We start from the raw sequence: 57,671 nt of genomic DNA on the forward strand, positions 1-57,671 counted from the left end.
CAGCCGAGAACGACTCTCCGCAAGCCTGGGACGGTTCCGACGATGGCGAGCAGTCCGAGGAGATCGGTCACGACCGAGCCGTCGTATCGGCGGCGCACGGCCTGAACATGCGCGACGAGCAGAACGGCAACGTGATCCACGTCCTGCCCCGCGGCGCAGAATGCGACGTGCTCGAGCGCGACGGGGAATGGTGCCGCGTTTTGTACAGAGCGGAAGGGTGGGTGCGCAGCGAGTTCCTGTACGGCTGATGCCCGTATAAGCGTATTTCGGTATACCACTTGGTATACCACCTGGTCAAAAAAAAGGTCAGAAGCCGATGTTTTTGGCTTCTGACCTGGTGTTTCAGATGGTGCGGGCGAGAGGACTTGAACCTCCATGGGGTTGCCCCCATACGGACCTGAACCGTACGCGTCTGCCAATTCCGCCACGCCCGCACAACAAAGGCTTCTTATCGAAGCGAGTGAACATGATACCTGAGTTCATGGATCGTGACAAGGAGAAATTACACGTTCTTTGAATTTTTCCGAAAGCTACGAAAAGCCGCGTGCGCCGCGGGAAGCAGGAGCACGGTCGAGACGGCAAGCAGAACGAAGTCGATCGGGTTGCCGGTAACGTAGGTTTGCTGCAGGTTTCCCGCCAGCAGCTGCGGGCCCGCGTACAGGAAGTTGAACGCGGCGTGCACGGCGACGAGCGTCCACAAGTTGCGCGTTCCGAAGTACATCGCTGCCATGAACAGGCCGAACAAAGCGGCTTGCACGGGTTTGCACGCCGCCTGCGCAACCGCGACGAGATCGGCGGCATCGACGGCCGAGGCAACTTCGCCCAGCGACACGTGCAGCGCGCCGAACAGCACGGCCGACACGAGAGCCGCTCGCAGCATGCCGCGTCGGCCTCCTCCCAACGCCGGAGCGAACGCATCGAGCGCCAGCACCCGGAAGACGCCCTCCTCGAACACGGCGGTCAGCAGGCAAAGCGCGACCACCAGCATCACGTGCAACGGGGAGGCGTCCAAAGCGGCTCCTTGCGGTTGCACGACCAGCGATGCGAGTCCCGCAGCCAAACCCACGGCCAGCACGTACAAGGCCCACGCGAGCAAACCGCGCCCACCGCAAAGGCGCGGCGCGCGCAAAGCCCGCGGCCGCGACGCCGCCACAGCCGCAAGCGCGACCGCAGCCAGCGCCGCGCCCTGCGCGAGCGACCCGGCGAGGGTGTCGCCGGGAACCAGCGAGAAGCAGCACGCCGTAGCCACCAACGCCGCCACGAACACGGCGGCGCGATGGTTGCGCGCGCAACCGCCGTCCTCAAGCCCCATCGTGGAATTCGCGCGCGTCACGCAGCCTCATCGCCCTTTGCCATCGAATACATCGTATGCAGGCAGTATACTGGAACGCCATGAGCACCACGTCGAGCATATCAGCAGCTTCCCCGAAGCGGGGCGTTTCCTCGTTCACGCTCAAAGTCGTGGCCATCGTCGGCATGACGTTCAATCACGCCTGCTACATTTTCTATCCCTACCTGCCCGCCGAGGCGCTGCTCCTGCTGTTCGGGTTCGGTGGGCTCACCTTCCCCATCATGGCGTTTCTGCTGGTGGAAGGCTATCATCATACCTCGAACATCAAGCGGTACGCCGGTCGGTTGCTGGCGTTCGCGCTCGTCTCGCAGGTGCCGTACGGCCTGTTTCTGGCGCACAACCTCAACGTGCTGTTCACCCTGCTCATCGGCCTGGGAATTCTGTACTTGTACGACACTATGGAAAGCCGCGGCGGATTCTGGCTTGCTGCCGCAGCACTGGTAACGGCCAGCGCGCTGTGCGACTGGGGGATCATCGGGCCGCTCATGATCCTCATGATGCGCGCGATCCCCGACCGGCGCCAGCGCATCGTGTTGCCCCTGCTCGTGCCCATCCTGGGCAACGGCCTTCCGGCGCTCTCCGACTACATGGCAGCGTTCGACCCGGCGCTGCTGCCGTTCGCGCTGTACCCGCTGCTGGGTTGCACGGCCACCATCCCGCTGCTGCTCGCCTACAACGGCTCGCGCGGCCGCCCGATGAAGTGGCTGTTCTATGCATACTACCCCGCGCATATTCTGGTGCTGGGGTTGGCGAAGGGGTTGCTGCTGGGCGATTGGACGCTGGGACTGTAGAGGCTGATGCCGCACGGGATCCTTCGACTCCGGCGCTGGCGTCTCCGCTCAGGATGACAGAAGACGGCTACTTCCAGTCGCTTCCCAGCACCACGAGGAAATCGCTCTCGAACAGATACGATCCGTCGTTTTTCATGGCTTTTCCAACGCCAAGAGCATCCGCGATCTCCTGCGCGCGCGATGCCTTCGCCTCATCGTCGTAAATCACCAGCGTCTTAGGGTAGTCGAAGCTGTCGGCATTGCCCGACTCCACCGAATAGCCCAGTTCCTCGATGCGCTCGGACGCCTCGGTGCCTGCGCCGGTGATGCCGTTGCCGTTGCGCACCGCCACGCTGCCCGTGCGCTTCGCTTTTTTCTGCGTGCCGTCCTCGTTCGTGCTGGAATGCGTCTGGCCGCTGCCGGTGGTTGCCAGCACGGTGTTCGACATCTCGTCGACGATGTCCTCGTCGGTGGGCGGAAGGCCCTGGTTAACGCGAGTCATCATTTTCTTCCATTCGTCGACGTTGTTGATTTCGTACCAGACGTCGTTGATGTACTTGGACGTAGTCGGCTCCATGGCCGAATAGATGTCGGTGGCCGGGTCGAGGCCCTGCATCGTCTGCGCGAGGCCGATGATGTCGGAAATCTCGAGATCCGTAGTCACGTATTGGGAAAGCGCCTGGACGGTGGATGCCATCGTGGCCACGTCGGCCGACAGGATTTTCTTCGCGATGGCGGACAGGACGAGACGCTGGTTCGCTGCACGGTAGGAGTCGCCGTCGCCGTACTCGTCGTAGGCATGGCGCGAACGACACAGGATGAGCGCCTGATCGCCGCTCAGCGTCTGCAGCCCGGCATCCAGATGGCCGCCGGCATCCTCGTCGTCGATCTCCATCGGAACATCCACTTCGACGCCGCCCAGCGCATCGACAATGTCTTTGAAGCCGTCGAAGTTGATCTCGGCATAATGGGAAATGGGCACACCCGCCAACTTCGATACGGTTTTCACCGTGAGAGCGGCTCCGCCGATGGCATGTGCAGCGTTCAGCTTGTTCTGCCCGTATTCCCCCATGTCTACCAGGGTATCGCGGTGGATGGAGACGAGCGTCGCCTTCTTGTCCACCGGGTCGATGCGCGCGAGGATGATGCTGTCGCTGCGGAACTGATCGCCGGCGAATTCCGCCGACGCTTCGCGGTCGTTCGACCCGTCGGTTCCCATGAGCAGGATATAGAACGGCTCGTTCGCCAAATCGGTTTCCACGAGCGCATTGCGCAGCTCGGCGCTGACGCCGTCGTGAAGGTTTCCCGAGAGTACGTTGTAGTACGCGAACGCAGCCCCCGCCCCGCCCAGCACCAGCACGCCCACAACGGCAAGCGCGATAACCAGCGTGCGGCGACGAGAGCGTGCGCGCGTGCGCTCGTAATCGGCTCGCGACACGCGGCGCGGCGTGGGAGCGGATTCGCCTTGAACGCTGGGGCGACGACCCGGTTCAGTCTGACGGGAGCGGCCGTACGAGGAGCGGGAAAAACGCTCGGTGCTCGCAGGGCGCCGTTGAGGGCTGCGTTTGTTGTCCATTGCGCCATTTTCGCGGCAGCGCTCTACCCGCGCAACCGCCTCCATCGGTTTACTAGGAAAAGCCCACAGGGCAGCGCAGCGGAAGCGGTGTCATCCCGAGCGAGCACCAGGTTGACGCCGCACCGGCGAGCTTCCCGCTACCTGTGCACTCCCAGCTTCTTGACCATGGCGTCGTTCGCATCTTGCTCGACGGCGTCGTCGAGCGGCGCCAACTCGATGGCCGGCTGGCCCGTTCGCGATGCGAAACGTTGGAGAGCGCGTGCGAGCAAATCGTCCGCAACCTCGGGGTTCTTCGCCAGCAGCGGGCCATGCAGATACGTGCCCACCACGTTCTTGTAGCGCACGCCGTCCTGCTTGTCGGCATCGTTGTTGCCGTGCCCCGTGGAAGACGCCACGGCGCCGAAGGGCTCGACGCCCGCGCCGAGGTGCGTGCGTCCCGCATGGTTCTCGTAACCCACGACAGGGCGCTTCGCCAGCGGCGAGGTCAGCACGATGTTGTCGATGAGCCGGTCGCCGGAGCCGCCCGCCGCACGCTCGGTGGTCATGTCGACGATGCCCAGGCCCTGCACCACCTCGTCGCCCAGCAGCCACTCGTGGCCGAGAATCTGGTAGCCGCCGCAGATGGCCAGCAAGACGCCGCCGTCCTCCACGTAGGCATGCAGCTGCTCGCGCATGTTCATGAGCTCGGCCGACGCCAGGCGCTGCTCGCGGTCGGGGCCGCCTCCCAGCATGACGAGGTCGACGCCGGAGAGGTCGATGGCCTGGCCGTGGTTGACGCGCTTGACCTCCACGGGGATGCCGCGCCAGCGCAGGCGCTGTTCGAGGATGCGCACGTTGCCACCGTCCCCGTACAGGTTGAGCAGGTCGGGGAAGAGGTGCGCGATGGTGAGGGAGGCGGCGGGCGCAGGAGTCTCCCCCTCTCCTGGCGCGGAGACGGAACGGTCGCCCCCACAGCCATCGCCCGCGCCATGGGGGCGGGGGAAGCCCTCATCCGTGCCATGCGGGTTGGCGGAATCCTCGGCCGCGGCGCCCGCCGCGCCGTGGCTGGTCAGCACCGCATGCACCGGGGGCAATGCGGTGTAGTTCGCGATCAGGTACGCGTTTTCTTCGGCCGACAGGCTGGCTATGCGCGCCAGCAGGTCCTCGGCATCCGCAACCACCTGCGATTCGATGCCGGCATACTTCAAGCGCACCTGCATGTCGTTCGCGCGCAAGCCGCCCGCGAACACGGTGAGCTTGGCCGGATCGTCCGCCAGCTCCTCGAAGTCGATATCCCACAGCCACGACACGTCGCGGCCATCGCCCTCCTTGTCGTTCACGAAGAAGGCTACCACCTTGTCACCCGCGTCCTGCGCCACGATCTTGAGGTTCTGATTGAAGCCGGTGGGGTTCTTCGCGAGGTTCAGCAGCACGCGCCGACCGGCGATGTCAAACGTTTGCAGGCGCCCGTTCTGCGGGTCGAAGGCGTCGATGGCCTTCTGCAACGCGGGAAGCGGGCAACCGGCGAGGCCGGCCGCGGCAGCGGTTGCCAGCAAGTTGTACACCATGTACGCGCCGGTGTACGGCGCGGCGATCGAACCCGCGGCTGCCCCCTCGCCGTCCCGACGCACGTCGAACGACAACCCGTTCAGGCCCAGCTTCACGCCCGTTGCCGCGAAGTCCAGGGCGGAACGCGCGAACCCGCAGGTGGGACACGAGAACGATCCCAGTTGCCCGTACTGGCGATAGTCGTATTCCAACATGGACGAGCAGCGCTGGCACATCTGCGCGTCGGCCACCGAATTCTGCGGCAGCCCCAGGTCCTCGTCCACGCCGAACGCGATGGAGGGGTTCGCCGCGCGCTCGGCGATGCGGACGCACAGCGGGTCGTCGGCGTTGTACACCAGCACCGTGTCCGGCGACTTCTCCAGCGCGCCCACGATGCTGTCCTGGATGCGGTCGATCTCGCCCACGCGGTCCAGCTGGTCGCGGAACAGGTTGAGCAGCACCACGTAGGTGGCCTGCAGCTGCGGCAGGATCTTCGCCAGCCACAGCTCGTCGCACTCGAACACGCCCCAATCCGACGGGCCGGCGTGCAGCAGCGACGTCGCCACGCCCGAGTCCAGGTTCGCGCCGGTCCGGTTGCACACCACGCGCTGGCCCGCCAGCTCAAGCGCGTCGGCCAGCAGGTTCGTCACCGTGGTCTTTCCGTTCGTTCCAACCACGCACACCGAGCCCTGCTCCAGCTTCGGCGCGAGGTCGGCAATGAGACGCGGATCCACGTACAGCGCGATTTTGCCCGGGAAGTTCGCGGCGGGACGGCGGAACACGTTTTTGAGACCCCACGTTGAAACGGCGCTGACGGCGCGCGCGCCGGCGAACTGCAAACCCATAGGTCATTCCTTTCGATCACGTTGCGTTCAGTATAGTGGTTCCACCGCACCCCGCACGCCGCCCCCGCCCGCACTGACACCCGCCCTCCATACAAATTTCAGGACGAGCAGCGCCAGCGCAAAGCTCACTCGTCACCCCTCGTCAACCTAACAGCCGCTTCAACCAAAAGAAGAACCGCGCCCCGATTTATCCTCAACTAAGCTTGATGCCGCTATACTGATGAGATAAGGTGATTGTGCAGCCGTCGGCCGAAGCACGCGGCCGCATGCACCCGGCGACCCAGGAAGGTTATGCCCGAACGCAATTACGACGACGCTTTTTTCCAGCATTCGAATGACGAGCGAGCTTCCCGTCGTTCCGATGAGTCGACTTCTCCAGGTTCACGACCACACCAGTACAACACCAGGCAAACCGCACGTTCCACTGCCGCCCGCTCCCGCCTGAACGCAACACAGCAGCAACCGCGCAATGCGGCATCCTACCAGAAACCAGGACGTTACCATCGACCGCCGGGCCCCGAACAACCGAGGCGGCGCGCTGTTGGAATCATTGCCAGCCTGCTCGTAGTGGCCGCTTTCGCCGTTGGAGGGTACTTCGTCGTGCAGAGCCTGCCTGCCTCCATAACCCTCAATGGAGCCAACCTGGAAGTAGGCGGTCACAAGACGTTGGAAGACGCGCTGCGCGCCAGCGGCATCAAGCCGAAACCCGGCGATTTCGTTGCCGTGGACGGCTCGGTGATCGAAGCAGGAAAGGGCGAGCCGTTTCACGCCACCGTCAACGGCGAAGTCGCTACCGACATGGATACGAAGCTGAACAACGGCGACGTGGTCGAACTGGGCGACGGCAGCGCCATCGAAGAGCCGAGCGAAACCGCCGAGGAAAGCATCCCCTACTCGATCGAAGAGGAAGGGCGCGGACCTATCCACGTGCTCGAGGGGCAAGGCGCCGACGGATTGAAGCGCACGAAAACCGGCTCGGTCTCCGGCCTGACGACGGAAGAAGTCGTGCAGGAGCCTTCCAACGTGGTGCGCCGAAACGTTTCGCCGCAGGTAGGCGAGGACAAAGTGGTGGCACTCACGTTCGACGACGGCCCCTGGCCCGAATCCACCGCCGCAGTGCTCGACGTGCTGGCCGACCAAGGGGCGAAGGCCACATTCTTCACCGTGGGCAATCGCATCGACGGAGAAGGCGTCGACCTCGTAAAGCGCGCAGCAGCCGAAGGCCATCAGATATGCTCGCACTCGTTCGACCACGCGGCGGGCGACGGTCAAAGCGTGAACCTCGGCTACATGACGCCTGAGGATCAGGTCGCCGAAGTGCAGAAGGGCTACGAAGCCATCGAAGCCGCCACCGGCGCCGAAGCCAGCCATGTATTCCGCACGCCGGGAGGCAACTACGGCGAAGGCGTCATGCGCAATGTCGGGCCGCTGATCAGCGCGGAAATCGGCTGGAACATCGACTCGCAAGACTGGCGCAAGCCCGGAGCCGCCGCCATCGCCAACCAGGTGAAAAACGCCTGGCCGGGCGCCATCGTGCTCATGCACGACGGAGGCGGCGACCGATCGCAAACGGTCGAGGCGCTCAAAGACGCGCTCCCCTATCTCAAGTCGCAGGGCTACCGCTTCGTCACCATGGACGAGCTGCTCGGCTATCCGCTCTCCTAAACCTCGCTTCTGCCGCTCGCCGGACGAAGGCCTCCTTTGATCTTCTTCGGGATCGTTCGCCGCGAGACGTCGTGCCTTTGGCGACAAACATCATCGAAACCACCTGTTTCCTCAACATAGACATTGCTATAGTAAAGTACGTGGGCCGCGCATGGGTGCGACCGTTTCAGAAAGAGGGGTCGGCGGTGCTTCATGGACGTTAGCCAAATCGTTGCCGTTGCTGTGTTCGTCGTGGTCATGATCACCATCATGACCGAGAAGCTGCACCGGTCGCTCGCGGCCATCACGGGCGCGATGATCGTGTTGGCCCTGCATGTCATGCCGTTCGACGCGGCCATGGAGCACATCGACTTCAATACCCTGGGCGTGCTGCTGGGCATGATGCTGTTCGTGTCGGTAGTGAAGCTGTCGGGTGTGTTCGAGTTCCTTGCCATCAAGTGCGCACGACTTGCAAAAGGCGACCCTTGGAAGATCATGCTACTGTTCGTGCTGCTCACGGCCGTACTTTCAGCATTCCTGGACAACGTGACCACCGTGCTGCTCATCGGGCCCATGACGCTGACCGTATGCAAACTGCTCGACGTCAACCCCATCCCGTTCTTCATGACCGAGATACTCGCGTCGAACATCGGAGGCACCGCAACGCTCATCGGCGATCCGCCCAACATCATGATCGGCTCGGCAGCCGGATACTCGTTCTTCGACTTCATCCTGTACGATGCGCCCGCCGTGGCGATTATCCTCGTCGCGATCCTCGGCGTGTTCTACGCGCTATACGGCCGCAAGATGAACGTGGACGACGAGCACAAGGCCCGCATCATGGAGCTGGACGAGCACGCGCAGATCAAGAACCGGCGGCTGCTGAAGCAAAGCGTGGTGATGACCGCCCTGGTGGTGGTCGGGTTCATGGCGCATGGCGCGTTGGGGCTGGAATCGTGCATTATCGCGCTAGGCGCCGCGGGCATCATCATGCTGATCTCGGGCGAAAGCATCGAGGAAGCGCTGTCGAACGTGGAGTGGACCACGCTGTCGTTCTTCGCCGGCCTGTTCGTCATCGTGGGCGCGCTGGCCGAGACCGGCGTCATCGGCATGCTGGCGAACGGGTTGATCGACGCAACCGGCGGCAACGTGTTCATCACCATGCTGGTGCTGCTCATCGGCTCGGCCGTGATCTCCAGCTTCCTGGACAACATCCCGTTCGTGGCCACGATGATCCCCATCCTGCTGGCCATGGAATCCACCGGCATGGACGTCACGCCGCTGTGGTGGGCCGTGTCGCTGGGCGCCTGCCTGGGCGGCAACGGCACGCTCATCGGCGCCAGCGCCAACGTGGTGCTGTCCGACATCAGCAAGAAGCACGGGTACGAGATCACGTTCGCGAAGTTCTTCAAGACCGGCTTCCCCATCATGCTGCTCACCATTTTGATAGCCGGCGTATACCTGGTGGTGCGCTTCCCTCCAGCGTAAGCGCACGGGCGCGAGGCGCAACCGACACGAGCGAAAAACTCGCCTCAACCCCTTGCAGGAGCGCGGGGGTTCGGATATACTGCTTACTCGCGCTTCGCTTAGAAGCCGTATGCCAACGTGGCTCAGCTGGTAGAGCAACGCACTCGTAATGCGTAGGTCAGCGGTTCGAATCCGCTCGTTGGCTCCAGAAAAAGAATGCAGGTCAGGCGATGAGAGTTGCCTGACCTGCTTTTGTTTCCGGAGTTTTTCTTTCAGCGCCCTGGAAGGAGATGAGCTCATGTCCAAAGCGAACGGCAGCGAGGCGCTCGTCGCTGAACAGCTCTCCAAAGATCGCGCCGTCATCGAGCTATGCAGACGATCGCTCGTCAACCATTTCGTAGTGCGGGACATGGATGCCGCCTTAGCTTATATGGCCGACGATGTTGAATGGCTGGGTCCGTTCAGCTGTCAAACCGCCTCGGACAAGAAGACCATGGAAGACATCCTACGACCCGAGTACAGCATACGGCTCGCATTGGCAGACGAGCGTTGGCGCGCCCGTAAACGCGCCAACACCTGGATCGTCTCGGCACGCTATACGCTGCTCGTCGTGTCGGCCGGCGGAGAGCGCAGCATGCCGTTCAAGCAACATGCTACCTACGTATGGGCCCCTACGCCGGACGGACCTCGCATCGTGCATCTGCACGTGTCGAACGCCACCGATGCGAACCCGCTCTTGCCTTCGCTCGATCCTGGCCAGAACGCCATCGAATTCCTGTACGAGCACTTCGATGCCCAGGGATCCGGCGCCGGCAAGCTCAGCTTCCGAGACACGGACGGAGACGTTCACGTTCTGCATCCCAACGAACTGTACGCTATAGAATCCGACGGTCCACGCTGCGTCATCAGGCATGCGCACGGAAAGTTCGCGGTGCGAGGCGCCTTGGCAAGCCTGGAAAAGGAACTGCCTGCAAAGGACTTCCTTCGCTTGCACCGCAGTTGTCTGGTGCATCGCGGGCGCATCGCCAGCATCGAGGATCATCAGGCGCTGCTCGACGACGGCTCCTCCTACCCCATCGCGGAGCGACGCAGCCGGGAGATCAAGCAATCGTTCGAACTGACCTTGTAGCACACCTCGTCGCGCGACGCCGACCTCTCCCGCGCAACATGCCAGAGCAATCTGCCGACCGCTGCGTTCGTTGCGTTTGAACGGGCATTCGTTCTCAGGGGATCGCTCTTTGCCGGCGGTTCGATCTATAATCCAGTGGTATATGGGGATTTCGGAATAGGAATGTTCCGCAATGCGATCGGAAGGGCGGCGATTCGATCATGATAGACGACGAAAAGCTCGCCGCCTGTTTTTCCGACAAAGGTATGGAGCTTGACGATGACGACCTCGACCAGGCATCGGGCGGTATTAGCTGCCCCGACCAGATCGTCTTCTTCTGCACCAGATGCCATGAAGCGAAAACGGTCACGAAAACCAGCAGCGCGCTGATATGCCCCGATTGCGGTACGCCGTTCGGAGCCTCAACTTCTCCGAATCCCGATCCAACGTAGGGAGAACCAAGGGACGGTACCGGCAATGGCAAGAGCGACGGGCGTTGAGAAGCCGTATGACAAGCTCTTCCACCGATGGGACTCTTCGAAAGAGGTCGTTCGTTTCGTTTGAAGGGGCGTTCGTTCCGCGCATCTGAAAATCGTCCTGCTACCCGGTTACAATCTCGCATGCTTCATTATTTCGACCCTGCCAATGAAAGAGGAACCGCATGTCGACGATACGCACGTTTGCACGATCCCATCCGCTGCTCGTAACCGCCGTCGGGCTCGCCATCGGACTGGCCGTGATCTGGTTCGTGCCATCCGACGGGTCTTTGGCGAACATGATGTTCATTCGCCTGGGATTGACCATCGTCATGTTCGCCATCATGGCCGTCGCGGCAGGATGCAACATCATCGTGCCCAACGCCAAAAGCATCGGCCTCTCGTTCAAGAAGTCTATCTACCCGTTGGTCGTAGCGCTGGTCATGGGCGTGTTCGTTCTGCTCGGCACCGCAATGAAAAACGAGGGGATGGTGTCCGACTGGCCCTTGCAGCTGGCGCTGGTCATCATGCTCTGCCTGCTTGTGGGCACGTTCGAAGAGGGCTTGTTCCGCGGCATCGTTTTCAGCGGGCTGCTGGCTCGTTTCGGCGAGACGCGTCGAGGTCTGATCGGAGCCGTGATAGTCTCATCGCTGATCTTCGGCTTCGTCCATGTGACGCCGTCCATCATGAACGGCCAAGTGGTCACCGGTTTGGACATGGCCCAAGCGGCGCTCAAAACCCTGCAAGCCGGCATCCTGGGCGCGTTTCTGGCCGCCCTGTTCCTGAAAACGCGTAACATCTGGGGCATCGCGCTGGTTCATGGCCTCAACGACCTTTTCGTGATGCTGGGCGACGCGCTTTTTTCCGGCACCACGTCCACCACGTACGTCAACAACGACGCGATGATGGCCAGCGCATCAGTCGTCATGTACGGGGTGTTCTTCCTGCTGTACATCCCCATCATCGTCTCGACGGTGCGCATGCTCAAGCAAGTCGAAGTCCCCTGCAAAGGCCCCTTTGCCGATAGGTGGTCTTGAGCGACTTTGAATCCGCGCGAAGCCCCAACGGCTTCGCGCGCTATCTTTACTCGCGAAAACGACCGCCTTTCCACCTAAGGTTCACGCTCTTTCTCGCGTTGCTGCGCTAACTCGGATCACCGTCCTTCTTCGTCCTCCTTACGCTTCCGCTAACGGAATAAGCGCCGAGCGTTACCGGTGGTACTATCGCCGGACGACCCGACCGAAGGCAACCGGAGGAGCGCGCCATGAAACCTTACTACGAAGGCTGGTACATGAAACAGCAGCAAGGCGAAGACGTGCTGGCCGTGATACCGGGGCGCGCGCAGGACTCCGCATTCATCCAGGTGGTCTCCAACCGCGGCTCGCGCTTCTTGCCGTACCCCCTGGAGGCGTTCGACCGCACCGACGGCAGCATGCGAATCGGCGACAGCTTGTTCACGCCGTACGGAATGCAGCTGCGCATCGACGAACCGGATTTCGAGTTGGTAGGAAGCGTTCGCTACGATCATCTGCTGCCGCTGCGCTCGGACATCATGGGGCCGTTCGCCTACGTGCCCATGGAAACGAAGCATACCGTGTTCAGCATGCGGCACCAGGTGACCGGATCGATCCGCCTCAACGGTGACGCGCTAGATATTCGCAACGGCATCGGCTATATGGAAGGCGACCGCGGCCACACGTTTCCCCGCAGCTATTTCTGGATGCAGTGCCTCGACGTTCGACAAGACGCCTCCGTCATGCTGGCCATCGCCGAAATACCGCTGGGTCCGATCCGCTTCACCGGCTGTATCGGCATAGTCGCGCTCGGCGAGACGGAATACCGCTTCGCCACGTACCGGGGCGTGCGCATCGTGGAGCATACGCCCACGATGGCGGAAGTGCGGCAGGGCGATATGAGCCTGCGGGTGGAGGTGCTTGACGATCGCGGGCACAAGCTGCAAGCACCCGCCCAGGGTCTGATGGATCGCACGATTCACGAAAGCCCTTCCGTACCCGCGCGTATCCGCTTCGTCAAGGGCGGCGAACCTCTTTTGGACGAGATGGAGTCCCAAACAAGCTACGAATTCGTTTCCCCCGCTTCGGCGTAGGGACCGGACGCCCCCTTTGCGTGCCTCGCGGAGCCGATCCCCGCCGCGTTCGCCCGCACGACGCTGGTATACTGGGCGTATCGAGCAACCTTCGCGAGAGAGGATGCACCATGCTGTACGACAATATTATGATCCCCTACGACGGATCGGCTTCGTCCAAAGCAGCCCTTGCGGAAGCGGTGCGGTTCGCGAAGGACGACCCCGGACTGACCCTTCGCATCGTCCAGATCATTGACACCGATCAGCTTGCCATCGACAAGCTGGAAGCCGAAGGGCGCGACGAACAGACCGTCGCCTCGTCGGCGATGCTCCAGAAAACCTACGAGGAGGTCACCGAGGAAGCCAGCAAGGCGCTGCATCGCGAAATAGACCCGCTGCTGAGCGGCCTCATGAACAAAGTGTACATCGAGCTTTTGCAGGAAACGCAGCCGGGCGGGCAAATCGTGACGTACGCCATCGACAACTTGTGCGACCTCATCGTCATGGGCTCGCGGGGTCTGGGCGCGTTGCGCGGCATTTTGGGCAGCGTCAGCAGCTACGTGCTGCGCAACGCCGACGTTCCGGTGCTCATCGTCAAGGAAGGCACGAACGAGTAGGACGAGCTGTCATCCCGAGCGAGCGGCGCCCAGGGGCTGTTGATGGTTTCTTGACATTCTCGTGCTATGCTCCTCCGTATATGCGCGGCAAGACGAATGCGGAGGAGCGAGAAGAACGTGAGCGAACAGAAAGCGGCCATCGAGCGGAACGGCGAGGCCACGCTGCTGGTGGTCGACGACGAGCCGGAAATCGTCGCGCTTTTGGACGAGTACTTCACGGGTTTAGGCTACCGCGTGCTCACCGCCGAAGACGGGGCAACCGCGCTCAAACGCGCCGAACAGAGCCCCGACCTCATCGTGCTGGACGTGGGCATGCCGCTTATGGACGGCTACGCCGTGTGCCGCCGCCTACGCGAGCATCTCACCTGCCCTATCCTGTTTCTCACCGCACGCGTCGAGGACGTCGACGCGCTGGAGGGCTTTGAAGCCGGTGCCGACGACTACGTGCTGAAACCGTTCTCGTTAGCCGTGCTGGGAGCGCGCGTGAAGGCGCATCTTGCCCGCGACAACCGCCAGCACGTGCGCGCCGAAGTACGCTTCGACGGCGACATCGCCATCGACTACCGCTCGCGCACCGTGACAGCGGCCGGACGGCCGGTGGAGCTGACGCGGCGCGAGTTCGACATCGTCGCATTCCTGTCGAAGCATCCCGGCCAAGTGTTCGATCGCGACCGCATCCACGAGCGCGTAGGCGGTTGGGAAAACGAGAGCGATTCGCAGGTGGTGACCGAGCACATCCGGCGCATCCGCAAGAAGCTGGCCGCAGCGGGCGCCGAACCCGACCCGGTGGAAACGGTATGGGGCATGGGGTACCGATGGCGCGCGTAAGGGGCGCCGAACGCCTCGACGCCTTGCGGGCGCGTTGGCACCACGCGTCGCTCAAAACGTCGTTCATGGTGTACATGCTGGGGTTCTTGCTGCTGGCGCTGGTGATGTCCACGGTGACGGCCGGGATGTTCAGCGGGTTGCAGCACCGGGTGATCGCAGACGCGTACGAAATCTCGGGGCTCTACCTCTACGATGCGCACAACCGGACGCTCGTTCCCGCGCGCGCCGTGGATATCGACGAGAACGGCAGCAGCGTGTTCGTTCAAACCGTGCGCGGCGAGATGACCGAGATGCCGCTGACAGACTTGTCGTCGCTCGTGGAGATCACTGACGCGAGCGATTACCAGTACTCGCCGGGGACGGCGTATCTGTATGGTTCCGCCAACGACGACGCACTCAGCGTCGAAACGCCCGAAGCGCCCGACCAAACCGAGCTCACGCCCGCCGAGCTGCCCGCCTATGACGCGAAAGCGCGCGATCGGTTCGATGCCTGGCTGGCTGCCAACCCTGATAGCCCCTACACGTCGTTCTTCGACGGAGACAGCCAGGACGGCAACACCGTCGGACTGCTCACTTCCGCAGTGGGTTACTACGTGAACACGCCCCCATCGGAGGAGGCGCAGGCGCTGTCCTCGGCACTCGAGCTGCTAACGTTCCTCATGTTCCCACTGTGGTTCGGCCTATGCATCTTCGCAGCGGCGCGGCGCTTCTTCGGCAAGCGCCTCCAACCTGGATTCGATGTGCTCGACCGAGCAGCGTCCAACATCGCCGAGCAGAACCTCGAGTTCTCCGTGTCGTACGATCGAGATGACGAGCTGGGCCATCTAGCTTCGTCGTTCGAAGCCATGCGCGCCTCGTTGGCCGAATCGCAGCGCGCGCTGTGGCGCACGGCCGAGGAGCGCAAGCGCCTGAACGCCGCGTTCGCGCACGACCTGCGCACGCCGCTCACCATCCTCAAGGGCAAGATCGAGCTGCTGGACGCGCACGTGCAGTCCGGCAACGTGCCCGCCGATCGCCTGACGGCCTCCGTCGCCTCGCTGGCCGCGCAGGTGGAACGCCTTGAGCGCTACGTCGCCGCTATGAGCGGGCTGCAAAAGCTGGAAGACCGCGCCGTCGTTGCGCGCCCGACCAGGTTCGACAGCGTGGCGGGCATGGTGGAGGACGCCGGAACGGGGCTTGCTGCGCACGCCGACCGGACCTTCGCGCTGTCGGTGAGCGCACGTTGCGACCGCGAGCGGCCAGAGCTATGCGTGGATCAGGCCATCGTGGGCGAGGTGGCCGAGAACCTGCTGAACAACGCCATGCGCTATGCGTCGTCCCAAGTGGACGCTCGCCTCGACGTGCGTGACGGCGCGCTGGTTCTCATGGTGGAAGACGACGGGCCGGGCTTTTCGAACGCCGCGCTCGAACGCGGTTGCGCGCCCTTCTTCAGCGAGGTGCCCTCGGCAGAGCATTTCGGCCTGGGGCTGAACATCGCGTCGCTCATGTGCGAGAAGCACGGCGGCGGCGTAACGCTGGAGAACCGCGAGGGGGGAGGCGCGCGCGTGGTCGCGCGATTCTCCCTGGATTTCTGCGCCGAGTAGACAGTCGGTAGATATTTGCTCCGTACCATCGGAAGCGTACCGAACGCACCCGAGAAACGGAGCATCCCATGGAAGACACCGCCCCGCTGCGAACTTCGACCGTCACCCTGCCCCCGCTTCCTCGTACGCACGGCAACGCTCCCGATAACGCGACGATCGCGACGGACCGGCGTTCCCTGCTGAAGAAGCGCGCTGCCGTGATCGTCGGGCTGCTGGCCCTGACGGCGGGGCTCGCAGGGTTCTGCGTCCTCTACGGGCCGGAGCTGCTTGCCTTCGTTGCCGACGCTCCGCGCTTCCGCGCCTGGGTGGACGAAACCGGCTGGATCAGCCGCATCGTGTTCGTGCTGGCCAACATGGCGCAGGTCGTGTTCGCGTTCCTGCCCGGCGAACCGCTTGAGCTGGGAGCGGGCTACGCGTTCGGCTTCTGGGAAGGCACGCTGTGGTGCCTCGTGGCCAGCGCCTTGGGAACCGCGGCGGTCATGGCGCTCGTCCGCGCATTCGGAATCCGCATCGTCGGCTTGTTCTTCTCGCCCGACAAGATCACGTCGATGCGCTGGCTGCGCGACTCCCGACGTTTCGAAATGCTGCTGTTCCTGTGCTTTCTCATTCCCGGGACGCCGAAAGACCTGCTCACCTATGTGGCCGGACTGGGATCTAGCTCCATCGGACGCATCGTGGCCATCACCACGGTAGGTCGCATCCCCTCCATCGTCTCGTCCACGCTGGCGGCGGGCGCGTTCGGCGACGGCAATTACCTGGGGGCGGCGCTCGTGATCGCACTGACGGCGGTGCTGGCCGCGGCGGGCGTGATAGCGTACCGGCAGCTGGCGAAGCGCAGCGACGCGGCCGAGGATGCGGCCTCTAGCGCTGACGCAATGGGAGCCTAGGCGCGCGCCGAGCGCCACTCCGTCACGGGATCGTGCTCCGGCGGTGACCTGGGCGCATCCCGCTTCCCTCCGCACGCGCGTAAGATGAGCCATCGTAGCGCGGAAACCGGATCGAAGGGAGGCGTCGTGAGCATCGGGTACGCATCGAAGACGCTGGCAGCGCCCGGCGCGCGCATGCAATCGGTGGTGCAGCGGCTGGCGACGCCCGACCGCCTGGCGCAGGCGATCGACGGCAACCTGCGCGCGCTGGACGCCGCCCTCGACTACCAGGCGAAAAACGGCATCCACCTGTTCCGCATCAGCTCGGACGTGATCCCCTTCGGGTCGAGCCCCGTGAACGCGCTCGATTGGATGCGCGACTTCGAGCCGCATCTGGCCGCGCTCGGGCGCAAGGCGCGGCGCCATGGCATCCGGCTGAGCATGCACCCCGGCCAGTACACCGTGTTGAACTCGCCCGATGCCGACGTGGTGGAGCGGGCGAAGCTCGACCTGGCATACCACGCGGCGTTCCTCGACGCGCTCGGGATGGATGCGAGCGGAAAGATCGTGCTGCACGTGGGCGGCGCGTACGGCGACAAGCCTCGCGCGCTCGAGCGGTTCGCCAACGCGTACGCGACGCTGCCCCTCGCGGTGCGCCGACGGCTCGTCATCGAGAACGACGACCGGCTGTTCACCGCCCAGGACGTGTTGGCGCTCAGCCGTGCAACCGGAGCGCCCATGGTGTTCGACACGCTGCATCACGAGCTGAACCGCGAGCCCGACGCGCCGGACTGGCGAGCGCTGTTGGACGAGGCGGCCGCCACCTGGAAGCCCGAGGACGGCGCGCAGAAGATGCACTACGCGCAGCAAGCCCCTGGTCGCAGGCCGGGCAGCCACACCGACACCATCGAGCTTGCGCCCTTTCTCGCGTTCTACCGATCGCTCGCAGAGCATCGGACCGACAGCTCCTTCGGCATGCCCGACATCATGCTGGAAGTGAAGGACAAGAACCTCTCCGCCATCAAATGCATCCTCTGCACCAGCGAGCACGGCCGCTTCAGCCGGCTCGAACGCGAATGGGCGCGCTACAAGTACGCCGTGCTCGAACACGACCAGGCAGCCTACCTCGCCCTGCGGGCGCTGCTCAAGGACAAGCGCACGTGGCCGACCGTTCCGTTCTACGAGATAGTCGAACGCGCGCTGGCCGCACCTGTGGAACCGGGATCGTTCCGCAACGCCGCGCAGCACGTATGGGGCTACGTGGCGCCGCACGCCACCGCGCGCGAGCACGCGGCGTTCGAGCGCCTTCTGGAGCACGACGATCGCCCCGCCGCGAAGCGCAAGCTGCACGCCCTCGCCGAGAAGTACGACCAGCCTTACCTGTTGGAGTCCTACTACTTCGTGCTGTAGCCTTCTTTCGACTTGCGCTTGCGAGGATGTTTTACGCGAAGCATCGGACGACGCCCCTTCGTCGTGCCCTGACGGCGATGCGAGGCCCCGCCCTTTCCTCAGCCGCAGCGAACAAGGGCGCTTGAGCGCTTCGCTCGCTTGGGCAAACACCGCCGAGTAGGTTCGTTTATAACGTGTAGTTATTGAGAATAATTATCAATAATAATGGTATCGTTACATTTCAATCCTGATTATCGGAGTATCATATCGGGCAGAGAGAAGACCTGAACCACCGCCGATCACGGCGGCGCGACGAACATGAAAGAGAGGGATCGTATGCCCAGTTTCCCCAATCCGTTTGCAGGCAACGTCGACCGCAAGATGACGAACACCGAGCTCATGCAGGCGCTCCGTATCGACATCGCGGGCGAGCTTGAAGCCATCTTCCTGTACGACGCCCACTATCAGGCAACCGACGACCCGGCCGCCAAGGCCGTGCTGGCCGACATCCGCGACGAGGAGAAGGCCCACATGGGCGAGCTCATCACGCTGATGCGCCACCTCGACCCCACGGAGACGGAGTTCTTCCTGGAAGGCGAAGGCGAAGTGCAGGAGAAGCTGGCCGAGCTGGGCATCAAGACCGACGGCGAAATCGCCCCGGCGCCCGCGGAGCCCGCTCCCGCCCCCACCGTCGGCGACCTTTCCTAACGCAACCGACTTCCGGCGCGCAGCCGCCGACGAATGTTTCACGTGCAACATTCGTACGTGCTGCCGCCTTCTCAAGAAAGGAGTCCCTCATGGACTATCTCGCTCGCGAATCGGCCGACCTTTCGGACGGCCTGTGGAACCGCATCGACGAAACCGTTATCGGCACCGCCCGCGCCCAGCTGACCTGCCGTCGATTCCTCAAGGTGTTCGGCCCGCTGGGCGCCGGCGTGACCACCGTAGCCGTCGACGGCGTGAACAAGGAAGAGGTGCTTGAGGACGGCATCGGCCGCATCGTCGGCCGCACGCAGCTCGAGCTGCCGCTGTTCTACGAGGACTTCACCCTGCTCAGCCGCGACATGGAGTATGCCGCGCAGACCGGCTACCCGCTGGATCTGTCCGTGGCCATCGCCGCCGCCAAGAAGGCGTCGCGCCGCGAGGACGACCTCATCCTCAACGGCAGCAAGGCGCTGGGCACCGACGGCCTGCTCACCGTGAAAGGGTCGTCGAAAATCAAGAAGAGCGACTGGTCGCAGGGCGAGAACAGCTTCGCCGACATCACCGCCGGCGTCGCCCAGCTGGCCAAGACCGGCTACCTGGGCCGCTACGCCCTCGTTGTGTCGCCCGATCTGTTCCTCGACCTGCAGCGCTTGCAGCCGAACACCGGCCTGCTGGAGATCGACCGCATCAAGAAGCTCATCGGCGACAACGTGTACATGACCAGCGTCATGGGTCCCGGCAAGGCCGTGCTCGTGTGCGCCGAGCCCGAGTATCTGGACCTTGCCATCGGCCTGGACCTGTCGGTGGGCTACCTGGAGCTCGCGGACTTCAACCATACGTTCCGCATCATGGAAACGGCCGCCCTCCGCGTGAAGGACCCCGCCGCCATCGTGGTATTCGCGTAAACGCGCGGCGCACCCGCAACCCGCACCGCACAAGGAGCCGGCAATCGCGCCGGCTCCTTTTTCATGCAAGATCCTCGATGCCGAACGCCTCTTTGCCGTCGTCGCTCAGCTTGAACTTGAGCGGGCGCAGGGAAACCGCTTCGACGAAGTTTGCGCGTTCGAGCTCGAGCGCGTACTTGCGAGCGCTCTGGGGCGTGACTTCGAGATAGGCCGCGATATCGCGGAGGGTCACTTCGGGGCTCGACCCGAAAAGCGCGACCTGCACCATCTGATACAGCACACCGCAGGCGCGATCCGACAGCGCCCCACGAAGCCGGATCTCTTCGAGACGGCCCTCCGCCGTCGACAACGCGTCGCGGCGCGTTCCCAATTCTGCGACAAGCTCTTCTTGCGCGATTCGCACCAAGTCCATCATCTGGAGCACGAAGAAAGTAGCCTCGCCGTGGTTGAGCGGATCTTCCGTCACCGAAAAGGCCTTGTAGTACGCTCCTTTGTGCTCGGCTATGACACGGCAGAGCGACAGCGTGGTGGGCAGTGACAAGGGATTGCTCAGGTAGAGGGCCAGCAGGAACCGTCCCGTTCTTCCGTTGCCGTCGTAGAACGGATGGATGTACTCGAACAGGTAATGGGACAACAGCGCGCTGTACACTTCGGGCATGTCTTCAGACGACACGAGGTCGATCATCTTGTCGAGATACGACACGATGGCGTCCTCCGGCTCGACGCCCCGATGAACCACGCGATCGGTTGGCGCCTTGATATCGACGCCGAATTTGCGGAACAGCTGGCCGTCGGGAGCGTCCCCCGCTTTCAGCGTGCCGGCGACGACCGCGTCGTACAGCGCGCGGATGTCCGCAGGCGTTTCGGGCAGGGCGACATCGCCGCCGCTGGCAAGACCAAGATATAGGTTCGCGAACTCGATGAACTGCTTCGTACGACGATCTTCCCCGTCGCCCCCCTCGATGCCTTCGAGCGCTTCCTCTATCTGCTTGCGCGTGCTTTGAACGCCTTCCATCTTGTTCGTGCATACCACCTCGTCGACGATGAGGTTGCGCACGTACGCGCCGCATGCGATGCCCGGCAGATCGCGCCACAGCTGCGAGACCTTGCGCTCGGTACGGAGAATTTTCTCGGTGGCGATTGAAAGCTCGCGAGGCACGGCGAGGAACAGCTCGTCGGCGCCCACATCGATCCCGGTGCGAAACGACGAAGGGGCCGTCAGACGCGTCTGCGCTTCATGCTCGTTCTCGCTCTTGCGATTGCTCGATGTATTTTCGTGAAACAGTCTGTCGAGCCTTTTGTAAGACAAAGTGCACCCTCCTCCGTCTCTAATCATGAATTCTGATGACTTTTCATGATTATAACGTCAAAAGGCACATTCTAATCGTGATAATATCATATTTTTCACGATTAGAGATATCTCGTCTTCTTTCTAGTACTAAAAGTTGCTGCTTTTCACGATTACAGCTTCTCCTCGTTCTTTTGCCTGTGGCGGATGACGAGGTTGCGCCACACCACGTAGGCACCGAGGACGAACGCGCCCACGTAGCCCAACACGCCCAGCAGGGGCACGCCCAGAAACTGCGGGTGCATGTTCGTGGTAGCAAGCAGGCTCGATCCGATGAACAGCCCGGCGGAGATGAGCGCCATAGCCACCGTCCCGCTGACGGAGTAGAGCGCGGCGATGGCGTCGATCGGGATGCCGAGGTCGGCGCCGACGCGAACCTGGCCGCGATCGATCATGTCGAGCGTGTGCGATGCCTGGGTGGGCAAGCGCACCGCGGCCTGCGCGGACGTCGCCGCGGTCGAGACGAACTCGCGCGCCTTGGTTTCGAACGCCTCCCAGGTGCGCTCGCGGCGCTTCACGTGGGCGGCGATGATGTCGATGACGCTGGTGTCGGGCGCGATGTCCACCAGCACGCCCTCGATGGTGACCATGCCGCGCGCCAGCAGGGTGAACGAAGGCGGCAGCGCCAGGTTCTGCGTCTGCAGCACGCCGAACACGTCCATCAGCGCCGAGCCCACGTTGATGTCGGCCAGGTTCACCGTGGTGTACGAGACCAGCAGGTTGCCCAGCTGGCTGAGCAGCCGCCCGTGGTTGACCGGCCCCTCCGAGCGCACGGCGCCCAGCAGCGCTTCCATCAGCGCATACGGATCGTTCTCGGCCACAGCGCGGAACATGCGCCCGATCAGCGCGCGCTCGAGCGCCGACAGCTGGCCCACCATCCCCAAATCGATCCACACGATGTCGTCGCCGCGCACGAGGATGTTGCCCGGATGCGGGTCGGCATGGAAGAACCCGTTGTCCACGATCTGCGTCACGAAGCTCTCGGCCAGGCGCTGGCCCAGCTTCGCCGGATCAAGGCCCATAGCGCGCAGGGCGGGAACGTCGTTGATCATGGGGCCCTCGACGAAGTCCATGACCAGCACGTCGTCGGAACTGAGGTGCGGATACGGGCGCGGGCTTTCCACTCCCGGCTGATCGTCGAGAAACTGGCGGAACCGCACGAGATTGTGCTGCTCGACGCAGAAGTCAAGCTCCTGGCGCGTCGTGCGCTCCAGCTCGGTGACCAGGTCGTCCAGCGACAGCTTGATGCCGTCGGTTGCACGGGTGAGCCCTACGAGCGCAACCGCCTGGCGGATGAGCGCGAGATCCTGCGTCATCTGCTCCACCACGTGCGGTCGACGCACCTTGATGGCCACGTACGACCCCGCCTTCGGAGCGTCGGCAGGCAACGGGACCGCCGCGGCGCCGGTGCCCGCTCCCGCATCGCCAACCGCATGCGGCGCGATGCGCGCCCGGTGCACTTGGGCGATGGACGCCGATCCGAGCGGCTTCTCCTCGATGCACGAGAACGTTTCCCGCCACGGATGCCCCAGCGATTCCTCGATGGTGGCGAGCACCGTGGAGAACGGCATGGGCGGCACGTCGGCGCGCAGCCGCTTGAACGCGTCGGCGTACGCGGGCGGGATGACGTCGCTGCGGTTCGCCGCGATCTGTCCCATCTTCACGAACGTCGGCCCCAAGTCCTCAAGCAAGCTGGTCGCCTTTTCCGGCGTGAGGCCCGACAGCACGCGATGCTGCCGCAGGATGCGCTCGATCTCGCGCAGGCGCCTCCCCGACCCCGACCCTTTGTCGCGTCGCGCCTCCACGGCCACCTGCGCCACTTCCTTGAGCGTGGCCACGCCGCACCTCCTCGTCTCGCCTGTTCAACCTACATTCGACAGCCCAGCGTACCATGGCACCATGCGGCGAGTGCACCGGTTGCCCAGCGGTTATCGGACGGATGCCGAGCCGGAGGAAGACGGGCGGAAACGCACGCCGCCCCGGCCTGCGCAGACCGGGGCGGTTGAAGGGGGCGCGACGCGGAGGGAGGGGAGAGAACGCGTGCGCCCCGTCGGATTGGATGATCGGTCGAGCGGCCGGCATGCGGGCGATCCCGCATGCCGGGCCGACGCCATTGCCGCTTACGCGTCGATCGTCTCGACGGCGTACTGCCCGGCCAGACGGCCGCCGCAGTAGGCGCACATAAGCGAGTAGCCTTCGTAGTCGCAGTACGGGGCGCTCATCAGCGTGCCGTTGTCGGCGCCGGCCACGTACAGGCCGGGGATGGCCACGCCCTCGCCGTCGATTGCTTGCAGACGGTCGTTCGTGCGGATGCCGCCGATGGTCACCCATGCGCTGGGCTCATACTGGAATGCGTAGAACGGGCCGGTGGTCACGGGCTGCAGGAAGCAAGCCGGCTTGTAGAACTGCTCGTCGTTGCCGTCGGCGCAGTAGCCGTTGTACTCGTCCAGCGTCTCGACCAGCTCGGGCGCGTCGATGGCCTGGGCCAGCGCCTCGATGGTGTCGGCCTTGAAAGCCCAGCCGGCGCTCACGGCATCATCGATGCTGCCCTGCACGTTCTCCAGCGGCTTGTCCTTGAGCGTCATCATGCCGGTGCGCCAGTTCACCTCGTCGGCGCCGCACAGCGTCCACGCGTCCTTGCCGGAATTCAAACCGTCCACGTACGCCTGGTCGACCACCGCGTAGTACTTGCCGCCGACCAGCGAGATGGCCCCGCCCAGCGCCAGCGGCAGATTCGCGAACTTGCCCTCGTTCGAGAAGCGGCGGCCCTGGTTGTTCACCAGCAGCGTGCCGTAGATGCCGATGGTGAACGCGGCGCTCTTGCGGTCGTACAGGCCGTCGGCTTTCTGGTTGGAGCCGGTGAACTCGTTGCCCGCGATGCCCCACTGCGTGGACAGCTGACCGCCCGCAGCCTGCACCATGTCGATGCCCTCGCCCACGGACAGCACGTTGCCCAGCGGGTTCACGAAGGTGCCGAACTTCTCGCGCATCATGTCGACGTTGCCCAGGAAACCGCCCGTGGCCACGATGACGGCCTTCGCCTTCACGTCGGTCACGCCGTCGCCCTCGCACTGCACACCCGTGCATGCGCCGTCTTCCATGATGAGGCGCTTGCCCGCCGTGTTGAACAGGAACTCGCCCCCCTTGCTTTCCACGAACTCTTGGAGGGGCTTCATGCGATCCTCGCCCTTGGCCTGCGTCTTCGAGTCCTTCGGGTCGCTCTGGAAGTTGGCGCGCACGGACGCATGCCCTGCGCCGTAGTTGTCGGGACGCAGGCCGGTAGGCACGCCGAAGTCGTCGGTGAACTGGTCGACCGTCTCGCCGGAGATGGCGACGGCTGCCTTGACGGCCGCAGCGTTCGTGGACCAGTGCGCGTACTCCATAATATGGTTGAAGGCTTCCTCCACCGTGAACTCGACGCCGGCTTCCTGCTGCAGCTTCGAGCCCACCATGAACGGGCCGCCCGCCAGCGAGCCGTTGGCCACGCCCACGTTACCGCCCTTCTCGATGACGACGACGCTCTTGCCGGCGCGCACGGCTTCGACCGCGGCCCACATGCCCGCGCCGCCCGCGCCCACGATGGCGATGTCGCATTCCTTCGTCTGATCGGCGGTCTGCATCGCGGAAGCTGCGTCGTCGGTCGCGCCCTTCGCGTCGGCGTTCGCGCTGCTTGACGCTTGCGGGGCGCATCCGGCAAGCGCGGCCGCGCCGCCCAGCGCCGCAACGCCGCCCAGCGTGAGGAAGCTGCGACGAGAAAGCCCGTTCTTTAAAGTAGCCATGTGAGGTCCCTCCTAAAGGATTCCCTGTGCGCTCGACCGTTCCGATCGAGCGGCGCGCCCTCCCGAGGCGCTGAGGAAAGCATGCCTCGCATCAGGCGGTTTGTCGCGGGTGAAGTCGCGCGCCGAGGGGTGAATCCGCGTTCACCCCTGCGCTCACCCCTGGTACAATGACACGACGAACAGGAGGTTCCCATGAAATCAAGCGACGTGGTGCGCGCGCTGGCGCCCGCAGATCAGGCCGGCGAGGACGAGCCTCTGTCGGCGCTCATGTACCCGCTGCGCTTCTTGGGGATGGGCCTGCTCATCGCCTGGCTGTGCTGCACGCACGTCGCATCCATCTTCCCGGGCGACGTGTTCGACCCCGCGCTGCGCACCGCATTCGACACGGGCATGCGCATCGGCGACATCGGCACATTCCTCGCGTTCGTCTTGTTCGCGCCGCGCATCGGTCGGCTGAGCAGACACAAGACGTTCTCGTGGGCAGCGGTCGCCCTTACGGCGGCTGGCACGGCGGCGGTGGGCCTCGCGCTCATTCCCGGCGGGGTCGGCGAGGTGGTCATCATACCCGTCAGCATCGTCACCGCCATAGGCGGCGCTGTTCTGTTCTGCCTGTGGGCCGAAGCGTACAGCCAGATGGGAGCCACGCGCACGCTCATGTACGGTGCGCTGTCTTGCATCGCGGCAGCCGCGGCGTCGTTCCTCATCTCCACGATGGAGGCGCCGTTCGGCGTGATCGCCACCGCACTGCTGCCCCTCGCATCGCTCGCATGCGCGCACCTGAGCTTTCGCCTGCTGCCAACCGAGCGCGCCGTGGCGAAGGGAGTGCGCTACCCCATTCCGTGGAAGCTCATCGTGATCATGGCCATTGCGGGCTTGCTGTCCAGCTTCTCAGGCGCGTTCCTCTCGGCCACGGAATACGTCGGCGCCATCCATCGCGTCGCGGCCACCGGCATCGTGGGCGTCGTGATTCTCGTGATGGCCGTTTCGAAGCGCGACCGCTTCGATGCGCGCTTCCTGGCGAAGGTGGGACTGCCGGTTGCCGTCGTCGCATTCGCCGTCATCCCCTTCGTAGCCCCCATGCAGGGCTACATCGTGTCGGTGCTCATGCGGTTCGCTTACGTATGGTTCACGTTCTTCGTGCTGCTGATGCTGGCGAACATAAGCTATCGCTTCGAAGTTCCCAGCCTGCGGCTGTTCGCCATCGCGCGCGCGTCAAGCGAGGCAGCGCTGCTGGCAGGCATCCTGGTGCGACGCGCCCTGTGGCAGACCGACCTGCTGGCAGACCCGATGACGCTCGTGGGGTTCGCCTTGGCCGGCATCGTCCTGGTGCTGGTGTGCGTGGTCATTTGGATGAGCGAGAAGTCCGTGAACGGCGACTGGGGCGCGTCGGGCCTGTCGCTGGCCGACCGGCTGCACGTGCCGGGACCGCGCGAGCGCTTCATGAGCCGCTGCGACGACCTGGCCGCGCAGTACGACCTGACCGCTCGTGAAACCGAGATCATGGGGCTGATAGCCCAGCGGAAGAGCCGCGCCGAGATCGAGCAGGAGCTGTTCCTGTCGCAGAACACGGTGAAGACGCACGTGCGGCACCTGTACGCCAAGTTGGGCGCGCATTCGAAAACCGACGTCATCGCGCTGTTCGAGGAGTGAGGGCGCCGCTCTGCGAGCCCATCTTCGCCCGAAAAACACGCCACAGAGGGCTAATACGTGTTTTTCGGGCGAAGATGTTTCCCGGCGAGGTCGCCGTTGCAAGCCGCGCCCATGCTATGATGCTGCGCTATGGCACGCATCGTGAAACATAGCGCGCATCCTCTTTGGATGTACAAGGCCTTCCTCCTGGTGGCGGCTGCCATCTGGGGATTGGGCACCGTGATCATCAAGTCGACCGTCGACGAGTTCCCGCCCGCATGGCTCGTGGGCGTGCGCTTCACCGTGGCGGGCATCATTTTGGGCATCGTCATGTTGCCGCGGTTCAGAAAAGCGCTGGACCTCGACCACCTGAAAAAAGGCTCCGTCCTGGGTGTGTTCCTATTCCTCTCGTACTGGGCGAACTCCACAGGGCTCACCGACACCACCGCCTCGAACAGCGCGTTTCTCACGTCGCTGTACTGCGTGATCATCCCGTTTCTAGGATGGGCGCTGCGCGGGCCGCGGCCGACGCGCTTCAACATCGCCGCCGCCCTCGTGTGCGTGGCCGGCGTGGGCTGCGTCTCGTTCGCGGGGCTCTCGGGGTTCTCGCTTCGCTTCGGCGACCTGATCACGCTGCTGTCGGCGTTCTTTCTCAGCCTGCATGTGCTGTACACGGCGAAGTACGCGCGCGGTCGCGACATGACGCTGCTCACGGTCGTGCAGTTTCTGGTGGCCGGCGTTCTGGGCTTCGGCGCCGGGCTTACGTTCGAGCCCATGCCCGCGTTCGCCAGCTTGGGGCTGGACACGTGGGTGAGCCTGGGGTACTTGGCCATGTTCGCCTCGTGCATCGCGCTGCTGCTGCAGAACTTCGCCGTCGCGCACGTCGACCCCGCGCCCGCATCGCTGTTCCTGGCAACCGAGTCGGTGTTCGGCGTGACGTTCTCGGTGCTGTTCTTGGGCGAGATCCTCACCGGCCCGCTGTTCGCCGGGTTCGCCCTCATCTTCGCCGGCATCGTGATCAGCGAATACCTCCCCTTGCGCGCAGAGAAGAAACGCCGAGCGCGCGCGATGAAACCGCAGGAAGCGGAAACCTTCCCGTTCGAAGACGACCCCGAGCGGGAAGCATAGCCTTTCCACCTCTCCGCCGCCGATCACCTTGCCAAGCCCCATCCCGATGTTTCACGTGAAGCATCGGGCGCTTCGAGATGCCGCTATCTGGCGGCGCAGGAAACGCGCTAGATTGAGCAGCAAAGCACGCAAGAACCGCGCTGGATCCAAGGGCAACCCGCATGGAATTCGCGTGAGAACTGGGTCAGATTAGCGCTAGATTGAGAAAGATTCGCGCTAGACGTGCGCCATCTGCGCGTAAGACGAGGTCGTTATACTAGGGACACGGCCTTGTCAGGCGGGAGGATAGCACCCTCTTTACATCCATTTCCGATTCTAGATAACGGAAGGGGGTGTCCTCTATGGATGGATTGGTGTTCGACCTTACCGGAGTTATCTTGCAGGTTCTCTGCTTGCTCGCTGCTCTCTGCAACTTGGGAGTGGAGGCGGCTGCGCTTGTTCTGCAAGTTCAGTCGAAAGATAAACCCCGGTCGCCCCAAGGGGACGAACCGGGACCCAAATAAATCCGAACCGCCGAAGCAAGTCCGAGGGCCGTGGGGAGTAAGCAGCTCCCTGCGGCTCGCCTGCATTATACGCGACACGCCCCGTAGCTTCAACCGATTACCGTGATGAGATAACTCACCCTATCGTGGCGAGATGGTTTCCTTTAGAATGGGGCGACGCGCTCGACAAGGACGACGCACATTCGCCTCATCACCCAGGACGCCTTATGAAACACGCCGCACCCGCCGACCAGACGCCCGCTCCTGCAAGCTCGCCTGAAACCACCGCCCGACGGCGTTTCTCGGCGCCCAAGATCATCGGCATCGTCGCGGGCTCCATTGTGGGCCTGCTGCTGATCGCCTACGTGGCCGGCAGCCTTTACTTCACCGACCGCTTCATGCCGAACACCGTGCTGGGGGACCACGACGTGTCGCTGAAAACGTCGTCCGAAGTGCAAGCCATCCTCGACGACGCCTTGAGCGATTACACCGTGGCTGTTTCGGGGCAGGGCTTCTCGATGAAGCTCTCCGCGAAAGATGCGGGCGTCTCGTTCGACGGGCAAGCCATCGTCGCCGACGCGTTGGGCAACACGAACCCCTGGCTGTGGCCGCTCGAAATCGCCCGCGAGCACGACGAAACCGACAGCTTGGCCGCCTCCAGCGGGAGCGGCCTCGCGAACGCGGTGCGCACCGCCGTCGACGAGTTCAACGCCACGGCCACCCCGCCGACGGACGCGGTCGTCGCATTCGACGAGCAGAAGAACGCGTTCGCCGTGCAGCCCGAGGCGACCGGCACCGCCCTCGACGTCGATGCGGTGGCCAAAGCCATCGGCTCCGCCATCGCCTCGATGCAGCCCACGGCCAAGCTGACCGCCGACGCGCTGCAGCAGCCCGTCGTGCCCGCCACCGACCCGAAACTCCAAGCGGCCGCCGAAGCAGCGAACCAGCTGGTCAAAGCCGACATGCAGCTGATGATGGGCGGCGACGTGGCCGCGGAGGTCAACCCGGCCCTCGTCTCCACCTGGATCAGCTTCGACGAGAACCTTACGCCCTCCCTCGACGAGGAGGCGCTCATCGCCTGGGCGAAACAGCTCGAAGCCGCATGCGACACCGTGGGAACCGAGCGCACCTACACGCGCCCCGACGGCAAGGTGATCACGGTGGCGGGCGGCCCGTACGGCTGGCTGACCGACGGCGAAGCGCTGCTCGAACTCGTGAAGGAAGGCGTGGCGAACGGAACCGTCGGCGCAGTGGACATCCCCTGCAAAACCACCGGCACCGCGTACAACGGCGCAGGCGCGCAGGACTGGTCGGCGCGCTACTGCGACATCGACCTCTCCGAGCAGCACGTGCGCTTCTACGATGAAACCGGCACGCTGATCTGGGAAGCCCCCTGCGTCAGCGGCACGCCGAACGGCGCGCACAACACCCCCACGGGCGTGTTCTGGCTCAACCAGAAAGCAAGCCCGTCGGTGCTGAAAGGCACGAACCTCGACGGCTCGAAGTACGAATCCGCTGTGCGCTACTGGATGCCGTTCGTCGGCAACGTCATCGGCCTGCACGACGCCGACTGGCAAGCTGCGTTCGGCAGCACATTGTACCAGCAGGGCCGCGGCAGCCACGGCTGCGTGAACCTCCCCGTCGGATCGGCCGCCGACCTCTTCGGCATCATCCAGTCCGGCGACGTCGTGGTCTGCCACTGGTAGGAGCGAGCGCGGAATGTCGAAAACGAAGCCGGTTCTGCAAGTTTTTCGACTTTGTGGCACGCTTGACGATGAACGACCAGGGGTTTCTCATCAACGCTTCGAGGTGCTTCGTCATCCCGTCTTTCCGCAAAAGCAAAATGCCTGATGAGGGCTTCGGTCTTTCGAGGAAGCTTGCCACAAAGTCGAAAAACTTGCAGAACCGGCTCGGAAACCGACCGGCCGGCTCCAACGCGGATGCTCGATGGCGGATTGCCGCCCGCCGCTCAGCCCGCGTTCACCGTCGCTCGATGCCCGGATCGCCGCCACGCAACCCCATCAGCCCGATCGCTCCGCAACGAAACAGCCCCGCCAACCGGAGGAGGGGGTTCCGGTAGGCGGGGCTTGGGCACAGCGCTCCCGAGCGAAGAGGGAGAGGGAGCGCTTACCTCTCGAAAATGTCTGATCCTTGCATGCGAAGGCGCATGGTGTCCACCATCTGTTGGGCGGTGCCCAACTCGACCGGTCGCGGCGTCATGGCATAGCGATGCACCGCGCCTTCAAGCAAGTACGCAGGGCGAACCTCGTCGAGCAGCTCGATGGCGTTCTCGGGACATACGTCGCGACAGCTGCCGCACTTCACGCATTCGCCGGGATAGTGGTAGACGCCCAGCGTTCCATCGTCGTTGTCGAATTTGCGGATGGCGCCCGTCGGGCAGAACGTCGCGCACATGCGGCACGACGAGCACGCACGACCGTCGATCACCACGCAACCCCACAGGCGCGTCGCAACGCTGGGCAGTACGGGCTGGCCCAGCTGCGCCAGATTGTCCAACAGCGCCTCGCGCCGATCGGGAACGAAATGGGGCAACGTGCCGTCCTTCGTAACGCGCGGAAGCGCAGCGGGAGCCGCAGCCGCAGGAACAGCCGACGAAACCGCCATGTGCTCGTTGCCGCGGCGCTCAGCGAAGTACGCCGCCACGGCAGCCGCTGCCCCATCAGGGCCAACGCCCTCGACACAGGCGCCGGCAGGCACGCCTTCGACCACCTGCACCCGAGCATCGCTTCCCCAGGCTTCGAACAGGGCGTTGGACGTTGCGGCCACCAGGCGCGCCGTGGCAACGCCGTGCTCCTGCTCGCAACGCGAGCAGTCGCCGCATGCAAGCCGGATCCGGCGTACGCCTTCAACCGCAAGCCCGCTGGTCAGCGACTCGTCCACACGTCCCAAGCACACCACGTTCGCCACATGGCCTTCGTCGAGCAACCCGCCCGCCGCACGCCGCAGCTGCTCGCACGCCACCACCACTTCGTCGCCAACCCACGCGCCCAGGCACGCTTGCGCAAGCTGCGCATCGCTGGGGTTGCGCGCTTCCAGCGCGCTCGTGGGGCACACAGTCGCGCACGTGCCGCATCCGATGCACTTCGCCGCGTCCACCCGCAGCTCGCCGTCCACCAGCGCGATACAGCCCGACGTGCATGCGTCGGCGCACTTCAAGCACGCGACGTTGCGGTTGCGCACTTTCGCGCACCGCTCCCGGTGCACCACGATGGCCTCGCTGGACACCCCGTCCAGCACGCCTACGATACTTCGGTTCGACCGCGATCGCTCGCTCGCGCGCCCGTCCATCACTCGGCCGTCTTCTCGTCGATGTCGGCCAGCACGACCGTGCTTGCCTGAGGCCCCGCACCCTTCTTCACCAAAAACGGCATGCTGACCGCCTTCGCCGGACACGCGTCCACACAGGCTCGGCATCGCGTGCAGTCGGCCAGAGTGCGCTCGCCGAAATCGGGATGCCGCAGGTTGATATCGGCCTCGCACGCGATGGCGCACTTGCTGCACGCTGCGCCGTTCACCGTCTCCAGGCACTTCGACTCGTCGATGACCGGCCGCCACGTCTTGCTGAAGCGCGACACGAGGTTCATCAGCCCCGCCATCGGGCAGAACCGCGTGCACCACTTGCGCAAGAACACCAGCTCCACCACTAGCAACAGCGGGATGAGCACCACCGACCACGTCATATCGCCCGCCGCGAACAGGCGCCACACCACCAGCACGGTGGCGAACGTCAGCCCGATGGGGCACACCAGGCAGAACACGGGAAAGCCGAAGATGGCCGTGGACAGCAGCGCGCCGCCCAACACGTAGTGGCGCGAATCCAGCTTCGCACGCACCCCCTTGCACGACGAGCAGCTCCCGCAATCGTGAGAGTACGCGCCGTCGGCCGCTGTCGGAGATCCTTCGACTCGCTTCGCTCGCTCAGGGGATGCCGCCGCCTCGCCCAGCTCGCTCTTCGCGATGCCCAGCATCTCCGAGCGCTTCGCCTGCTCAAGCGCCGTGCGCTTCTTGGGCGAGCGGAAGAACCCGCGCACGCGGTCGAGCAGCGGCACGGGGCAGACCCACCCGCAGAACGCGCGGCCCACCGCCAGCACGAGCACCGCCATGATGACGATGGACACCACCGCGCGCGGCACCACGGTCTTGGTGGCGATCATGGTGGCCAGCGCCCCCAGCGGGCACAACGCCGAGAACGTCTCCCAGCCGAAGCCCGAAAGCGTACCCATGCTCACGCCCGCGATCAGCCCGACGGACAGCACGACGAAGATCGCGGCCGCCACGATGGTGCGCAGCTTGTTCGAGTTCATTGCCGCCTCCTATTCCGCCGACTCGATCGGCTTGACGACGATGGCGCGCTCCTGCGCGCCCGACACGATGGACCCCGCCTTCAGCGATACGCACACACTCTCGCATGCGCCGCACCCGTTGCACTTGTCAGCCAGCACGGACACGTGCGGGTTGGCGCCCTCGCCCGTCAGCTCTATGGCCTCGTAGGGGCACGCGTCGTAGCAGTAACGGCACCCCGTGTCGCGGAATGCAAGGCACTGCGCCTCGTCGATCACGGCCAAACCCAAAAGCGTGTTCTCCGCCGTAGCGTCTGCGGGCAGCGCCAGCGCCTCGGTGGGGCACACCTTCACGCACAACGGCTCCCCGCCGTTCTCGTCGGCGCAGTAGTCGCAGAAATCGGCGTCGAACTTCAGCGCGGGCGAGCGCATGCCCAGCAGCCCGTCCTCGATATGCGCAGGCACGATGACGCCGCGCGGGCACGCCTCGTAGCACTTCTCGCATCGGATGCACGCCGACACGAGGCGCGCCTCGTCCTGCCCTCCCGGCGGGCGCACCAACGGGTTATGCCCCGCATAGCGCAGCGCCCCCAATCCCAGCAGCGCCGCCGTGCTTCCCGCGCCGATGAGCAGCGCGCGCCGCGACACGTCCAACGGCCCCTTCGCCCTCTTCGACGAAATCTCGTCCTCTTCGCTCATGTCTCCTCCTTTGCCCACTGGTCCTTATCAGTCAGCGAGGTTTGCTGTGGTGCCGCATATCGGCGCGTCGCACGGCCGAGCGTGCTTCGCACGAGAGGGGCACGTGCGAAAGCGTCGAGATGGGGTGCCACAGCAGACCGCAGCGTCGGCCCTTTCGTCGTTCGACAGAACGACGAAAGGCAGATGACGGGGCTTCCCTGCCTTGCGAGAAGCGGAGCTGTGCCATTCGAGAAGCCCCGTCCATCACATCTGTTTAAGAGCACCGGCCGCGCTGAGCGGCGCAACCGGTTCGGACGCTCGGACCAAGATCGACCAGAATCTCGGCCCGAGCGCGCCCTTCCGTCTCCTAGTACAAAGCGAAGATGCTGATAGCCACCACGTACAGGATCACGCGCCAGCACAATCCGCCCACGGCGACGCACGCCAGGGCGACGCCCGCGTACGCGGCCAGCTTCTTGCCGGTTTCCACCTTCTTCGCAAGCCACGTCAGCACCAGCGGAGCAACCAGGCCGACGGCCACCGTGCCCAGCCAGAACATCACGGCATTGGCACCGGCGAAGATGCTGCCCACGATGGACGCGCGGTCCACCATGGCCACGTCGGGCAGCGTCGGATCGAAGTAGTACTGGATGTCGGCCGAGTACAGCCCGGCCGAGCCGTTGATGATGAACGCGTAGGTGAACACGGCGATCAGCTGCAGCGCGCCGCCGGCCAAGGCCACCTTCACGCCCAGGTCCTTCGCGCTGTCATCGTTCGTCAAACCGGCGATGACCAGCGCCGTCAAGCCGCCCATGAACACGGTGTTCGCCAAGTAGTACACCGGCAGCAGCGGGGTGTTCCACGACGGCAGTGATGCCATGAGGTAGCTCATGCCCGTGATCACCGGCAGCGCCAGGCCCACGACGATGGCCAGCACACCGCACCATTTCGGCGCCATGCCGTCTTCGGCGCGGCGCATCATCAGGAAGTACAGCACCAGCACCACCGCGAACACGATGCAGCCGATGAACTCCAGCGTGATACCCGAGGTGATGTGGCCGAAGCCGTTGAAGATGCGCTCCCAATGCTGCAGGTGCATGAACACCGACAGCCCGCCGACCACCAACGCCGCCAGCGCGGTGACCAGCGATGCAAGCTGCATCTTCTTGCCCTTGCCCATGACGTTCAGCAGGCCTTGCGCGCCCAGCGCGCCGCCTGCGACGCATAGGAAGAAGGTGAAGAGAATAAGGGGCCATTCAGGATGCATAGTCTACTCCCTCCACTTTCGGCCCTCGCGCATGAGGTACATGAGCTTCGGCTCGTTGCCCACATCCGCAAGATGGTGGATATCGTTTTCGGTGTACGGCTCGACGTAGTCCTTCAGCTTCACGCGCGTCTGGGTCATCTCCTCGTACTGGCAGCCGGGGCTGTCGGGATGCGCCGGCCCCTCGAAGTTGTCGACGCCCTGATCGAGGTCGCCGAAGAAGCGGGCGCGGGCGCCGCACTGGGCCACGCACTGGGGAAGCTCGCCCTGCGAGATACGCTGCTCGCACAGCGTGCATTTCTCCACGACGCGCTCTTCCTGATTGAGGTAGCGCACGCCGTACGGGCACGCCATCGCGCAGAACTGGCAGCCGATGCACTTCGACTTGTCGATTTGCACCGTGCCGTCGTCGCGGATGTGGGACGCTTCCGTGGGGCACACCTTCACGCATTCGGGGTTCTCGCAGTGCTGGCACTGGACGGGAAGGAAGTACATCTCGACGTCCGGGAACGTGCCCGAGCCGCCCTCGATGGGATGCGGGCCGACGCGCAGCGTCTTGATCCAGAACGATCCCACGTCGACGCCGTTGATGGCCTTGCACGCAACCGTGCACGCAAGGCAGCCGGTGCAACGGTTCAAGTCGGTAATGATCGCGTAGTTTGCCATGTGGTGAACCTCCTTCCTTTACTTCGATTTCGAATAAGCGCCCAGCGCGTCGCCGCCCACGCTGCCCACGGCAAGCTTGCCGCCGGAGAGCAGGTCGGGGCTTTGGACGCTCGGCTGGCAGCCGACCGCCGCCATGTTCGCGAACGTGAGCTCCACCTTGGAATCCTCCAGGCGCGGATCGTTCGCCAACCATTCCTTGAGGCGCGGATCGTTTGCGTTCGTGATGACCGGATTGCCTTGCGGGTCGCACGGAACCGGGTTGCCATGCGGCGAGTTCTCGGGCGTCGCGGGGTACACGAGCACCGGCACGCCGCGCAGCTGGGACGCGCCGCAAATCCAACACTGCGCGTACTTGTCCATCGTGCAGTTGATGTTCACCAGCTCGAAGCCGTGCGAAGCGGTGTCGATCTCGGGATACCACCAGGCGTGGTTCGCGTTGACCGTGCCCTCCTTGATGCCGTAGTACAAGTCCACGACCTCGCGGATGGCGCCCCACGGGCTGCGGATCCAAATCCACTGCCCCTGCTCCAACCCCAGGCGCGCTGCGTCGTTGGGGTTCATCTCCAAACGAGGGCTGGGCCACAGCTCGCGGCACCACGGCAGCTGGCGATGCTCGGAGTGGAAGTACACCGGCTGGCGGGAGCCCGTCGTCATGATGAAGGCGCTGTCAGGATGCGCCGTCAGCGCCTCCTTGTACTCCTCCACCAGATGATCGCCCTGGTAGTTGTCGTTGATGTAGGCGTCCGACGTCTTGATCTGGTCGACCAGCGAGGCGTCGAAGTACTCGGGGTTCGATACGCGCGAGTTCTTCGGCTCCACCCAGTGGGGGAACTTGTCGATGTCGGGGATGTTCGGATCGACCGTGTTCGTGCTGGCGAAGGTGGCTGCGCCGTCGGGGATGTACGTTTCGGCGATGGTGGACCACACCTCCACCTTGGCAGTGGGGGTCATGAAGCCGCACTTCTCGTCGATGGCCGCGTACAGGTTGTAGCCGCCCTGCTGGCGACGGTAGCCCATCTCCCAACGGCGGTACGTGCCCCAACGCTCGGGGTGCCACTTGCGGCAGTCGAACCAGCCTTCTTCCTGGAACTTCGCCGCGTACTGCGGGAAGTCGGGGCCGTCGGGGTACTCCTCGGTCTTCCACCAGTCGGTGGCGTCCTTGAGCACGCGGTACTCCTGCTCCTCGTAGCCGACGTTGCCGCCCATCTGCACGAAGTCGTGGTAGTCCAGGTTGTTCCATTCGTCGTATTCAGGGTCGCGGTTGTTCCACACCACGCCCATGGCCTTGTACAGGCAGATGACGGCAACCGGGTCGTAGATGCAATCGCCCATCGGCTCCACGCAGCGCTGCCCGGCACCGAAGATGCCGCCCGCGCCCTGCGACACGCGGCCCGTGTTCACCTCGAGCCAGTGCAGCACGGGGATCACGATGTCGGCGCAGCCGTTGTTCGGGCAGGACCACAGGTTGAAGTCCAGCCAGAAGTCCAGACGGGTGAGCGCCTCCCAAGCCTCCAGCAGGTTGGACTCGTTCATGAAGTCGCCCGACATGCACACGCCGCCGTGGATCTGGTACGGCGTGTCGATGCCGTTGATGGAGTCCCAGATGGCAGCGGAGTCGGCCCATCGGTTCCAGTAGCGCAGCAGCGGGAAGCGCTCGGCGGAAATCTGCTTCTCGTTGCTGTCGAACGACGTCTTGAGCGCCGGCCACGAGCGGCTGGGCTTGTAGGCGCCGCCCTTACGCTCGGCGATCCAGCGCGCCTCTTCGGCGGTGGGAACCTTGTTGCCGTAGCGCTCGGCCAAGGGCGATTTCTCGTCGATGAGGTACTGCACGAAGTTCTGGATCAGCGGGATCTGGTCTTCCACGGACAGGTCGCGCGGGGTGTTGCCCAGCTCCATGGTGCCCACGTCCAAGCCCCAGTCCTTCGGCTCATGGTCGGTCACCAGCATGTTGGCGCGGCCGCAGCAGCCGTCCACCTGGGCCTTCGACGAACCGCGGTTGCCGGCGGGCTCGTCGGAGTTGCCGGTGATGCAGGCGATCAGCTGCAGCGCGCGGGTGTTCTGCACCGCGTGGCCCGTCTGGTCGGGAGCAAGCTGGTAGTGGATGCCGCCGTTGCCGTGCAGCGGGTTCAGGCGCGTCGTGTAGATGCGCACGCCCTCCTCGATCTTGTCGACCGGCACCTCGGTGACCTCGGACACGTACTCCAGCGTGTACTGCTCCAGGCTGTCGGAGAACGCCTCCCACACCGTGTCGGCGCTGATGGTGGAGCCGTCCTTCAGCTTCACCTCCACGCCGCCGGGGAACAGCGCCGGGTTCTTGGGCAGCCCGGCCGGGTTCGAGCGCTTGCCGCCCTCGTTGCCCTCGTCCCAGTAGGCGTCGTACTGCGCGTCGGCCGGATCGGCGAACTTGGAGGGGTCGGGCAGCCAGGCGTCCGCGATGATGGGCTTGTACGGATGCTCGATCCAGGTGCCCGTCGTCGGGATCTTGTGCTTCTCGCCCTCCCACTGGCAGGCCTCGGCATCCCAGTACGTAGGCTTGTTGTTGTTCTCGTCCCAGCAGATGAAGCGCTGGTAGCGGCCCTCGTAGTCCCAGTACTGGCCGATCCACTCGGGGTCGCAGTCGGCCTCGGTCAGGATGCGGCTCTCCATGTCGATGCCGCCGTTCATTTCCATGAACCAACCCTTCGCCGTGCGGCCGTCCTTCTCGGGGTTCCACAAGAACGGGGCGTTCGTCCAACGGCGCACGAACGCGTCGTCGTACGCCTCGTTGTCGAGGATCCACTTGAGCCAACCCAGCGACAGGCACAGGTCGGTGCCCACGCGCAGCGGCAGCCACACGTCGGCTTCCTTGCCCAGCGGCGTCATGCGGGGATCCACCAGGATGTGCTTGTAGGCGCGCTGCGAGCAGTCCACCACCGTACGGTTCGTGGAGTCGTAGTTCGAGTACTCCGACGCGGTGCCCCACTGCACGTACACCAGCGGGCCCTGCTCAACCTCCATCCACGGCGAGCCGATCTCGTCGGTGAGGATGCCGCCGAAGTGGCGCGGACCCTTGCAGATCTCGTAGGCCAGGTGCGCGTTCGGCGTGGGGAAGATGGACTTCAGCGTGCCGTACGGCGGCTGCGCCCACACGCGCGAGGTGCCGCCCATGGCGAAGTTGGCTTCCCCGCCGTACTTCTCCACGATCTCCTTGAACTTGGCACCCGCCTCGTCGAACGCCTCGGCAAGCGTGATGCGCACCCAACCGGGGTCGTCCTCGCCTTTGGGGTTCGTGCGCTTCATGCAGTAGCGCAGACGATCGGGATGGTACAGAGCCAGCATGGACGACTGCGACTTCGCGCAGCAGTGACCGCGGCTGTGAGCGTTGGACTCGTCGCCCTCGACCTTGATGACCTTGTTGTCCTGAACGGTCACCCACACGCCGCACTCCACCTTGCCGCACGCGCGGCAGCAGGAGCGGATGCGCTTGATCTCGCCCGCTGAGGCGTCTTCACCTTCGGCCAACGCCGTCGAAGGCGTTGCTGCGAAGCCCACCGTGGTTGCCGCGGCAGCCATGGCAGAGGCCTTCAAGAAGCTTCGACGACTCAGTGATAGGTTCGCCATGTGCCCCTCCTCTCTTCCTTTTCTCGCTTCGTTCGTCTCTGCCGGAACCCGGCGCGACCATACGCCGGAACCGGTTTCCCCATTCTAGGAACGGAGCAAAAGCCCAAATCATAAGGGGTGGATGGATGAAACGCGCCGATATCATCCCCAAAGGATTATTTTGCTTTTCGCGCCCAACCTATACTTGATGGCAGCGAAGAGGTTGCCGTTCGCGCCCGTCATCCGGGCGTGCGGCAACGGGAAGAAACCTGTGAACGAAGGAGACTGCCATGGCACAACCGCGTCCGTCATTGACGCTGATCCTCGACCTCGACGAGCGCCTCGACAGCGAGGACGTGCGCCTGGAAATCGACCGCTGCTACTCGTACGTAGGGTCGACACTGGTGCGCACCCATCCCGCCTGCGACGGCGAGCCGCAGAACATCATGCGCTTCCTCGTGAAGCTGGGCACGCGCCGCTACCTGCGCGCCGAGGACGAGGGCGCCGACGAGCTGTGGAACGACGTTATGGAGCGCTGGTTCTACAACGAGCTGTACAAGGTGAGTAACAACATGCTGATCTACAACCGCCGCCAGCGCGAAGTGGGCAACCCCCAGCTGGTGTTCGACTGGATCGACGTGGAGCTGCAGAACGGCCAGCTGCATGCGCTGCTGCATTGCGACAACGTCAGCGGCATCCGACCCGAGACCAGCGAGCTTCTGACGCAGCTGCGCGCAGCGTACAACGAAGGCGCGCTGGGCGAGGACGTCGTGCGCGCCTACCTGCCCGCGCCCGCTTCATACGAGGAACAGAAGGCCGCCGGGCTGGCGGCGAAGGCCGAGCGCGACGCGCAGAAGGCGGCGGGGCTGGCTGCGGCAGAAGAGGAGGCCCGGGCTGCGGCCGCGGCGGCCGAAGCCGCGGCAGAGGAGGCGTTTCTGGAGCTGCCGCGTTTGGCCAACGACGCCGCCGAAGAGGAGGACGAGCCCGCTCTTGAGCCGTTCGCCCTGGACGAGCCCGACTTCGAGGTCGACTACCGCTTGTGGCTGATCGAATACGCCGACGGCAGCACGCGCACGTTCGACTCGCACGCCGGAACCCTCGCGTAACCGAAAAGGAGCCTTACCATGATCGAAGCCATCGCCTCCTTCGACGGGCGCATCGCCAAGGTGCAAGGACCTGCGCGAAGCGGCAAGACCGAAGCGCTCGTTCGGCGTTGCGCCTGCCTCGTGCGCGGCGGCGCCGCCCCGGAAACCATCCTCGTGGAAACGTCGAGCGCCGCAGCGGCTCAGGCGTTCCGCCGTCGGCTTCGCCGCGCGCTCGGCCCCGACCTCCAGCACGCCGCCGACGACGTGCATGTGCGCACCGCGCTCGAAACGTGCGTCGCCGTGCTGGACGCGCCCGCCGCGCGCGCCGCCACCGGCCGCGTGCCGCGCCTGTTGAACGATGCGGAGTACAACTTCTTCCTGGAGGATATGAAGACGCTCGGCCAGCCCATCCGCCGTTTGCGCAAAATGCTCGATTTCTTCTATCGCCAGATGAGCGACCTCGAGCCGCGCGACTCCTGGCTCGCAGGCGGCGAAGAGGAAGCCGTGCTGTCCCACCTCGAGCGCGTGCTGGCCTCACGCGGCGCCATGCTGGCGCAGGAAGCGCCCAGCCTGTGCGCCGCGTACCTGCGCAGCGACGCGGGCGAGGGCGTGTGCGGCAGCTACGCCTACGTGCTGTGCGACGACTTCCAGAACATGAGCCGCGCCGAGCAGACGTGCCTGTGCCTGCTGGCCGACCGCCAGCTCATCGCGTGCGGCAACCCCAACCAGCAGCAGGCCGCGCGCGCGTCGTTCCCCTGCGCCGAGGGCTTCGTGCAGTTCGACGCTCGCCGCCGCGACGTAGCCGTGTTCACGCTGTCCGGAGCGCACGGCAACCCCGCCATCGCCGCGTTCGCCGACGGGCTTTGCGACCAGGGCGACATGGATCCCGCCTTCAAAGCGGGCATCGCGAGCGACGCGCAGACGTCGGACGGCATCATGGCCGTCAAGTGGTCGACGCCGGAAGACGAGCTGGACGGCATCACGAAGTACCTGCGCATTCTGCTCGACGGCGAAGAGGACCTGCACGAGAACCGCACGTGCGTGCTCGTGCCCAACAAGCGCTGGGCGCTCATGGCGCAGCAGGTGCTCAAGCAGCGCGGTTTCGCCGTGGCGCTGGCCGGAGCGTTCTCCCGTTTGGGCGGCGACCCGCGCGACAGCGCCCGCGCCCGCGCGCTCGTGGCGTACACGAAGCTCAACCTGCTGGCCGATCCGCGCGACATGACGGCTTGGCGCAGCTGGTGCGGCTTCGACAACTACCTCACGAACAGCGATGCATGGGGCGGCTTGCAGGCTTTCGCCGAAAAGCGCGAGCTCACGCTCTACGACGCGCTCGCCCTGGCCGACCAGCTGGAAGACGAACCGTTCCTGCGCGCGCACGCCCTGGTCGAGCGCTGGCGCGCGGGCCAGGAGCTTATCGCCGCGAACGCCGGGCGCAAGGGCTTCGGCCTGCTGCACGCCATCGGAGCCGACGATCTGCCCGAGTTCGAGGAGACGGCGCGCGCCCTCGTGGGCGACGAGGATGCGGCAGCGATGTTCGCCCTGCAGCGCACCAACGTCACCGATCCCGCGCTGCCCGACGATCCGCACGTGCTGCACGTGGCCTCCTACGGCGCCCTGTGCGGCATCGAATACGACAACATCTTCGCCATCGCCGCCGTGGACGGCTTCATGCCGCGGCGCGATGCGTTCGAGGTGATCAGCACCGAGGAAGACCGCGAGCGCATCATGAACGAAGAGCGCCGATTGTTCTGCAACAGCGTGTCGAAGGCCAGCAAACGCCTGGTCGTCTCCTATTTCAGCAAAGCGCCGCTCGAGCTTGCCGAGCGTGCCAAGATGCAGGTGGTGCGCGTGAAGGCCGAGGGCAACGGCCGCGTGGCCTCGGTGCGTCCCACCGCGTTTTTGGCCGAAGCGGGAAACGCCGCCCCCGTCACCACCGGCGGTCAAGCCCTCCTCGCCCAGCACGGGCTGAACTAGCCGCCAACGCGCCGCCGCCCAGCGGCGCCGCGAAGCTGCCTTCGTACCGGCGCTCCAGACCAAGAAGAGCCTTCCGACGCGCGGCTACGCAGGCTTTCCCTGCCGCATATCCTGCAGCAGCTCTTTCCGCAGCCGGTAGCGCTTCATCATCCAGCTCGCGTCGTTCGGCGGAAGGCGCTTTCCCGTCAGCTTCGCCACCGCACGCGCCGATTCGTCGAACTTCCGAGCATCGAAGAACTGGTCGGGCGTAATCGAGACCACCGTTACTCCCTGGGAAATCAGCGCGCTGCGACGAGCCGAATCCCGCGTCTCGGCCGCGTTGCCGCTGTGATGCTCGCCGCTGTCGTACTCGACGGCAACGTGCCGCTTTCGCCAATACAGGTCGCATTCGAAGCGTTCGCGCTGAACCAACCCCTTCGTCCGAACCTCGATGCACGCGTTGAGCTCGGGAAGGTCCAAGCCGTATCCGCCGATCATCCGCGACAAGCACAAGGCCATGACCAGGTTCGTCTCCATAGGAGATGCCGACGAGTCCGCAATGAAGCGCAGCGCTCGCAGCGCCTTGTTCGACCCGATGCAGCCGCGCGACTTCTCGACGAAGCGCCTGAGCGAGCGCACGTCGGTCAAAGGCGTGCGTTTCCGAAAACCTCGCTTGTCGCCATCGTACGCATATCGCGAGCACAAGAGACAGCCATACCGAACAAGCTCGACCAGCGACAGCTCCGTCGCCATCTCCACGAAGGACCGCTCGGGCGAGCTGATGTACAGCCCGTCGCGCAACCGGACGAAAGATCCAGCCGGAAAACCGGCACTCCACACGTGGCACACGGGGCTGCCCGTCCGCACGCGATCGTTTGCCTGAGCGACCACGACGTGCAGCGGCACCCCAAACGCATCCAGCTCTCCATCCGTATCCCCCATACGAACGCCGCAGATCGGATGGGCGCGCGACGGCGTGGGAACCGGCAACGCATCGCTCACGCGCCAGTACTCGTAGGCAGACCAATATCCGATGTATACGCTCATGGTTGCAGCATACCGGGCGAGCGGACGAATGGCTAGCCGTCTTTTGGGTCCCCGAATCCCAAAACGGGAAAAAGAGCCCTCCGTGCAAGTTTTTCGACTTCGTGGCAAATACGGCAGAAGCCCACCTGGGGTTTTTCGTTCACAGTTCCGACAAGCGCCCCCGCTTCATTCTCCATGGAACGAAAACGCCTGATGAACGGGTTCCCGTTTTCGAAAGCCTTGCCACGAAGTCGAAAAATTTGCACGGAGGGGCCCGAAAGGAACCCGGGCCCGCAGATCGTCTGCAGGCCCGGCGGGAGGGAGGCAATATCGAGAGGTTTCGGCAACCTACTATGCGGCGACTTCCACACTGTCCAGCAGCTCGGCGAGGATGGACGCATCCTCCTCGGCGAAGCCCATGGCAAGCTGGGCCAACCCCTGGTAGAACAACGTGCGCGAGAACAGCCGCATGTCGTTGGTCAATAGCGGAAGCCAGTTCAGCAGGTGGTCGTGCAGGAAGGTCCGCTGAGTGCGCAACTGCCCCACGGCCTCGTCCTCGTCGCCTGCCGCCAGCGCCTCGGCCGCGCGCAGGCTCATGCGTTGCATGAACTCGAACTCCAGCGCCACGTGGTCCTCGCCCTCGTTCCATGCGCCACGCTTCAAACCGTTCTCGCGCAGCGTCTGCAGCACTTCGGCGCGCGCCTCCTGCATCATCAGGCGACGTTCGGAGGTGTACACGCTCTCGTACGGATAGGCGGCCGAGTACGCGTTCACCCCGTGACCGATGAACGTGCGCACGAAGTCGATGGCGAGCTCGGTGACGCTGTCGTCCCATGCGGTTTTCAGATAGTCGTACAGCAGATGGTACCCTTCGTCCACCTTCGCGTTGCCCGTAGCGGTGGGGAAGCGCATGGCTTGCAGCTCCCGCAAGGAGTCCGCGTCCACTTCCTCGCGGAACAAGTTTGCCAGCAGGCCGTACGTTCGAGCGCGCATGTTCATGAGCGCAACCAGGTCGACGGTTTCCTCAGACATGGTTCTCCTCCTTCTTCGCAGCGGCGGCTGCTTCCACCGAAGGCAGCATCGCACGTCCCAGATCGGTCAGACGCCACGCGTGCTCGCTCCATTCCAGCGCATCGGTGCGCTCCAGCATGTCGATGAAATGGCCGCCGAAACGCCGCGGGCTCTTCACCTCGTCGAACGTGTCCACCAGGTCTTCTATCTCGGGTTTCGTGCACGGACGCTCGTCGACGGCGCACATGACCGCGCGGTACACCTCCACGTAACGGCTGTCGCGATCGAGCACGATGTCGCGGAACGCAGAGCCCTGCGTCAGCCTCTCGTACAGCGCGCTTCCTTCTTCGGTTGTGCGCCACACAGGGTCGACGCGTTCTTTGATCTCGAGAAACGCAACGCCCTCCTCCATGTCCTCGTGCGGCTCGGCGGCTTCGGGCATCTCCAACGTCAAGGCGCCGGCACGTTCGAGCATGCGGCACAGCGTCATGGGCGCGTACACCGAGCGGTTGCTGGCCTGCGCCGCTTCCACGTGCTCGGCCACGCGGCTCGCCGCGCACCCGCCGCGGCACAACCCCATGATGCTCAGCAGCACGGGCCGGCGACCGGGGTTGTGATCCAGCAGCTCCAGCACGGCAGATTCCACGCCGCCTTGGCGCTTGGGGGTGTACACGGCTTCGCGCTGCATGCTCTGGGGCATGTTGCGCATGGTGGGATAGTCGACGGTATCAAGCGGGTTGTCGTCGTCCATGTCCTCCTGGTCGATCTCCAGATCGTCGGCCATCAGAGGATCGAACTCGTCGTCCAAGCCCAGCACGTCGTCGAACGATACGGTAGGCATCATTCCTCCTTCTTCTCTCTTCGCTGCGTTCGAGTATAGGGGCTGCGCGCGACGGCTCATCATCCTACAAGGCGTAATTACGCAGGGATTCGCGCGCATCATACGCCGGGGCCGCGAAATCACCTTGACGCGCGCTTCGCCGGCTCCCTATAATCGGGGCGCGTTGCGAGAAGCGGGGCTTCTTAGGAAAGGAAGCTCCAATGGCCAACGTAGCTTGGGGCAAGAAGATTCTTGCCGTTGCGGTTCTGAGCTGCCTGTGCGCCTCGATCGCGGTTCCTGCCTATGCGTTCTACTACGTCCACGGCGAAGAGAACGTTGCTGCAACCAGCAAGGGCGTCATCGAGGTCACGTGCACGGTGGACGAAACCGCTCAGGGCGGAGGCGTGAAGACCTCGCTCATCATCGTTCCCGAAGGCAGCACCGCCGCTGCTTGCCTGGACGAGAGCGTGGTTTCCAGCAACAGTCAGAACGGCCTTGCGGCCATTCACGACTACAGCGTCTCCAGCTTGGCGGACGAGCTGTCCGGCAAGCAGTACACGTGCACGGTGCACAAGGCCGACAGCCAGAAGCCGGGCACGCACACCGCGTTCGACGGAAGCGGCACCGAGGGCGAGAGCACGCCGCTCGAGCGCTTCGACAGCGTGGTGTTCACGGTGGCGTAATCCGCCGCGCGGGGGTTCGGACGACCAGCCGGGCCCCCGCACACCTCCCGTTCCGGCTCGGCAAGCGCCCCGTTATTCTTCACAAGCCGGCCCGATGCAGCACCGCGACGCCTCAGCACGCCCTCGAAAGCAGACGGGCGCCCTTCCGAACATCATCCTCAGAGGATTATTTTTCTATTACCCCAGATCAAACGTTTGCGCATCGAGCGCAAAACCCTGATCGACTCGCTCACCTCGCTAGAAAAAACAACCTCTGCACGGTATGATGATGCCCAGGGAATCAAGGAGGGGGCTTCATGGGGATTCGCGTTCCTCGCATCACCGTCAACGCCGACTTCGGCGACGACACCGCGTTCGGCGACCTGAGCTTGCTCTCGGTGGGCTACGGACTGCACCAGGCTTGGGTGTACGCCGTCATGTTCGGAACGCCCACCATCTTCGGCACGCAAACCTACGTCACCGGCATGTACGGCAGCCACGCGTCGCTGCCGTTCCTCGTCTCCATCGTCGTGTTCGGGCTGTGCCTGTTGTTCGCCGGCATCACCGACCAGCGGCTGTTGAGGACGTACATCTCGAAGAAGACGCTTGCGGCGGGCGCGGCGCTCATGTCGGCCGGAACGTTGCTGCTGCTTGCGACGCCCGTGATCAGCGGCCCGGCGCTGGAAGCGGTGTCGGGCGTCATGACGGGCATCGGCTCCGCCATCCTGATTCTGTTCTGGGGCGTCGCGTTCGCGCGCTGCGACAGCGCTTCCATCGTGCTGAACTCGTCCATCGCCATCTCCATCGCCATCGGGGTGTACGCCATCGGCCTGCATTACGGGCCGTTCCCCATCGCCGGCATCCTCGCGGGCATCATCCCGCTGCTGGAGCTCGCCATCCTCTGGAACAAAACGCCGGCGCCGTATTCCGAGCGCAACGAGGTTCCCATCTTCAAACCGCTTCCGGTGAACCATGCCAAGTTCTTCCTGCGCTTCGGCATTCCCGTGTTCGTGTTCGGCGTGGCGTTGGGCACGCTGCGGCAAACGTCCATCCAGTACATCGTGCCCGCCTCGAACGTAGGCGACCAGATCGCCATGCTGCTGGCCGCCGGATTCGCCTCCGTAGTCATCCTCGTGACCATCGTGGCCCTTGGCGGCGGCGACAAATGGAGCCGGTACTTCCGCCCGCTCGTCCCCTTCATCGCCGTCACGCTGTTCTTCCTGCCGCTTTCCGAAATGAGCGACAACACGTTCGCCACCATGTTCTTGGTGATGGGCTACCTGTGCTTCGAGGCGCTGATGTGGATATTCTTCGGCGAGCTGGCGCAACGCTTCCGCTTGTCGCCCATCTACGTGTTCGGCCTGGGACGCGGCATGTTGGCGCTGGCGGGGCTGGCGGGTTCGCTGTTTCCCATCGTGGCGGCGAACTGGGTGCATCTGCTTCCGTTCGGCGAACAGGGCGTCATCGTCATCGTGCTGCTGATTATGGTGGTGGCATACGCGCTGCTGCCGCGCGAGCGCGAGATCGAGGCCATCGTCGCACCGTGTCCGCTGGTGAAAGCCGTGTCGTTGGAATTGAGCGACCGCGTGCGGCCGCTAGGGCAAGCGGGATCGGCCGGCGAGGGAGCCGCCGCGGCCGCGCAATCTGGAAACAACGCGACGGCAGCGACCAACGCGCCTGCACCTGACGCCGAGATCGCGCCCGAACCCGAACCGACCGCGCGGCGCGCCCCTTCGCTGCTGGAACTCAGCAGCGCACGCCGAGCAGACGAGGGCGAAGAGCGAAAGGGAGGCGGCCGCTTCCGCGCGAAGTGCGAGACGGTTGCCAACACCTACCTGCTTTCCCGGCGCGAGACGGAGATCATGTTCTTTCTGGCGAAGGGGCACAACGCCGCGTACATCCAGGAAAAGCTCTACATCTCGGAAGGCACCGCGAAAACCCACATCCGCCACGTCTACAAGAAGACGAACGTCCACAGCCAGCAGGAGCTCATGCGCCTCGTCGAGCTTGCGGATCCCGCCGAATAGCGAGCTTGCCCCTCGCCGATTGCAGCGCGCGGCCTCCGCGACCGCTCGCAAATCCCGCGTTCCGTGCACAAACCTGGTCGTCGATCCGCAGGCGCGTTCGCACGATCTCGACACGCTCGCGCGGTTGCACGGCGTTCCCCTTCGCCGTCGTGCAGTTCGCGACGCAAGGTTTGCCTCACCCCAGCTCCCGCTGAAACGCCAGGCGCCTTCGCGCTCGCACAACCGCACGACATCCCTTGCAGCTACGCCGTCAACGCGAGCAAGAAACGGTTTTCGAGGGCGCTTCTGCAAATTTTTCGACCTTGTGGCAACGCCTCTTATTCATGAGATGTTCTGACCAGGCTTTTCTCCGCATCTCAAAAGCGCACGCACTACCGTGACAAATCGGCGAACACCTCGACCAGGGAAAACGATTGCCGCGCGTGCCACGAAGTCGAAAAACTTACAAATACGGGTCGTATTTCCGCTTTGGGTACGCAACCGACCGTCGACGCGCGACTACGAGGGAGAAACGCAAGCTCGCACCACGGCGCAACGAGCGCGCAAATTCGTCAGCAACCTCGCGTAGCCCTGCTTCCCAATCGTCCACGCCTTCGCGCAAACCCCGCCTCTCAGCCACCCGCACTCCGGCGTAACCCCTGCTTCCCAATCGTCCGCACCCTCGCAGATCCCGCTTCCCTATCGTCCACGCCCTCGCGCAAGCCCCGCTTCACAATAATGACGATTGCGTAAAGGATGGGGCGCGGGCAGGGGGTTTATGGCAAGATGGAACATTGCATAGTCATATGCAGGGACACACGAAGTAACCTGGTTGCGTTTGGGCACGCGATCGCGCGGAACACGCCAGCGCGGCGTTGCCTCCCGTGCGCGAACCCGGCATCCGCCGAGGTTCGAGCCACGCACCATTAAAGGAGATGCAATGGGCTTTCTTTCGAGATTCGAAGGCAGGATGGAAGACACGTTCGAGGGCGCTGCCGACAAGATGTTCGACGCTCCCATCTCGCCGGTCCAGATAGCGAAAAAGGCCGAGAAGCAGATGCGCCGCGAGAAGATGGTTGGCGCCGGCAAGCAGTACGCCCCCACGCTGTACACCGTGCTAGTGAACCCGGACGACGACCGCCGCCTGATGGGTTACTACCCCACGTTGGCGGGCGAGACGGAAACGTACCTGACTGCGAAGGCCTCCGAACAGGGCCTCGTGATGGACGGCCAGCCGCTCGTGCGCTTCATCGTGGACGAGGACCTGAAGCACGGCAAGTTCGACATCATCGCCGAAGCGGTGGCCGCTCCCATCATCGCACAGCTGCGCGCCGAGGAGATGCATCGTTACGGCCTGGCCGCCGCTCCCGCGCCCGGCGGGTACGGCGCCCCCGCGCAGCCCTACCCCGCGCAGCGCCCTCAGGCGCCGGCTCCGCAGCAGTACGGCGGATACAACCAGGACTACGCCGCCCCGGCTCCCGCGCCCGCCCCGTACGGCGGCTACGACCAGTACGATCCCCAAAGCCAGTACGAGCCCGCGCCCATGAACGTGGACGCGTACGGCCAGCCCCAGCAGCTCCCCTACGTGCCGGAAGACGAGATCGACCGATCCATCGACTACGGCGAGTACACCTTCGACAGCCGCGACTTCGACGAGCAGCGCGACAGCATCCAGCCTCTCGACCGTCCCGAAGCCGTGGATCCGTTCGCCATCGGCGCAGCCGCAGCCGGTGCGGGAGTCGCCGCCGGCGCCGTTGCCGGAGCGGGTATGGGCGCCGCGACGTCGCAGCCCTACCCCGCCCCGCAGCCGCAACCGCAGGCCCAGCCGCGCATGGCCGCCGAAACCGTCGTGTTCGCCGGCGGGCAGCAAGCGGCGACCCCCATGCCCGCGCAGGCCGCGGTGCGCGCCCGCCTCATCGACACCACGAACAACCGCGCGTACGACCTGGCGTCGGCGCGCCTGCTCATCGGCCGCGAGTCGAAGAACGACATTGCCGTGCACGACGTGAACGCATCGCGCACGCACGCCGAGCTGCGCTTCGAACCGCAAGGCGTATGGACTATCACCGACCTCGGCTCCACGAACGGCACCCTGGTGAACGGCCGCGAGGTTGCCACCCAGCCGCTCTCCGAAGGCGACCGCATCACTATCGGCATGACGAACTTCATGTTCACCCAAGCCTGAGCGGAAACGGAAGGATAACCCGTGATCGACGTCGTACTTCTTATCGTACGCCTCCTGTTCGTCGCGCTACTGTACCTGTTCCTGTTCGCAATTATGAAAACGGGCATCGGGCTGGTGCGCGGCCAGCGCAAGAAGGAACGCACCTGGAACCTCTCGGTGGAGAAGGGGCCGAAGGAGCTGCGCGGCGTATCCATCGTCGTTCGCGGGCCCGTCATCGTGGGCCGCAGCCCCGGAGCCGACATCGTGGTGGGTGCCGGATACGTGTCCGGCCGCCATGCGCGTTTCCAGCTTATGGGGCAGAACCTGTTCGTTGAGGACCTGGGATCCACGAACGGCACGGGCGTGAACGGCCAGCCCATCACCGAGCCTACCGCTCTTCGGAACAACGACGTCGTGAACGTGGGCGACGTGGCCATTCGCGTGAGGTTCGCCTAATGGCCGCCGATCGTTCGTACAAATCCACTCCGCGCACCCGCAAGGGGGCGCTCACCTCGTTCGGCAGCCGCACCGACATCGGCTGCCTTCGCGATCACAACGAGGACAGCCTCGTGGTCACGCCGCCCCTGTTCGCCGTCGCCGACGGCATGGGCGGCCACGCCGCAGGCGAAGTGGCGTCCGAGATAGCCGTGCGCGTGCTGTCCGAACTTGCCCCCGAACATCCTGACGGGGAAGCGCTCGGCCGCGCCATCGAGGAGGCGAACCGCGCCGTCATCCAAGCAGCGCGCGAAGGGCGCGGCCGCCAAGGCATGGGAACCACCATGACCGCGGCCATGCTGGAAGGCGAGCGACTGGTCATCGCCCAGGTAGGCGACTCGCGCGCGTACCTGCTGCACCAGGGCAAGCTCCAGCAGCTCACGCGCGACCACAGCCTGATGGCCGACATGATCGAGGCCGGGCAGCTCACGCCCGAAGAGGCGCGCACGCATCCGCAGCGTTCGGTGATCACGCGCGCGCTGGGCAGCGACGCGCACCTCCACCCCGACATCTACGAGATCAACGTCGAAACCGGCGACCGCCTGCTCATCTGCTCCGACGGCCTGTCGGGCATGATCTTCGACGACCAGATCGAGAATACCCTGCGCCGCGTGCAAGACCCGCAGCGCTGCGCGTCGCAGCTGGTGAACGAGGCTATCGCGGCGGGCGGCCACGACAACGTCACCGTCATCGTGGCCGACGTGACCGGCTACGCCGAAGTGCGCCGTAAGAAGCTTGCGCGCAAGACCAAGCTGTCCATTGCGCTGGTGCTGGTGCTGTTCGCGGCCATCGTCGCCGGAGCCGCCTGGGGCACGCAAACCTACCTGAACACCGCCGCTTATCTGGCAAACGACAACGGCAAGGTGGCCGTTTATCGGGGGGTTCCCGGCTCGGTGCTGGGGCTGTCGTTCTCGCACCTGGAACGCACCACCGACGTGACGGTGGCCGATCTGCAACCAGGCGTGGCTAACCGGCTGAACGAGGGCATTCGCGTGGACGACATGGAAGCGGCCGATGCTCTCGTGAAGGAGTACGAGGACGAGATCGCCGCACGCTCCAAGAACCAGGCGGAAGGCGGCAACGCCGAAAGCGGCCGAAACGCGGACGCGAAGGATGCGTCGGACGCTAAGAACGGCGGTGCCGCGTGACGCGCCGCAATGTAGAACTCGTCCTGCTGCTGGTGGCGGCGCCCGTGGTGGCGCTGCTGTTCGCCATGATCGCCATCAACCAGGGGCAATCGCTCGACATGACCACCCTCGGCGTGCCGGCGGCCATCTTCGTGGCCTTCGTCATCGCGCACCTCGCCGTGCGCAAGTTCGCCGCCAACGCCGACCCGGCCCTGCTGCCCCTCTCGTTCGCGCTGTCCGGAATCGGCATCGCGTTCGTCACCAGCCTGGCGCCCAACCTGGCCGTCGGCCAGGTGATGTGGTTGTTCGTGGGCGTAGCGTGCATGGTGCTGGTGCTGGTGTTCGTGCGCAACCTCGACAAGGTGGCGAACTACAAGTACACGCTCATGATCGTGGGCTTCCTGCTGCTGCTGTCGCCGCTGGTTCCGGGCCTCGGCCAGGAGATTTACGGCAGCCGCATCTGGCTGCATATCGGCAGCTACTCCTTCCAACCGGGCGAGATCGCCAAGATCGTGATCGTGCTGTTCCTGGCGGGCTACCTCGCGCAGAACCGCGAGATGCTGTCGGTGTTCACCTGGCGCGTGGGCCCGTTCAGGCTTCCCGACATCCGAACGTTGCTGCCGCTGCTGCTGATGTGGGGCATCGCGCTGGTCATCGTCGTGTTCGAGAAGGATCTGGGCAGCGCGCTCGTGTTCTTCTTCGTGTTCCTGGTCATGCTGTACGTGGCTACGGGAAAGAAGTTCTACCTGGTCATCGGTTTGGGTCTCATCGCCATCGGCGGCATCGGCGCGTTCATGGCCTTCGGCCACGTGCAGGTGCGCGTGAACACCTGGCTCGACCCCTTCGCCGATGCGCAGAACACGGGCTACCAGCTGACGCAGGCCATCTACTCCATCGCCGACGGCGACTTGTTCGGCGTCGGCATCGGGCGCGGCCTGGCCGAACAGATCCCCGTCGTTGAGAGCGACTTCATCTTCGCGGCCATCGCAGAAGAGATCGGCCTTCTGGGCGCGGCCGGCGTGCTGCTGCTGTTCCTGTGCTTCGCCGTGCGCGGCTTCGTGACGGCGGCGCGCGCGAAGAGCGACGTCAGCTCGTTTGTGGCCGTGGGTCTCACGTCCATGATCGTGCTGCAGGCGTTCATCATCGTAGGCGGCGTGACCAGGCTCATCCCGCTGACGGGTCTTACCCTGCCCTTCATCAGCCAGGGCGGCTCGTCGCTTTTGGCCAGCTTCATCATCGTAGGCTTCCTGCTGCGCTGCGGCGACGAGGGCACGGGCGTGGGTCAGGAGATGGCCAGCGCCACCACCTCGCTGCACGCCAACAGCGTACTGGGCCGCGTGTCGCTGGGCAAGCGCCTGAACCACAGCATGCTCTTGTGCTCCGCCCTGTTCGCGCTGCTGGTAGCGAACCTCACGCTCATCATGGTGGTGCAGGCCGACTATTACCAGAACATGCCGGGAAACAACCATACGCTTGCGAAAGAAGCGCGCTCGGAGCGCGGCACCATCGCCACGTACGACGGCGTGGTGTTAGCGCGCAGCGTGAAGGAGGAAGACGGCACCTACGAGCGAGAGTACCCGGCGGGCGACTTGGCCAGCCACGTGGTAGGCTACTCGTCGCCTCAGTTCGGCAACTCCGGCATCGAGAAGGCGTACAACGACACGCTGAAAGGCGAAGAGAACTTCGCATCGTGGACCGACGTGCTGAACTCGTTCGCCGGCATCGGCACCGCGGGAAACGACGTGACGCTCACCCTCAACTCGAAGATCCAGCAAGCCGCGCAGGATGCGCTTGCCGGACGCAAGGGCGCGTGCGTGGTGATGGATCCCGACACAGGCGCCATCCTGGCCATGGCCTCGGCTCCCACATACAACGCGGCCGACTTCGCGGCGGTCATCGAGCAGGCGAACGCGAACCCTGACGACAGCACCCTCGTCGATCGCGCGGCAGGATCGCTGTACGCACCGGGCTCCACGTTCAAGATCGTCACGCTGGCCACCGCGCTCGAGGACGACGTGGCCGACGAGGACACGGTGTTCTCCTCGCCCGGCACCATGGAGATCGGCAACGCAACCGTCTCTAACTTCAACAAAGCGAACTACGGCAGCCTCACCTTGGCCCAAGCAACCGAGCTTTCGTCGAACACGGTGTTCGGCCAGCTAGGCGTAGAGATGGGCGCTGACAAGCTGGTCGCCGGAGCCGAGAGCTTCGGCTTCAACAAGGAGATCGACTTCCCGCTGTACACGCCCGAATCACTCATGCCCTCGGCCGAGGACCTGCAAAAGAGTCCCTGGGAGCTGGCATGGGCAGCCGCCGGCGAGCCGGTGGGAGACACCACGCGCCCCGGCCGCGAGAGCCCGGCCGGCCCCCAGGCCACCGTGCTCGAGATGGCCATGGTGGGCACAGCCATCGCCAACGACGGCGTCATCATGCAGCCCTACCTCGTCGACAGCGTGAACAACGCCAACGGCGAACGCAGCTTCTCGGCCTCTCCGACGAAACTGATGCAAGCCGTCAGCAAGACCACGGCCGGACGCGTGCGCGACGTGCTGCTGGGCGTCGTGCAGAACGGCATCGGCACCGCGGCCGCCATCCCCGGCATCGACGTAGCCGGCAAAACCGGCACCGCCGAGAAGGAGAACGGCAACGACAGCTGGTTCGTGGGCATGGCGCCGGCCGAGGATCCGCGCGTCGTGGTGGCCATCGTCATCGAGGACGGCGAAGAGGGAGTGGGAACCGCTAAAGCGCAGAATGTATTGAAAACAGCTTTGGAAGTTCAGGGACTTTTGTAGATAAGGTATGCTGATGGCCCGTATACTGTCTGGAAGAAGTATACAGCCCAGCATGTAACCTAAAGGAGCTAAAACGTGACCGGAAACATGATAGGCAGGGTATTCAACAACCGCTACCAGATAACCGAGCGCATCGGCATCGGCGGTATGGCAGAGGTGTACCGGGCGCAGGACAACGTGCTTGGCCGTCTGGTCGCCGTGAAGGTCATGCTGCCCCAATACGCCGCCGACCCGAACTTCACGCAGCGCTTCAAGCAGGAAGCCGCCGCTGCAGCCAACCTCCAGAGCCCCTACATCGTGAACGTGTACGATTGGGGTCAGGACGAGGGCACCTATTACATCGTCATGGAGTTCGTGCGCGGGTCCGACCTTAAAACCGCCATCATCGAGCGCGGCGCCATCAACCAGCGCAAAGTCGCCGAGATCGGCTCGCAGGTATGCCAGGCGCTTTCCGTGGCGCACGGACTGGACATCATCCACCGCGACATCAAGCCGCAGAACATCATGGTGCAGCCCGACGGCAACGTGAAGGTCATGGACTTCGGCATCGCGCGCGCGAAGAATTCCGTCATGACCCAAACCTCCTCGGTGCTGGGCACGGCTCACTACATCTCCCCCGAGCAGGCGCAGGGCAAGGACCTCACCGCCACCAGCGACATCTACTCGCTGGGCATCGTGCTGTACGAGTCGGCCACGGGACGCTTGCCGTTCGACGGACCCGATGCCGTGAGCGTGGCCATGAAGCAGGTCAACGACCTGCCCGTGCCGCCGCGCGAGATCAACCCCGATATCGATCCCGCGCTCGAGGCCATCATCATGAAGGCCATCGCGAAGAACCCGGCCGACCGCTTCGCCACCGCGAAGGACATGCGCCTCGCGCTGAACGACTACCTGGCCGGACGGCCCGTCAACCTGGGCGAAGGCTTCACCAGCGCCGAGACCGTGGTCATGGGCGGCGTGGTGCCCCCCGTCGGCGTGGCCGACGGCACGGCCGTCATGCCCGCGATGGGCGGCGTCAGCCCCGCATCCCCCACCGCGGCGCAGCGCTCCTACAACGCGAACAACACCAGCGGGAAGAAGAACAACAAGAAGACCATCGCCATCGTCATCGGCATCATCGCGGCTCTTGCCGTGGTAGGCGGCATCGCGTTCGCCCTCATGTCGGGCAGCGGGAACGACAAAGACAAGGTCGCCGTTCCCAGCGTGGTAGGCCAGACGGTGGATCAGGCCACAGCCGCCATCGAAGGAGCCGGTTTCGAGCTGGGGAAGGTGGAGGAGTCGTTCGACGACAAGGTCGAATCCGGCAAGGTGATCAGCCAGGATCCGAAGGGCGACAGCAAGCAGGCCAAGGGCACTAAGATCAACCTCACCGTGTCGAAGGGCGTGCAAGAGATCACCGTGCCCGATCTGACGGGCATGACTGCCGATCAAGCGCAGAAAGCGCTCACGGCCAGCGGGCTGAAGTACGCAAAGGGAGCCGCCGAGTACTCCGACACCGTCGAGAAAGACCACGTGGCGCGCCAGGACATCGCAGCAGGCGAGAACGTAGCCAAGGACACCGTGGTCACGTACTACCTGTCGCTAGGCTCCGAAGGCATCGAGGTTCCCAACGTGGTGGGCATGTCGCGCGGAAACGCCGTGACCACGCTGAATAACGCAGGCCTGATCGTGGATACCGACAACTACACCTACGAGGCCAGCGACCAGCCGGAAGGCACGGTGCTCGCCCAAACACCCGCAGCAGGCTCGAAGCTGCAAAAGGACGGCTTGGTGGCGCTAACGCTGAGCAAGGGGCCCGAGAAGAAGACGTTCTCCGTCGCGGTCAACGCGAATGGAGGCGGCAAGATCTCGGCCAGCGCTTCGTCGGTAACCGAGGGCGACAGCGTCACCATCACCATCACGCCCGATAGCGGCTACGAAGTAGCATCGGCCAGCGGCTTGGACGACGTGCCGAAGTCAGGCGGCACCTTCACCATCTCGAATGTGAAGGCGAACGTCAACGTGAACGTGACCTTCCAGGCAGTTACGCCATCCCCCACGCCGGATCCCAAGCCAACCGACGACACCAACAAGAACTAGGAATCTCCGCGATGCGTCTTCGGGCGCATCGCTTTTTTTATGCGTCCTGCAAGGCGTCCTGCAAGCTCGGGGCAAGCCGGACGATTAATGCTACAATATCAAACGCGCCTCCGTAGCTCAGGGGACAGAGCACCGCTCTCCTAAAGCGGGTGCCGCGCGTTCGAATCGCGCCGGGGGCACCATTTGGAAGTTTCACGAACGGCCTGTTGATCAGGCCGTTCGTGTTTTTTCAAAGCAAGTTCTATCTCATATTGCGTGCTTTCGCACGAATCAAAGTTCATCACGGCCACGGCGGTGCTTTCATACAGCCAAACTTTAGATACAAAAGTAAGCGTGATCTGCTCGTCCGACAACGCGCCCTTCGACATATCAGAGAAGAACGCTCGGAGTTCTTCTCTGCTGACACTGTTTTGCTCGCGCTTCAATTCCTCTATGCGCTTCTCCAAAGCGCGCTCTTGCGCATCGAGCGCGGCAATTTTCGGCTTTACGTGATTAAAATCAAGGCCTTCAGCGACCGCTGACAAAAGATTGTCGCGCTGCTTTTTTACCGCTCTTATGTCTTTCCTTACTGCTTCTATGGTTGCCTTCGACTGACGTTCATCCCTAAACTGGATATGCCTGTCAATTAGATAATCAACCAGCGCGGCATCGCGTAGCATTTCGCGCACGCCTGAAACAACTCCTTGTTCTACAGTCTCTTTATTGAACGACCCCAAGCACGCCTTGCGTTTCCCCCGGCAGCTATAACGCCAGTATTCGATGCCGCTTCCGCCAATTGCGGTTTCGCCGTGCATAGGCTCTTTGCACTTGGAGCATATTAGCTTCCCGGAAAGCAGGTAGTCGGCATTCGTCTTCAAACGCCTTCTGAATCCCAACTTTTCGATGCAAGACAGCTTTTGCGACATGCTCACAATCGCTGGCATACCGTCTTCTATGTATACAAGGGGAACGGGTCGCCCGAGATCATCAAGCACGTCATTTCCAGCTTCGTCTTTTTTTACACCCCACATATATACGCCCGCGTAGCGCACGTTCTTCAACATGCTTACAACGAAACCGTATCCGGGGTCTTTGCCGCGCGCCGTTTTCACTCCGATACTCAACAGCCAATCCAGTATCTGCTTCGGCGCTACACCCGAAAGAAAATCGACGTGGATGCGTTTTGCAATGGGCGCTTTCTCCGGGTCAAGCGTGATCTTGTCGCCATCGTGGCTATAACCGTACAACGGATAGCCCAGGTACTGGCACTTCCTAGCTTTGCCAAGCATACCACGCATCGTATCTTCCGCGCTCTGCCGTGATCTGACTTCGGCGAACAGCGCGTTCAAAGCCTTCGTGCTGGTCGCTTCGATTGACGTACCGGCGATGTTCTCTTTCACCGATTCGAAAGTCACTCCGCCGTTCTTGCGCAGCACGTGTTCGTAATAGTATTGCTCCTCGATGTTCCGCGCGAACCTATCCATCTTCCAAACAAGGATTATTTCAAACATGCCCGTCTTTGCATCCTCGATCATGCGCAAGAAATTCGGGCGGTCATCGCTTCTGCCACTCATGGCGTAGTCGCAATATTGCATCACGACAGTGTACCCGTGGCGCTCGGCGTATTTATTGCATTCATAAAGCTGATCTTCTATGGACGCATCGCGCTGTTTGTCACAACTGAATCGCGCATAGATGGCTACACGAATTAGCTTGCGAGACATGGTAGAATATCCTTGCCTTTCATTCGAAAACGAAATGTCTTTCTGGTTCGGTGATTAGGCAGACCCCCTGTAGCCGCCAAGCTATTGCAGGGGGTCATTTCATTTGTACAAAACAAGGGTTCTGTACAAGATTCCAGCTTCATTATCAAAC

General features: G+C 64.0%; 44 protein-coding genes and 3 tRNA genes (1 of these 47 running past the window's edge). 29 read left to right on the forward strand and 18 right to left on the reverse strand.

Annotated elements, in window-relative coordinates; genetic code table 11:
* Positions 1-248 (forward strand): SH3 domain-containing protein (locus GT613_RS01700; RefSeq protein ID WP_161172484.1); only part of this gene is annotated, 248 nt, incomplete at its 5' end.
* A 99-nt stretch (positions 249-347) separates the two neighbouring features.
* Here GT613_RS01700 and GT613_RS01705 read toward each other — a convergent pair.
* A tRNA-Leu gene (locus GT613_RS01705) sits at positions 348-434 on the reverse strand.
* A 68-nt stretch (positions 435-502) separates the two neighbouring features.
* Positions 503-1,333 carry a CPBP family intramembrane glutamic endopeptidase gene (locus GT613_RS01710; RefSeq protein WP_009608463.1) on the reverse strand — a complete coding sequence of 277 codons (831 nt, stop codon included), beginning with the start codon at positions 1,331-1,333 and terminating at the stop codon, positions 503-505.
* Between the two features lie 35 nt (positions 1,334-1,368).
* Here GT613_RS01710 and GT613_RS01715 point away from each other — a divergent pair, with 35 nt between their 5' ends.
* Positions 1,369-2,142, forward strand: a complete 774-nt coding sequence (locus GT613_RS01715) for a TraX family protein (RefSeq protein WP_009608492.1) — start codon at positions 1,369-1,371, stop codon at positions 2,140-2,142.
* Positions 2,143-2,209: 67 nt separating this feature from the next.
* Here GT613_RS01715 and GT613_RS01720 read toward each other — a convergent pair whose 3' ends face one another.
* Together GT613_RS01720 and GT613_RS01725 are read right to left on the reverse strand one after the other, a co-directional pair.
* Positions 2,210-3,559: an LCP family protein gene (locus tag GT613_RS01720; protein WP_035584603.1), complete on the reverse strand. Its 1,350-nt coding sequence runs from the start codon at positions 3,557-3,559 to the stop codon at positions 2,210-2,212.
* A gap of 275 nt (positions 3,560-3,834) precedes the next feature.
* Positions 3,835-6,069, reverse strand: coding sequence for a MurT ligase domain-containing protein (locus GT613_RS01725; RefSeq protein ID WP_009305358.1), 2,235 nt, complete (start codon positions 6,067-6,069; stop codon positions 3,835-3,837).
* 600 nt (positions 6,070-6,669) lie between these two features.
* On the opposite strand from GT613_RS01725, the gene GT613_RS01730 reads away from it, so the two are divergent.
* The 14 genes from GT613_RS01730 (at position 6,670) to GT613_RS01795 (ending at position 19,743) form a co-directional block, all read left to right on the forward strand.
* Entirely contained in the window at positions 6,670-7,734 is a 1,065-nt protein-coding gene (locus GT613_RS01730) for a polysaccharide deacetylase family protein (RefSeq protein WP_015761499.1), read from the forward strand.
* A 192-nt stretch (positions 7,735-7,926) separates the two neighbouring features.
* The gene (locus tag GT613_RS01735; protein ID WP_009305360.1) at positions 7,927-9,201 is read left to right on the forward strand and encodes an ArsB/NhaD family transporter; all 1,275 of its coding nucleotides are present in this window, start codon (positions 7,927-7,929) and stop codon (positions 9,199-9,201) included.
* A gap of 111 nt (positions 9,202-9,312) precedes the next feature.
* Positions 9,313-9,388, forward strand: a tRNA-Thr gene (locus GT613_RS01740).
* A 90-nt stretch (positions 9,389-9,478) separates the two neighbouring features.
* Positions 9,479-10,309 (forward strand): LytTR family transcriptional regulator DNA-binding domain-containing protein, encoded by an 831-nt coding sequence (locus GT613_RS01745; protein ID WP_009305361.1) that lies wholly within the window; start codon positions 9,479-9,481, stop codon positions 10,307-10,309.
* A gap of 200 nt (positions 10,310-10,509) precedes the next feature.
* Positions 10,510-10,740 carry a hypothetical protein gene (locus GT613_RS01750; protein ID WP_009305362.1) on the forward strand — a complete coding sequence of 77 codons (231 nt, stop codon included), beginning with the start codon at positions 10,510-10,512 and terminating at the stop codon, positions 10,738-10,740.
* Positions 10,741-10,949: 209 nt separating this feature from the next.
* On the forward strand, positions 10,950-11,801 hold the full coding sequence (locus GT613_RS01755) for a CPBP family intramembrane glutamic endopeptidase (RefSeq protein ID WP_009305363.1): 852 nt from the start codon (positions 10,950-10,952) through the stop codon (positions 11,799-11,801).
* A 227-nt stretch (positions 11,802-12,028) separates the two neighbouring features.
* Positions 12,029-12,871 (forward strand): stress response protein nst1, encoded by an 843-nt coding sequence (locus GT613_RS01760; RefSeq protein WP_009305364.1) that lies wholly within the window; start codon positions 12,029-12,031, stop codon positions 12,869-12,871.
* 110 nt (positions 12,872-12,981) lie between these two features.
* Positions 12,982-13,467, forward strand: a complete 486-nt coding sequence (locus GT613_RS01765; RefSeq protein WP_009305365.1) for a universal stress protein — start codon at positions 12,982-12,984, stop codon at positions 13,465-13,467.
* A 117-nt stretch (positions 13,468-13,584) separates the two neighbouring features.
* Positions 13,585-14,295 (forward strand): response regulator transcription factor, encoded by a 711-nt coding sequence (locus GT613_RS01770; RefSeq protein ID WP_009608468.1) that lies wholly within the window; start codon positions 13,585-13,587, stop codon positions 14,293-14,295.
* The gene (locus GT613_RS01775) at positions 14,283-15,878 is read left to right on the forward strand and encodes a HAMP domain-containing sensor histidine kinase (RefSeq protein ID WP_009608407.1); all 1,596 of its coding nucleotides are present in this window, start codon (positions 14,283-14,285) and stop codon (positions 15,876-15,878) included. Before GT613_RS01770 ends, GT613_RS01775 begins: the two co-directional genes overlap by 13 nt.
* A gap of 68 nt (positions 15,879-15,946) precedes the next feature.
* Positions 15,947-16,765: a TVP38/TMEM64 family protein gene (locus GT613_RS01780; RefSeq protein WP_009305368.1), complete on the forward strand. Its 819-nt coding sequence runs from the start codon at positions 15,947-15,949 to the stop codon at positions 16,763-16,765.
* A gap of 126 nt (positions 16,766-16,891) precedes the next feature.
* Entirely contained in the window at positions 16,892-18,154 is a 1,263-nt protein-coding gene (gene uvsE / locus GT613_RS01785) for a UV DNA damage repair endonuclease UvsE (protein WP_009608514.1), read from the forward strand.
* Between the two features lie 315 nt (positions 18,155-18,469).
* A complete protein-coding gene (locus tag GT613_RS01790; RefSeq protein ID WP_009305370.1) occupies positions 18,470-18,841 on the forward strand; it encodes a demethoxyubiquinone hydroxylase family protein in 372 nt (123 codons plus the stop codon).
* Positions 18,842-18,930: 89 nt separating this feature from the next.
* Complete coding sequence (locus GT613_RS01795; protein WP_009305371.1) at positions 18,931-19,743, forward strand: family 1 encapsulin nanocompartment shell protein; 813 nt, start codon at positions 18,931-18,933, stop codon at positions 19,741-19,743.
* Between the two features lie 61 nt (positions 19,744-19,804).
* Here the strand turns inward: GT613_RS01795 and GT613_RS15630 are convergent, their stop codons facing one another.
* The 3 genes from GT613_RS15630 to GT613_RS01810 all read right to left on the reverse strand — a co-directional run bounded on the left by GT613_RS15630 (position 19,805) and on the right by GT613_RS01810 (position 24,870).
* Positions 19,805-21,052 carry a Fic family protein gene (locus GT613_RS15630; protein ID WP_161172485.1) on the reverse strand — a complete coding sequence of 416 codons (1,248 nt, stop codon included), beginning with the start codon at positions 21,050-21,052 and terminating at the stop codon, positions 19,805-19,807.
* A gap of 152 nt (positions 21,053-21,204) precedes the next feature.
* Positions 21,205-22,929: an AarF/ABC1/UbiB kinase family protein gene (locus GT613_RS01805; protein ID WP_009608467.1), complete on the reverse strand. Its 1,725-nt coding sequence runs from the start codon at positions 22,927-22,929 to the stop codon at positions 21,205-21,207.
* Positions 22,930-23,211: 282 nt separating this feature from the next.
* Entirely contained in the window at positions 23,212-24,870 is a 1,659-nt protein-coding gene (locus tag GT613_RS01810; protein ID WP_009305374.1) for an FAD-dependent oxidoreductase, read from the reverse strand.
* A gap of 192 nt (positions 24,871-25,062) precedes the next feature.
* Between GT613_RS01810 and GT613_RS01815 the strand changes: the two genes are divergently transcribed.
* The 3 genes from GT613_RS01815 (at position 25,063) to GT613_RS01825 (ending at position 29,815) form a co-directional block, all read left to right on the forward strand.
* Positions 25,063-26,520, forward strand: a complete 1,458-nt coding sequence (locus tag GT613_RS01815) for a helix-turn-helix transcriptional regulator (RefSeq protein WP_086414182.1) — start codon at positions 25,063-25,065, stop codon at positions 26,518-26,520.
* Positions 26,521-26,649: 129 nt separating this feature from the next.
* A complete protein-coding gene (locus GT613_RS01820; protein WP_114526435.1) occupies positions 26,650-27,627 on the forward strand; it encodes a DMT family transporter in 978 nt (325 codons plus the stop codon).
* 709 nt (positions 27,628-28,336) lie between these two features.
* Positions 28,337-29,815: a L,D-transpeptidase family protein gene (locus tag GT613_RS01825; protein ID WP_161172486.1), complete on the forward strand. Its 1,479-nt coding sequence runs from the start codon at positions 28,337-28,339 to the stop codon at positions 29,813-29,815.
* A gap of 421 nt (positions 29,816-30,236) precedes the next feature.
* Here the strand turns inward: GT613_RS01825 and GT613_RS01830 are convergent, their stop codons facing one another.
* The 6 genes from GT613_RS01830 to GT613_RS01855 form a co-directional block, all read right to left on the reverse strand.
* A complete protein-coding gene (locus tag GT613_RS01830) occupies positions 30,237-31,367 on the reverse strand; it encodes a 4Fe-4S binding protein (protein WP_021409655.1) in 1,131 nt (376 codons plus the stop codon).
* A gap of 50 nt (positions 31,368-31,417) precedes the next feature.
* Positions 31,418-32,434, reverse strand: coding sequence for a 4Fe-4S binding protein (locus GT613_RS01835; RefSeq protein ID WP_009608505.1), 1,017 nt, complete (start codon positions 32,432-32,434; stop codon positions 31,418-31,420).
* 9 nt (positions 32,435-32,443) lie between these two features.
* The gene (locus GT613_RS01840) at positions 32,444-33,109 is read right to left on the reverse strand and encodes a 4Fe-4S dicluster domain-containing protein (RefSeq protein ID WP_009305380.1); all 666 of its coding nucleotides are present in this window, start codon (positions 33,107-33,109) and stop codon (positions 32,444-32,446) included.
* A gap of 346 nt (positions 33,110-33,455) precedes the next feature.
* Positions 33,456-34,355, reverse strand: a complete 900-nt coding sequence (locus GT613_RS01845; protein ID WP_009305381.1) for a DmsC/YnfH family molybdoenzyme membrane anchor subunit — start codon at positions 34,353-34,355, stop codon at positions 33,456-33,458.
* A gap of 3 nt (positions 34,356-34,358) precedes the next feature.
* Positions 34,359-35,018 (reverse strand): 4Fe-4S dicluster domain-containing protein, encoded by a 660-nt coding sequence (locus GT613_RS01850; protein ID WP_009305382.1) that lies wholly within the window; start codon positions 35,016-35,018, stop codon positions 34,359-34,361.
* Between the two features lie 18 nt (positions 35,019-35,036).
* Positions 35,037-38,618 carry a molybdopterin dinucleotide binding domain-containing protein gene (locus tag GT613_RS01855; protein ID WP_035577003.1) on the reverse strand — a complete coding sequence of 1,194 codons (3,582 nt, stop codon included), beginning with the start codon at positions 38,616-38,618 and terminating at the stop codon, positions 35,037-35,039.
* 269 nt (positions 38,619-38,887) lie between these two features.
* Here GT613_RS01855 and GT613_RS01860 point away from each other — a divergent pair, with 269 nt between their 5' ends.
* Entirely contained in the window at positions 38,888-39,703 is an 816-nt protein-coding gene (locus GT613_RS01860; protein WP_009305384.1) for a hypothetical protein, read from the forward strand.
* A gap of 18 nt (positions 39,704-39,721) precedes the next feature.
* Positions 39,722-41,656 (forward strand): UvrD-helicase domain-containing protein, encoded by a 1,935-nt coding sequence (locus GT613_RS01865; RefSeq protein WP_009608483.1) that lies wholly within the window; start codon positions 39,722-39,724, stop codon positions 41,654-41,656.
* A gap of 84 nt (positions 41,657-41,740) precedes the next feature.
* Here the strand turns inward: GT613_RS01865 and GT613_RS01870 are convergent, their stop codons facing one another.
* The 3 genes from GT613_RS01870 to GT613_RS01880 form a co-directional block, all read right to left on the reverse strand.
* A complete protein-coding gene (locus GT613_RS01870; protein ID WP_009305386.1) occupies positions 41,741-42,682 on the reverse strand; it encodes a hypothetical protein in 942 nt (313 codons plus the stop codon).
* Between the two features lie 330 nt (positions 42,683-43,012).
* Positions 43,013-43,693, reverse strand: coding sequence for a molecular chaperone (locus GT613_RS01875; protein ID WP_009305387.1), 681 nt, complete (start codon positions 43,691-43,693; stop codon positions 43,013-43,015).
* The gene (locus tag GT613_RS01880) at positions 43,686-44,513 is read right to left on the reverse strand and encodes a hypothetical protein (RefSeq protein ID WP_009305388.1); all 828 of its coding nucleotides are present in this window, start codon (positions 44,511-44,513) and stop codon (positions 43,686-43,688) included. Before GT613_RS01880 ends, GT613_RS01875 begins: the two co-directional genes overlap by 8 nt.
* 200 nt (positions 44,514-44,713) lie before the next feature.
* On the opposite strand from GT613_RS01880, the gene GT613_RS01885 reads away from it, so the two are divergent.
* From GT613_RS01885 to GT613_RS01920, 8 genes are all read left to right on the forward strand, one after another.
* Entirely contained in the window at positions 44,714-45,175 is a 462-nt protein-coding gene (locus GT613_RS01885) for a hypothetical protein (RefSeq protein WP_009305389.1), read from the forward strand.
* A 296-nt stretch (positions 45,176-45,471) separates the two neighbouring features.
* Entirely contained in the window at positions 45,472-47,181 is a 1,710-nt protein-coding gene (locus GT613_RS01890; protein ID WP_009608458.1) for a LuxR family transcriptional regulator, read from the forward strand.
* Positions 47,182-48,100: 919 nt separating this feature from the next.
* Complete coding sequence (locus GT613_RS01895; protein WP_086414169.1) at positions 48,101-49,345, forward strand: DUF3662 and FHA domain-containing protein; 1,245 nt, start codon at positions 48,101-48,103, stop codon at positions 49,343-49,345.
* Positions 49,346-49,366: 21 nt separating this feature from the next.
* Complete coding sequence (locus GT613_RS01900) at positions 49,367-49,780, forward strand: FHA domain-containing protein (RefSeq protein WP_009305393.1); 414 nt, start codon at positions 49,367-49,369, stop codon at positions 49,778-49,780.
* Positions 49,780-50,967, forward strand: a complete 1,188-nt coding sequence (locus tag GT613_RS01905; RefSeq protein ID WP_009305394.1) for a Stp1/IreP family PP2C-type Ser/Thr phosphatase — start codon at positions 49,780-49,782, stop codon at positions 50,965-50,967. The genes GT613_RS01900 and GT613_RS01905 overlap by 1 nt, the downstream gene beginning before the upstream one ends.
* A complete protein-coding gene (locus GT613_RS01910) occupies positions 50,964-53,738 on the forward strand; it encodes an FtsW/RodA/SpoVE family cell cycle protein (protein ID WP_161170793.1) in 2,775 nt (924 codons plus the stop codon). The genes GT613_RS01905 and GT613_RS01910 overlap by 4 nt, the downstream gene beginning before the upstream one ends.
* An 87-nt stretch (positions 53,739-53,825) precedes the next feature.
* Complete coding sequence (gene pknB, locus GT613_RS01915) at positions 53,826-55,817, forward strand: Stk1 family PASTA domain-containing Ser/Thr kinase (RefSeq protein WP_009305396.1); 1,992 nt, start codon at positions 53,826-53,828, stop codon at positions 55,815-55,817.
* A gap of 106 nt (positions 55,818-55,923) precedes the next feature.
* Positions 55,924-55,999: transfer RNA gene (locus tag GT613_RS01920), tRNA-Arg, on the forward strand.
* Here GT613_RS01920 and GT613_RS15725 read toward each other — a convergent pair.
* Positions 55,958-57,520 (reverse strand): recombinase family protein, encoded by a 1,563-nt coding sequence (locus GT613_RS15725; protein WP_227115343.1) that lies wholly within the window; start codon positions 57,518-57,520, stop codon positions 55,958-55,960. The genes GT613_RS01920 and GT613_RS15725 overlap by 42 nt on opposite strands.
* Positions 57,521-57,619: 99 nt before the next feature.
* Positions 57,620-57,671, reverse strand: partial view of a hypothetical protein gene (locus GT613_RS01935; protein WP_114550586.1) — the 3' portion only. Its footprint extends 236 nt past the window's final position; the window shows 52 of its 288 coding nt (coding positions 237-288); its start codon lies beyond the right edge, outside the window; its stop codon occupies positions 57,620-57,622.

The sequence above is a fragment of the Eggerthella sp. BIOML-A4 genome, from assembly GCF_009875575.1.
Classification (GTDB): Bacteria; Actinomycetota; Coriobacteriia; order Coriobacteriales; family Eggerthellaceae; genus Eggerthella; species Eggerthella lenta.

Excerpts from the sequence above, each read along its gene's own strand:
- GT613_RS01715 (WP_009608492.1), top strand. The coding sequence starts at position 1,369 with ATGCAGGCAGTATACTGGAACGCCATGAGCACCACGTCGAGCATATCA.
- GT613_RS01725 (WP_009305358.1), bottom strand. The coding sequence starts at position 6,069 with ATGGGTTTGCAGTTCGCCGGCGCGCGCGCCGTCAGCGCCGTTTCAACG.
- GT613_RS01735 (WP_009305360.1), top strand. The coding sequence starts at position 7,927 with ATGGACGTTAGCCAAATCGTTGCCGTTGCTGTGTTCGTCGTGGTCATG.
- GT613_RS01745 (WP_009305361.1), top strand. The coding sequence starts at position 9,479 with ATGTCCAAAGCGAACGGCAGCGAGGCGCTCGTCGCTGAACAGCTCTCC.
- GT613_RS01750 (WP_009305362.1), top strand. The coding sequence starts at position 10,510 with ATGATAGACGACGAAAAGCTCGCCGCCTGTTTTTCCGACAAAGGTATG.
- GT613_RS01755 (WP_009305363.1), top strand. The coding sequence starts at position 10,950 with ATGTCGACGATACGCACGTTTGCACGATCCCATCCGCTGCTCGTAACC.
- GT613_RS01760 (WP_009305364.1), top strand. The coding sequence starts at position 12,029 with ATGAAACCTTACTACGAAGGCTGGTACATGAAACAGCAGCAAGGCGAA.
- GT613_RS01765 (WP_009305365.1), top strand. The coding sequence starts at position 12,982 with ATGCTGTACGACAATATTATGATCCCCTACGACGGATCGGCTTCGTCC.
- GT613_RS01775 (WP_009608407.1), top strand. The coding sequence starts at position 14,283 with ATGGCGCGCGTAAGGGGCGCCGAACGCCTCGACGCCTTGCGGGCGCGT.
- GT613_RS01780 (WP_009305368.1), top strand. The coding sequence starts at position 15,947 with ATGGAAGACACCGCCCCGCTGCGAACTTCGACCGTCACCCTGCCCCCG.
- GT613_RS01790 (WP_009305370.1), top strand. The coding sequence starts at position 18,470 with ATGCCCAGTTTCCCCAATCCGTTTGCAGGCAACGTCGACCGCAAGATG.
- GT613_RS01795 (WP_009305371.1), top strand. The coding sequence starts at position 18,931 with ATGGACTATCTCGCTCGCGAATCGGCCGACCTTTCGGACGGCCTGTGG.
- GT613_RS01810 (WP_009305374.1), bottom strand. The coding sequence starts at position 24,870 with ATGGCTACTTTAAAGAACGGGCTTTCTCGTCGCAGCTTCCTCACGCTG.
- GT613_RS01815 (WP_086414182.1), top strand. The coding sequence starts at position 25,063 with ATGAAATCAAGCGACGTGGTGCGCGCGCTGGCGCCCGCAGATCAGGCC.
- GT613_RS01820 (WP_114526435.1), top strand. The coding sequence starts at position 26,650 with ATGGCACGCATCGTGAAACATAGCGCGCATCCTCTTTGGATGTACAAG.
- GT613_RS01825 (WP_161172486.1), top strand. The coding sequence starts at position 28,337 with ATGAAACACGCCGCACCCGCCGACCAGACGCCCGCTCCTGCAAGCTCG.
- GT613_RS01835 (WP_009608505.1), bottom strand. The coding sequence starts at position 32,434 with ATGAACTCGAACAAGCTGCGCACCATCGTGGCGGCCGCGATCTTCGTC.
- GT613_RS01840 (WP_009305380.1), bottom strand. The coding sequence starts at position 33,109 with ATGAGCGAAGAGGACGAGATTTCGTCGAAGAGGGCGAAGGGGCCGTTG.
- GT613_RS01845 (WP_009305381.1), bottom strand. The coding sequence starts at position 34,355 with ATGCATCCTGAATGGCCCCTTATTCTCTTCACCTTCTTCCTATGCGTC.
- GT613_RS01850 (WP_009305382.1), bottom strand. The coding sequence starts at position 35,018 with ATGGCAAACTACGCGATCATTACCGACTTGAACCGTTGCACCGGCTGC.
- GT613_RS01855 (WP_035577003.1), bottom strand. The coding sequence starts at position 38,618 with ATGGCGAACCTATCACTGAGTCGTCGAAGCTTCTTGAAGGCCTCTGCC.
- GT613_RS01860 (WP_009305384.1), top strand. The coding sequence starts at position 38,888 with ATGGCACAACCGCGTCCGTCATTGACGCTGATCCTCGACCTCGACGAG.
- GT613_RS01865 (WP_009608483.1), top strand. The coding sequence starts at position 39,722 with ATGATCGAAGCCATCGCCTCCTTCGACGGGCGCATCGCCAAGGTGCAA.
- GT613_RS01870 (WP_009305386.1), bottom strand. The coding sequence starts at position 42,682 with ATGAGCGTATACATCGGATATTGGTCTGCCTACGAGTACTGGCGCGTG.
- GT613_RS01875 (WP_009305387.1), bottom strand. The coding sequence starts at position 43,693 with ATGTCTGAGGAAACCGTCGACCTGGTTGCGCTCATGAACATGCGCGCT.
- GT613_RS01880 (WP_009305388.1), bottom strand. The coding sequence starts at position 44,513 with ATGCCTACCGTATCGTTCGACGACGTGCTGGGCTTGGACGACGAGTTC.
- GT613_RS01885 (WP_009305389.1), top strand. The coding sequence starts at position 44,714 with ATGGCCAACGTAGCTTGGGGCAAGAAGATTCTTGCCGTTGCGGTTCTG.
- GT613_RS01890 (WP_009608458.1), top strand. The coding sequence starts at position 45,472 with ATGGGGATTCGCGTTCCTCGCATCACCGTCAACGCCGACTTCGGCGAC.
- GT613_RS01895 (WP_086414169.1), top strand. The coding sequence starts at position 48,101 with ATGGGCTTTCTTTCGAGATTCGAAGGCAGGATGGAAGACACGTTCGAG.
- GT613_RS01905 (WP_009305394.1), top strand. The coding sequence starts at position 49,780 with ATGGCCGCCGATCGTTCGTACAAATCCACTCCGCGCACCCGCAAGGGG.
- pknB (WP_009305396.1), top strand. The coding sequence starts at position 53,826 with ATGATAGGCAGGGTATTCAACAACCGCTACCAGATAACCGAGCGCATC.
- GT613_RS15725 (WP_227115343.1), bottom strand. The coding sequence starts at position 57,520 with ATGTCTCGCAAGCTAATTCGTGTAGCCATCTATGCGCGATTCAGTTGT.